This window comes from Methylobacterium sp. TK31, assembly GCF_055361545.1.
Genome location: NZ_CM143964.1, coordinates 4,109,349 through 4,164,400, shown reverse-complemented (window position 1 = coordinate 4,164,400; position 55,052 = coordinate 4,109,349). Strand labels below are relative to the sequence as shown.

General features: G+C 70.9%; 51 protein-coding genes and 2 pseudogenes (1 of these 53 only partly in view). 19 read left to right on the top strand and 34 right to left on the bottom strand.

The genetic code is table 11. From position 1 onward, the window contains the following. From ACXJY8_RS19330 to ACXJY8_RS19320, 3 genes are all read left to right on the top strand, one after another. Positions 1-526: the 3' portion of a creatininase family protein gene (locus tag ACXJY8_RS19330; protein ID WP_463772278.1), read on the top strand. The gene continues 257 nt to the left of window position 1, outside the view; 526 of the gene's 783 nt are visible here — the last part of the coding sequence; its start codon lies beyond the left edge, outside the window; the stop codon is at positions 524-526. Between the two features lie 223 nt (positions 527-749). Further along, complete coding sequence (locus tag ACXJY8_RS19325; RefSeq protein WP_463772273.1) at positions 750-1,358, top strand: RNA polymerase sigma factor; 609 nt, start codon at positions 750-752, stop codon at positions 1,356-1,358. After that, entirely contained in the window at positions 1,351-2,004 is a 654-nt protein-coding gene (locus tag ACXJY8_RS19320) for an NrsF family protein (protein ID WP_463772267.1), read from the top strand. The genes ACXJY8_RS19325 and ACXJY8_RS19320 overlap by 8 nt, the downstream gene beginning before the upstream one ends. Before the next feature lie 82 nt (positions 2,005-2,086). Here the strand turns inward: ACXJY8_RS19320 and ACXJY8_RS19315 are convergent, their stop codons facing one another. After that, complete coding sequence (locus ACXJY8_RS19315) at positions 2,087-2,962, bottom strand: alpha/beta fold hydrolase (protein WP_463772265.1); 876 nt, start codon at positions 2,960-2,962, stop codon at positions 2,087-2,089. A gap of 247 nt (positions 2,963-3,209) precedes the next feature. On the opposite strand from ACXJY8_RS19315, the pseudogene ACXJY8_RS19310 reads away from it, so the two are divergent. Further along, positions 3,210-3,896: pseudogene (locus tag ACXJY8_RS19310) on the top strand (IS1595 family transposase); the annotation flags it as partial. Positions 3,897-3,906: 10 nt separating this feature from the next. Here the strand turns inward: ACXJY8_RS19310 and ACXJY8_RS19305 are convergent. Further along, positions 3,907-4,164 (bottom strand): hypothetical protein, encoded by a 258-nt coding sequence (locus ACXJY8_RS19305; protein WP_463772263.1) that lies wholly within the window; start codon positions 4,162-4,164, stop codon positions 3,907-3,909. Here ACXJY8_RS19305 and ACXJY8_RS19300 point away from each other — a divergent pair. Further along, a complete protein-coding gene (locus ACXJY8_RS19300) occupies positions 4,163-4,948 on the top strand; it encodes a hypothetical protein (RefSeq protein WP_463772259.1) in 786 nt (261 codons plus the stop codon). The two genes, ACXJY8_RS19305 and ACXJY8_RS19300, sit on opposite strands and share 2 nt — an antisense overlap. Before the next feature lie 5 nt (positions 4,949-4,953). Here the strand turns inward: ACXJY8_RS19300 and ACXJY8_RS19295 are convergent, their stop codons facing one another. From ACXJY8_RS19295 to ACXJY8_RS19275, 5 genes are all read right to left on the bottom strand, one after another. Continuing rightward, positions 4,954-5,301, bottom strand: coding sequence for a hypothetical protein (locus tag ACXJY8_RS19295; RefSeq protein WP_463772257.1), 348 nt, complete (start codon positions 5,299-5,301; stop codon positions 4,954-4,956). A gap of 85 nt (positions 5,302-5,386) precedes the next feature. Beyond that, positions 5,387-6,241: a 2,3,4,5-tetrahydropyridine-2,6-dicarboxylate N-succinyltransferase gene (gene dapD, locus ACXJY8_RS19290; RefSeq protein ID WP_463772253.1), complete on the bottom strand. Its 855-nt coding sequence runs from the start codon at positions 6,239-6,241 to the stop codon at positions 5,387-5,389. A 123-nt stretch (positions 6,242-6,364) separates the two neighbouring features. Then, positions 6,365-6,793 (bottom strand): hypothetical protein, encoded by a 429-nt coding sequence (locus ACXJY8_RS19285; RefSeq protein WP_463772250.1) that lies wholly within the window; start codon positions 6,791-6,793, stop codon positions 6,365-6,367. A gap of 359 nt (positions 6,794-7,152) precedes the next feature. Next, a complete protein-coding gene (locus tag ACXJY8_RS19280; protein WP_463772247.1) occupies positions 7,153-7,611 on the bottom strand; it encodes a cyclic nucleotide-binding domain-containing protein in 459 nt (152 codons plus the stop codon). A gap of 145 nt (positions 7,612-7,756) precedes the next feature. After that, on the bottom strand, positions 7,757-8,443 hold the full coding sequence (locus tag ACXJY8_RS19275) for a response regulator transcription factor (RefSeq protein WP_463772244.1): 687 nt from the start codon (positions 8,441-8,443) through the stop codon (positions 7,757-7,759). A 450-nt stretch (positions 8,444-8,893) separates the two neighbouring features. On the opposite strand from ACXJY8_RS19275, the gene ACXJY8_RS19270 reads away from it, so the two are divergent. Then, entirely contained in the window at positions 8,894-9,433 is a 540-nt protein-coding gene (locus ACXJY8_RS19270; RefSeq protein WP_463772241.1) for a L,D-transpeptidase family protein, read from the top strand. Between the two features lie 649 nt (positions 9,434-10,082). On the opposite strand, the gene ACXJY8_RS19265 is transcribed toward ACXJY8_RS19270, so the two are convergent. The 9 genes and pseudogenes from ACXJY8_RS19265 to ACXJY8_RS19225 form a co-directional block, all read right to left on the bottom strand. Beyond that, entirely contained in the window at positions 10,083-12,347 is a 2,265-nt protein-coding gene (locus ACXJY8_RS19265) for an NADP-dependent malic enzyme (RefSeq protein WP_463772238.1), read from the bottom strand. A 104-nt stretch (positions 12,348-12,451) separates the two neighbouring features. Further along, positions 12,452-12,937: a hypothetical protein gene (locus ACXJY8_RS19260; RefSeq protein ID WP_463772236.1), complete on the bottom strand. Its 486-nt coding sequence runs from the start codon at positions 12,935-12,937 to the stop codon at positions 12,452-12,454. A gap of 162 nt (positions 12,938-13,099) precedes the next feature. Continuing rightward, on the bottom strand, positions 13,100-14,968 hold the full coding sequence (lpdA, locus tag ACXJY8_RS19255) for a dihydrolipoyl dehydrogenase (RefSeq protein WP_463772234.1): 1,869 nt from the start codon (positions 14,966-14,968) through the stop codon (positions 13,100-13,102). A 40-nt stretch (positions 14,969-15,008) separates the two neighbouring features. Next, positions 15,009-16,427, bottom strand: a pseudogene (gene aceF / locus ACXJY8_RS19250) (dihydrolipoyllysine-residue acetyltransferase); the annotation flags it as partial. A gap of 84 nt (positions 16,428-16,511) precedes the next feature. Further along, complete coding sequence (gene aceE, locus ACXJY8_RS19245; protein ID WP_463780825.1) at positions 16,512-19,175, bottom strand: pyruvate dehydrogenase (acetyl-transferring), homodimeric type; 2,664 nt, start codon at positions 19,173-19,175, stop codon at positions 16,512-16,514. 376 nt (positions 19,176-19,551) lie between these two features. Next, positions 19,552-20,280: an amino acid ABC transporter ATP-binding protein gene (locus ACXJY8_RS19240; RefSeq protein ID WP_463780823.1), complete on the bottom strand. Its 729-nt coding sequence runs from the start codon at positions 20,278-20,280 to the stop codon at positions 19,552-19,554. 107 nt (positions 20,281-20,387) lie between these two features. Continuing rightward, the gene (locus ACXJY8_RS19235; protein WP_463772232.1) at positions 20,388-21,080 is read right to left on the bottom strand and encodes an amino acid ABC transporter permease; all 693 of its coding nucleotides are present in this window, start codon (positions 21,078-21,080) and stop codon (positions 20,388-20,390) included. Between the two features lie 40 nt (positions 21,081-21,120). Beyond that, a complete protein-coding gene (locus ACXJY8_RS19230) occupies positions 21,121-21,843 on the bottom strand; it encodes an amino acid ABC transporter permease (RefSeq protein ID WP_463772229.1) in 723 nt (240 codons plus the stop codon). Between the two features lie 369 nt (positions 21,844-22,212). Next, on the bottom strand, positions 22,213-23,529 hold the full coding sequence (locus tag ACXJY8_RS19225; protein ID WP_463772225.1) for an MFS transporter: 1,317 nt from the start codon (positions 23,527-23,529) through the stop codon (positions 22,213-22,215). A gap of 91 nt (positions 23,530-23,620) precedes the next feature. On the opposite strand from ACXJY8_RS19225, the gene ACXJY8_RS19220 reads away from it, so the two are divergent. Further along, on the top strand, positions 23,621-24,049 hold the full coding sequence (locus ACXJY8_RS19220) for a MarR family winged helix-turn-helix transcriptional regulator (RefSeq protein ID WP_463772221.1): 429 nt from the start codon (positions 23,621-23,623) through the stop codon (positions 24,047-24,049). Positions 24,050-24,169: 120 nt separating this feature from the next. Here the strand turns inward: ACXJY8_RS19220 and ACXJY8_RS19215 are convergent, their stop codons facing one another. Then, the gene (locus ACXJY8_RS19215) at positions 24,170-24,931 is read right to left on the bottom strand and encodes a YggS family pyridoxal phosphate-dependent enzyme (protein WP_463772218.1); all 762 of its coding nucleotides are present in this window, start codon (positions 24,929-24,931) and stop codon (positions 24,170-24,172) included. Positions 24,932-25,174: 243 nt separating this feature from the next. Between ACXJY8_RS19215 and leuS the strand changes: the two genes are divergently transcribed. From leuS to holA, 3 genes are all read left to right on the top strand, one after another. Continuing rightward, on the top strand, positions 25,175-27,775 hold the full coding sequence (leuS, locus tag ACXJY8_RS19210) for a leucine--tRNA ligase (RefSeq protein ID WP_463772213.1): 2,601 nt from the start codon (positions 25,175-25,177) through the stop codon (positions 27,773-27,775). A gap of 309 nt (positions 27,776-28,084) precedes the next feature. Further along, positions 28,085-28,660, top strand: a complete 576-nt coding sequence (gene lptE, locus ACXJY8_RS19205; RefSeq protein WP_463772209.1) for an LPS assembly lipoprotein LptE — start codon at positions 28,085-28,087, stop codon at positions 28,658-28,660. A gap of 13 nt (positions 28,661-28,673) precedes the next feature. Beyond that, the gene (gene holA, locus ACXJY8_RS19200) at positions 28,674-29,702 is read left to right on the top strand and encodes a DNA polymerase III subunit delta (RefSeq protein ID WP_463772206.1); all 1,029 of its coding nucleotides are present in this window, start codon (positions 28,674-28,676) and stop codon (positions 29,700-29,702) included. 3 nt (positions 29,703-29,705) lie between these two features. On the opposite strand, the gene ACXJY8_RS19195 is transcribed toward holA, so the two are convergent. From ACXJY8_RS19195 to ACXJY8_RS19155, 9 genes are all read right to left on the bottom strand, one after another. Then, positions 29,706-30,605, bottom strand: coding sequence for a ParB/RepB/Spo0J family partition protein (locus ACXJY8_RS19195; protein WP_463780820.1), 900 nt, complete (start codon positions 30,603-30,605; stop codon positions 29,706-29,708). 69 nt (positions 30,606-30,674) lie between these two features. Next, on the bottom strand, positions 30,675-31,523 hold the full coding sequence (locus tag ACXJY8_RS19190; protein WP_463772203.1) for a ParA family protein: 849 nt from the start codon (positions 31,521-31,523) through the stop codon (positions 30,675-30,677). Then, complete coding sequence (gene rsmG, locus ACXJY8_RS19185) at positions 31,520-32,158, bottom strand: 16S rRNA (guanine(527)-N(7))-methyltransferase RsmG (protein ID WP_463772200.1); 639 nt, start codon at positions 32,156-32,158, stop codon at positions 31,520-31,522. The genes ACXJY8_RS19190 and rsmG overlap by 4 nt, the downstream gene beginning before the upstream one ends. Continuing rightward, positions 32,148-34,028 (bottom strand): tRNA uridine-5-carboxymethylaminomethyl(34) synthesis enzyme MnmG, encoded by a 1,881-nt coding sequence (gene mnmG, locus ACXJY8_RS19180; RefSeq protein WP_463772196.1) that lies wholly within the window; start codon positions 34,026-34,028, stop codon positions 32,148-32,150. The genes rsmG and mnmG overlap by 11 nt, the downstream gene beginning before the upstream one ends. Before the next feature lie 116 nt (positions 34,029-34,144). Beyond that, a complete protein-coding gene (gene mnmE, locus ACXJY8_RS19175; RefSeq protein WP_463772192.1) occupies positions 34,145-35,461 on the bottom strand; it encodes a tRNA uridine-5-carboxymethylaminomethyl(34) synthesis GTPase MnmE in 1,317 nt (438 codons plus the stop codon). Positions 35,462-35,607: 146 nt separating this feature from the next. Beyond that, on the bottom strand, positions 35,608-36,873 hold the full coding sequence (rho, locus tag ACXJY8_RS19170) for a transcription termination factor Rho (protein ID WP_431739897.1): 1,266 nt from the start codon (positions 36,871-36,873) through the stop codon (positions 35,608-35,610). Between the two features lie 358 nt (positions 36,874-37,231). Beyond that, on the bottom strand, positions 37,232-37,888 hold the full coding sequence (locus tag ACXJY8_RS19165; protein WP_463772187.1) for a Smr/MutS family protein: 657 nt from the start codon (positions 37,886-37,888) through the stop codon (positions 37,232-37,234). Further along, a complete protein-coding gene (mltA, locus tag ACXJY8_RS19160; protein ID WP_463772185.1) occupies positions 37,885-39,072 on the bottom strand; it encodes a murein transglycosylase A in 1,188 nt (395 codons plus the stop codon). The genes ACXJY8_RS19165 and mltA overlap by 4 nt, the downstream gene beginning before the upstream one ends. 22 nt (positions 39,073-39,094) lie before the next feature. Then, a complete protein-coding gene (locus tag ACXJY8_RS19155; protein WP_463772182.1) occupies positions 39,095-39,826 on the bottom strand; it encodes a Tim44/TimA family putative adaptor protein in 732 nt (243 codons plus the stop codon). 480 nt (positions 39,827-40,306) lie between these two features. Here ACXJY8_RS19155 and secB point away from each other — a divergent pair, with 480 nt between their 5' ends. The 4 genes from secB to hisS all read left to right on the top strand — a co-directional run bounded on the left by secB (position 40,307) and on the right by hisS (position 44,543). After that, on the top strand, positions 40,307-40,816 hold the full coding sequence (secB, locus tag ACXJY8_RS19150; RefSeq protein ID WP_463772179.1) for a protein-export chaperone SecB: 510 nt from the start codon (positions 40,307-40,309) through the stop codon (positions 40,814-40,816). Between the two features lie 215 nt (positions 40,817-41,031). After that, entirely contained in the window at positions 41,032-42,336 is a 1,305-nt protein-coding gene (locus ACXJY8_RS19145) for an MFS transporter (protein WP_463772177.1), read from the top strand. 79 nt (positions 42,337-42,415) lie between these two features. Next, positions 42,416-42,907: a DUF3429 domain-containing protein gene (locus ACXJY8_RS19140; protein WP_463772174.1), complete on the top strand. Its 492-nt coding sequence runs from the start codon at positions 42,416-42,418 to the stop codon at positions 42,905-42,907. A gap of 127 nt (positions 42,908-43,034) precedes the next feature. Next, complete coding sequence (gene hisS, locus ACXJY8_RS19135) at positions 43,035-44,543, top strand: histidine--tRNA ligase (RefSeq protein WP_463772171.1); 1,509 nt, start codon at positions 43,035-43,037, stop codon at positions 44,541-44,543. Positions 44,544-44,646: 103 nt separating this feature from the next. On the opposite strand, the gene ACXJY8_RS19130 is transcribed toward hisS, so the two are convergent. Then, positions 44,647-45,069, bottom strand: a complete 423-nt coding sequence (locus ACXJY8_RS19130; protein ID WP_056187450.1) for an organic hydroperoxide resistance protein — start codon at positions 45,067-45,069, stop codon at positions 44,647-44,649. A 192-nt stretch (positions 45,070-45,261) separates the two neighbouring features. On the opposite strand from ACXJY8_RS19130, the gene ACXJY8_RS19125 reads away from it, so the two are divergent. Further along, positions 45,262-45,804, top strand: a complete 543-nt coding sequence (locus tag ACXJY8_RS19125) for a MarR family winged helix-turn-helix transcriptional regulator (RefSeq protein WP_463772167.1) — start codon at positions 45,262-45,264, stop codon at positions 45,802-45,804. A 90-nt stretch (positions 45,805-45,894) separates the two neighbouring features. Here ACXJY8_RS19125 and ACXJY8_RS19120 read toward each other — a convergent pair whose 3' ends face one another. Then, positions 45,895-46,260 carry a c-type cytochrome gene (locus ACXJY8_RS19120; RefSeq protein WP_056187453.1) on the bottom strand — a complete coding sequence of 122 codons (366 nt, stop codon included), beginning with the start codon at positions 46,258-46,260 and terminating at the stop codon, positions 45,895-45,897. Positions 46,261-46,553: 293 nt separating this feature from the next. Here ACXJY8_RS19120 and ACXJY8_RS19115 point away from each other — a divergent pair, with 293 nt between their 5' ends. Further along, entirely contained in the window at positions 46,554-47,987 is a 1,434-nt protein-coding gene (locus ACXJY8_RS19115; protein ID WP_463772161.1) for an FAD-linked oxidase C-terminal domain-containing protein, read from the top strand. A gap of 209 nt (positions 47,988-48,196) precedes the next feature. Here the strand turns inward: ACXJY8_RS19115 and ACXJY8_RS19110 are convergent, their stop codons facing one another. The 6 genes from ACXJY8_RS19110 to ACXJY8_RS19085 form a co-directional block, all read right to left on the bottom strand. Beyond that, positions 48,197-48,490: a hypothetical protein gene (locus ACXJY8_RS19110; RefSeq protein ID WP_463772159.1), complete on the bottom strand. Its 294-nt coding sequence runs from the start codon at positions 48,488-48,490 to the stop codon at positions 48,197-48,199. A 50-nt stretch (positions 48,491-48,540) separates the two neighbouring features. Further along, positions 48,541-49,335, bottom strand: a complete 795-nt coding sequence (locus tag ACXJY8_RS19105) for a peptidoglycan-binding protein (RefSeq protein ID WP_463772156.1) — start codon at positions 49,333-49,335, stop codon at positions 48,541-48,543. Between the two features lie 165 nt (positions 49,336-49,500). Then, the gene (locus tag ACXJY8_RS19100; RefSeq protein WP_463772152.1) at positions 49,501-50,346 is read right to left on the bottom strand and encodes a 23S rRNA (adenine(2030)-N(6))-methyltransferase RlmJ; all 846 of its coding nucleotides are present in this window, start codon (positions 50,344-50,346) and stop codon (positions 49,501-49,503) included. 64 nt (positions 50,347-50,410) lie between these two features. Then, complete coding sequence (locus ACXJY8_RS19095; protein WP_463780815.1) at positions 50,411-51,031, bottom strand: ribonuclease T2 family protein; 621 nt, start codon at positions 51,029-51,031, stop codon at positions 50,411-50,413. 56 nt (positions 51,032-51,087) lie between these two features. Then, the gene (locus tag ACXJY8_RS19090; RefSeq protein WP_463772150.1) at positions 51,088-51,555 is read right to left on the bottom strand and encodes a hypothetical protein; all 468 of its coding nucleotides are present in this window, start codon (positions 51,553-51,555) and stop codon (positions 51,088-51,090) included. A 148-nt stretch (positions 51,556-51,703) separates the two neighbouring features. After that, positions 51,704-52,720, bottom strand: coding sequence for an extensin-like domain-containing protein (locus ACXJY8_RS19085; RefSeq protein WP_463772147.1), 1,017 nt, complete (start codon positions 52,718-52,720; stop codon positions 51,704-51,706). A 111-nt stretch (positions 52,721-52,831) separates the two neighbouring features. Here ACXJY8_RS19085 and ACXJY8_RS19080 point away from each other — a divergent pair, with 111 nt between their 5' ends. The 3 genes from ACXJY8_RS19080 (at position 52,832) to ACXJY8_RS19070 (ending at position 54,935) form a co-directional block, all read left to right on the top strand. Beyond that, positions 52,832-54,064 (top strand): amidase, encoded by a 1,233-nt coding sequence (locus ACXJY8_RS19080; RefSeq protein ID WP_463772145.1) that lies wholly within the window; start codon positions 52,832-52,834, stop codon positions 54,062-54,064. An 83-nt stretch (positions 54,065-54,147) separates the two neighbouring features. Beyond that, a complete protein-coding gene (locus ACXJY8_RS19075) occupies positions 54,148-54,651 on the top strand; it encodes a hypothetical protein (protein WP_463772143.1) in 504 nt (167 codons plus the stop codon). Continuing rightward, a complete protein-coding gene (locus tag ACXJY8_RS19070) occupies positions 54,648-54,935 on the top strand; it encodes a hypothetical protein (RefSeq protein ID WP_463772140.1) in 288 nt (95 codons plus the stop codon). Before ACXJY8_RS19075 ends, ACXJY8_RS19070 begins: the two co-directional genes overlap by 4 nt. The last annotated feature ends 117 nt before the right edge of the window (positions 54,936-55,052 follow it).

The following is a 55,052-nucleotide window of genomic DNA, read 5'->3' as shown; positions in this document are numbered from 1 at the left end:
ACTGACCACCGTGACGGCTCTCCAGGCCTGGACCGAGATCGGCGCTGCCGTTCACCGGGCCGGCTGCGCGAAACTTGTCATCGTCACCTCGCACGGAGGCAACAGCGGCCTGATCGACCTCGTGGCCGGGGAGCTGCGGGGGCGCCACGCAATGGTGGCGGTGACCACAGCCTGGAGCCGGTTCGGCTATCCCGACGGGCTGTTCCCCGAGGAGGAGATCCGTCACGGCATCCATGGCGGCGGCATCGAGACCGCCCTGATGCTCGCCCTGCGGCCGGATCTGGTGCGGCGCGGCGAGGTCGCGGACTTCACGCCGCGCACGCTGGCGATGGCGCGTACCTTCACCCACCTGCGTGCCGGCCGCCCTGCCGCCTTCGCCTGGCGGGCGGAAGACCTCAACCCGGCCGGTGCCATCGGCGATGCCCGGCTCGGTACGGCGGAGGCGGGGGACCGTGCCCTCGACCACGGCGCGCGGGCCTTCCTCGAACTCCTGCATGACGTCGATCGCTTCGACCTCGCCGGCTGAGACGTCGAAAGGATGGCTTCGGTCCCATGCGCTCCGTAACCTTGGGGGATGTCGGGGCGAACAGGCCTGATGCGAGACGCCCGACCTCTCGGATCAGGGAGCCCACCCGATGGCCTGCGCCGTCCCGGCCGGACACGACCTGCCTGCAGCGCCCAGGCGCGATGCCTTCGGCTGGGCCCGGGGCATCGGCCAGACGGCGGCGCGTAGAGGGATCGCTGAGCGCATGAGCCAGGACCAGGCGCTCGCGGCCGGCATGGCGGCGGCCCAGGCGGGCGATGCGGAAGCCTATCGTCGCCTGCTGCGCGACTGCCTGCCGGTGATCGCCGCGATGGCGCGGGCGCAGGGCGTCCGTCCCGAGGCCGTGGACGACGTGGTGCAGGACGTGCTGCTGACGATCCACCGGGCGCGGGCGACCTACGATCCGTCCCGGCCCTTCCTGCCCTGGCTGCGGGCCATCACCCAGCGCCGGGCGATCGACGGGATGCGCCGGGCCGGCCGGCGCCCGCGGGAGGTCCACGACCCCATCGCCTACGAGGCGGAGGTCGATCGCGGCCCTGCCCCGGGACACAGCCTGGAGGCGCGCGACCGCGAACGGGTCCTCGCCCGGGCGGTGGCCGCCCTGCCCGAGGGGCAGCGCCAGGCGGTGGAACATCTCGCCCTGCAGGAGCGCAGCCTCGACGAGACCGCCGAACTGACGGGACGCAGCAAGGGCGCCCTGAAGGTCAACCTGCACCGGGCGCTCAAGGCCCTGCGCCGGACGCTCGGGCCGGGATCCGCCGACCCGGACGCGGCCGAGTCCCGGACGGACGCGCGAGGAACACACGATGTCTGACGCGACCCGCACCTCCGCGCACGACCGCCTCGTGGACAGCCTCGCGGGCGGTCTGCGGCCCGTCCGGCGCCTGCCGGCACCGGCGTTCCGGGCGCTCGCCTGGTGTGCGCTCGCCCTCGGGCTGGGGCTCGCCCTGCTGCCGTTCGCCGATCTCGAGGCCCTGCGCCTGCGCATGGCGGTGGCCGACCTGCGCTACGCCGCCCTCGGCGCGGTCGCGACCGCCCTCACGGCGGCGGTCGCGGCGTTCCAGACCAGCGTGCCGGGGCGCTCCGCCGCCTGGGCGCTGCTGCCCCTGGGGCCGGCCGTGTTCTGGATCGGGGCCAGCGGCGCCGGCTGCCTGCGGGACTGGACGGTGACCGACCCCGCCGGCCTGCACCAGACGGGGGGATGCGTCGTCTTCCTGCTCGCCGTCTCGATCCCGCTGTCGCTGATCCTCGTCTGGATGCTGCGCCGCGCCTGCCCGCTGCGGCCCAACCTCACGGCGGCGCTGGCGGGACTCTCGGCGGCCGCGACCGCAGCCGCACTCCTCGTGCCGTTCCATCCGCACGACGCCACCGCGACGGACCTCGCACTCCACGCGCTCGTGGTGGGCCTCGTGATCGCCGCCAACGGCCTCGCCGGCGGCCGCCTGCTGGGACGGGGCTGAGAGCCGCGGGGGCGGGGTCGGGAACGCGCCGGTATACCGATGGGGTCGCGTCGAGGTCGCGCGCGGGTCCGGCCCGCGGCGCTCAGGCGGCGCGGATCGCGTCCGCGACCTCGCCCGGATACTCCTCGTGCGGGCTGAGCGCCCCCGGCACCGAGGCCCGGGCGACCCGGCCGGTGGCGATCAGCGCGTCCATCTCGGCGCCGGAGCGGCGCGGGGCCCGCTCCGGCCGCAGGACCAGGACCGGCGGCAGGCCGGGGGCCTCGAACAGGTCGAGGAAGTCCCGGCGATTCGCGAAGGGGTCGAGGCCGCCGGTGACGAAGGCGGCGGTGCCGAAGCGGCCGCCGTTCTGGCGGGTGATGGCGTGCTTGTCGGCGATGACCCCGGGGGTGACGTGGTCGGGGTCGGCATAGACGTGGGCGCGCATCATCCGGCCGATGACGGGGCGGCTGATGTTGATGCGGTAGAGGGCGTCGCCCAGCAGCGGCAGCTCGACGGCCCGGCGCAGGCCGGCGAACAGGCCCTGGCGCTCGGGCCCGAGGGCGGTGGGCAGGGGGCCGCGCCAGGTCGGGGCGACGAGGACGAGGCGCGCGAAGGCCCCGGGATGGCGCCGGGCCGCGGCCACGAGGTAGCCGGCGGCGTGGCCGGCCCCGACCGCGAGGGCGTAGGGGCCGGGGGCCGCCGCCAGCAGGGCGTCGAGGAAGGCGTGCATCGTCTCCGGGCTCATCGGCACCCGGGCGCGGACATGGTCGCCGAAGCCGGGCCAGTCCGGCACGAGGCAGCGATAGGCGTGGCCGAGATCCTTGGCCAGGGGCCGCATCTCGACCCGGGCCGAGATCGAGGACAGGGCCGGCAGCAGAAGGGCGTCGGGGCCGCTGCCGACGACGTCGTAGGGGGTCGGCACGCGGCGCCCGGCGAAGGTCAGCGCGAAGCTGCGGGCGGAATGGGCCGGGTCGATCATCGTACTCCTCTCTCCTCGCATCCGGGACGATTCCACCGGCCCCAGATGGGGCAGGGCCGGCCGCTCCGGCACGCGACCGAGCGCCGCCCCGAAGAGGCTTCGCTCGGATTTCGGTCAAGCGACCCGGCGACGCCCCGAAAGCGGCTTCACTCGGATGTTCGGCCTTATGGAGCAAATGCACCAAATGCCATCGTATCGGCTGGGATTTGCGGCTTAAAAGAATTGCACTTCACGGGCCAGTGCGCCGTCCGTCGCGATCTCCGTAAACGCTGTGAAGGGCCTCTCGGCGCTCCAATTCAGCCGCGATCTGGACATCTCCTAAAAGACGGCCTTCGTCCTTGCTCACAAACTGCGCGAGGTCCTTGCGGCTGAGACGGCCCGGCATGCCGTTGAGGGCAATGTCGAGATCGACGCCGCGTATTTCGGCGGAACCGTGCGTCCTGAGAACCGCAAGGAGAATTGGAAGGACCGTCGCTCCAAGGCCAACCTGTCGGACGGTCGCCGGGTCGTCATCGTCATGCGCCAGCGCCGTACCCTGACATTCGTTGCCAAGCGCGAGGCGGAGGGCGTGAAGCTGGCCGAGCAGCACGTCGCGCACGGCTCCAAGGTCTATGCCGACGAGGCGACCCACTGGGACGATCTAGAGGCCAAGTTTCCCGACGCTGGCCGCATCAATCACTCGCTGGCCTACTCAGCGGATGGCGCGAACACGAACCAAGCTGAGAACTTCTTCGCCCGCCTGCGCCGTATGGTGGCCGGCCAGCACCACTTCGCGACCGCGCGCTACCTCCATCAGTACGTCGCCGAAGCCGCTTGGAAGGAGGACAACCGTCGCCTGCCGAATGGCGAGGCGTTTACGCAGACCGTCCGCCTCACGATGGCGTCGCCGGTCAGCCGGACGTGGAAGGGCTACTGGCAGCGGCACGAGGCATAATGCTGTCGGCTCAGACTTGAGCTGGCAGCATCCGGTGCTGGCTTCCGTAAAGTTCCAGCACTCGACAGGCGGCTTCGAAAGAGGAGCACTTTGCGAGCACGTTCGTACAACGGCTTGCGCTTACACCACCTTCGGTTTCATAAATGAAGTAACCGAAGGAGTCGCCGAGGCCATCGACGCCGAGTTCGTCCAAAATCTCATCGGAGAGGGGCGACAGACAGATGTAGTGGCCGGGGCGCAGCTCATAGCGAAAGTGCGAGTCGTCCATGCTGGCCTCCGAAATGGATTACGATGTCTACCATTCTCCGCGACTGAGCCCTATTCAGTTCGGAGATTACGTTGCCGCCGATGGCGGTGAGCGCGAAAGAATTCTACGTGCGGCAAAGTTTTACAAGCGCGGGCCTCGGGCTCGCGCTTGGTTCGCCAAGCAGCACATCACATCCTACCTCACAAGCGCGAGCCGGAACATTGGCCACCTAGACGCGGCCTTGGCAGAGGCTTCGCGCGATGCCGCAAACTCATCACTCTCCGATCTCAAGAGAGATGATGCTAGCGTAAGCGTACAAAATCTATCTGTATTTATTAAGATGCTCAATAAATTCAAATTTACAGGCAAGGACTTAACGCCGCTTGAAGAGAAACAACCACCAGTGGTTATAGAAGGGGTTAAAGTTCAGACTGACCTTGCATGCCTTGTCAGGAGTGTTTCTAGGTCTGATGTGCCGCGAGTTGGTGCAGTATTTTTGAATACACAAGCAGGGAATGGGTTAGGAACTCGAGAGGAAACAAAAAGAAAACGCACTAAGGCGGGAGAAACTGTTTCGTTGATCGTTCTTGGTCGACTTATCAACGAATTTTCGGATTTTGGTGAGCCTCATCCTGAAGACTGTCTCCATGTTTATGTGAGAGCTGGTCACTTCTGGTCGGCACCAAAATCGTATGTAAACAAAATGGAAAACGTAAAAGCTGAGGCGAGATCCGTAGCGAATGGGTGGGATGCGATTGTCCCACCATCGGATTATGACCCAGCGCGGGCTAACCACTTGCAGTAGAACAACTACTTAGCTTCCTGCCAAACCTGCCCCGCCTGCGTCCGCTCCCCCTCCACCATCCGGCTCGCGCGCATTTTCCTGAGTGCGCAGCCGACGCGGCGGATGACGTCGGCCAGCAAGCGCCGGTCCCGGCCGTCCTTCCCCTCCGTCCAGCAGACGAGAAGCGCCAACTGGCGGGCCGTCAGCGGCTCCCCTGCCTTGCGTAGCTCGGCCAAGAGGTAGTCCCGTAGCTCGTTGCGGTAGAACAGCACGATCCGGGCCGCGCGGGGCGTGGAGCCCTCTAGCTCGCCCCTGAACCCACACGCCTCCAGAACCCTGTCCAGGGCCTCTATGTTGTTGGAGAGGATCGCCATGCGCTCGCGCAAATCGGCGTTCCCTCGGCTGGCGACGCCCCTCCCGGCAGGGGCGTCGCTTAGAAACGGGTCAGACGCCCCGGGATCAGGTGCGCAGGAGCTCGTTGATGGCGGTCTTGGAGCGGGTTCCGGCATCGACGCGCTTGACGATCACGGCGCAGTAGAGGCCCGGGCCGGGGCTGCCGTCGGGCAGGTCCTTGCCCGGCGTGGTGCCGGAGACCACCACCGAGTAGGGCGGCACGCGGCCGTACATCACCTCGCCGGTGATCCGGTCGATGATCTTGGTCGAGGCGCCGATATAGACGCCCATGGAGAGCACGCTGCCCTCGCCGACGATCACGCCCTCGGCCACCTCGGCGCGGGCGCCGATGAAGCAGTTGTCCTCGATGATGACCGGGTTGGCCTGGAGCGGCTCGAGCACGCCCGCGATGCCGGCGCCGCCGGAGATGTGGCAGTTCTTCCCCACCTGGGCGCAGGAGCCGATGGTGACCCAGGTGTCGACCATGGTGCCCTCGCCCACATGGGCGCCGAGGTTGATGAAGCTCGGCATCAGCACCGCGCCGGGGGCGATGTAGGAGCCGCGGCGCACGACGCAGCCCGGCACCGCCCGGAAGCCGGCCTCGCGAAAGTGCTTCTTCTTCCAGCCCTCGAACTTCGAGGGCACCTTGTCCCACCAGGTGGCGCCGTCGGGGCCGCCGTGGATGATCTCCATGTCGTTGAGGCGGAAGGAGAGCAGCACCGCCTTCTTGAGCCACTGGTTGACCTGCCAGTCGTCGCCGACCTTCTCGGCGACCCGGGCCTGGCCGGAATCGAGCAGCTCCAGGGCCGCGTCGACGGCCTCGCGCACGGCGCCTTTGGTGCCGGTGTCGATGCCGGCGCGCTCCTCCCAGGCGGTCTCGATGGTGGCGGCGAGGTCGGCGGCGGACGCGGGGTGCGACATGGGGCGGGTTCCGGCAACGGTTCGGGACGGGCCCCGTGCTTACAAAAGCCCGTCCGGCCTGTCACCTTCGCGGCCGCCCGTCATGAATCAGCCGGCGGTCACGAACCAGCCGGCCGTCATGGACTAGCCGGCCGTCATGGGCTTGGAGCTGGCATGGCCGCAGGCGTCGTAGCGGCGCTCGATGAAGAAGTAGTCCTGCATCGTGGTGTTGAAGTACTTGGCCGAGACCGAGACCTCGCGCTTGCCCGGCCGGCCCTCGGTGACGGCGCTCGGCACCCGCTCGATGGTGCAGCACTCGGTCTTGTCCCCGAGATAGTCGAGCCGGTTGGCATAGGCCCGCCCGCCGTGATCGCCGTTCTTGACGATGTCGCGGATCATGATGTCGACATAGGCCTCGTCGGGCAGGGTCGCGTTGGTCTCGTAGCAGATCAGCAGGCGGGTCGAGCGCTCGTAGATCAGGTAGCCCGCGCCCGCGACCACGGCCGCGAACACGGCGACGGCCGCCGCCTGCGCGGCCCATCCCCGCGGTCTCTCGTCTGCGGCTTCCGCCATGGCATCACACCCCCTCGCGCATCCGGCCGGCCCCCGAGGAGGGCGGAGCCCCGGCCTCCGTCCGCGCGCCGGACGACGCGCAGGACCGAGCTTGCACCGGAAAATCATCACAAATGGTTTCGAACCGGGAGAGGATTGTCGCCGCCGGGGGTTCGGGGCCGAATTGGACAGGTGGGCCGATCGGACAATACTTCGCTAGACCACCGCGCTCGAACCCGGCACTGGCGCCATCCTCAAGGCATTCGGAAGGCCAGGACATTCCGGCCGGATGATCTGATGTTCGCCCCGATCGACCCCCGGGCCGCGCCGTTCGGGAGGCCGCGCCGCACGGCGCTTCGGAGCCGGGGACGCCCCCTCGCCTACGGGGCGATCCGGTCGAATCGTTCGCTCAAGCCGGCGAGGTCGCCCGCGAAGCCGGCGAGGTCGGCGCTCAGCTCGCCGTGGATCGCGCGGGCGGCGTCGGGGAATTCCTCCAGCACCCGGCGCATCAGCGTGGGGGTGATGCGGATCACCTCGGCGGCGCCGACCGCGTCGGCGTCGCAGGGGCGCTCGCCGCGCTGGAACAGGGCGAGGCGCCCGATCAGGCTCGAGCGGCCGACGGTGACGGGGGCCGTGCGGCCGCCCCGCGGGGTCAGCGCGAGGCCGCCGGACATCACCACGTAGCCGCCGTCGCCGCGATCCCCCTGGGCGAACAGGCGCTCGCCCGCCGCGAGGCCGCGGCGCTCGGCGGCGAAGGAGAGCAGGCGCAGGGCGTCCCGGCTCAGGAAGCCGAACAGCGGCGCGGCGCTCAGGATCGCGATGTCGTCGTCGAGCCCCACCTGCCCTCCCGTCCTGCCCCGTCCCGGCCGGCCTGCGCCGGGTCGCCGGGAGCTTAGCCGAACCGGCGGGCGGACGAAACGGCGCCAGGGCCGGACGAGGGGGGGACGCCGCCTTATCGACGCGCGGGGGCGCCGGCGGGCCCGCTCAGGGCAGCAGCTTGTAGCCGCCGCCCTCGGTGACGAGGATCGCGGCCAGCGCCGGGTTCGGCTCGATCTTCTGGCGCAGGCGGTAGATGTGCGTCTCGAGGGTGTGGGTGGTGACCTGGGCGTTGTAGCCCCAGACCTCGGCCAGCAGGGTGTCGCGGCCGACCACCTCGCGGCCCGCCCGGTAGAGGAAGCGCAGGATCGCGGTCTCCTTCTCCGTGAGCTTCAGCTTCGAGCCGCGCTCGCCCACCAGCAGCTTGGCGCCGGGGCGGAAGGTGTAGGGGCCGATCTGGAACACGGCGTCCTCGCTGGCCTCGTGGCTGCGCAGGTGGGCGCGGATGCGCGCCAGCAGGACCGCGAACTTGAACGGCTTGGTGACGTAGTCGTTGGCGCCCGCCTCCAGGCCCTCGACCGTGTCGTCCTCGGAATCCTGCGCCGTCAGCATGATGACCGGGCCGCGATAGCCGCCGCGGCGCATGGCCCGCACGGCCTCGCGTCCGTCCATGTCCGGCAGGCCGACATCCATCACCGCGAGGTCGATCCGATCCTCGATGACGCGGGTCACGGCGCTCTGACCGTCCAGGGCGGTCAGCACGGTGAATTCCTCGTAGAGGTCGAGCTGCTCCGTCAGCGTCTCGCGCAGCGAGGCGTCGTCGTCGCAGATGAGCAGGCGATGGGTATTCGGCATCGACCGAAAGTCTTTCAGGCAGTGTGCAGGACGCGCCGACGGGTCTTGAAGACCAGCAGGCGGGCGATAGCGTGGAGGATCGCCGATCGTAACACGACCCTCGGGTATCCTGACGACACGTGCCCTGCATCTTGGCTCGTGTCGATCACGATATGCTCATTAAACCAACAATCCCGGCCGCGCACAATACGGTTGTGCACAGCCTAACATCCCCGCAACGAGGCGGACCCGGGAAAAGTTTCACGCCGGAGGCCGTGATCGGGCGCGCAGTCGCGGCCGAGACTTGCTGTGGCGGGGTTGCGGTGACGGTCTTGCTGTGACGGGCTTGCGGTGGCGGGTCCGGAACCGCACGCGATCAGGGACCGGACCGACGAGACCCGATTTGCCGAGACCCGATTTGCCGAGACCAAACCTGCCGAAACCCCGCGACCGGAGCCGATGAAGCCGACGATGACGAAGCGGACCACCCTCCCCCGCCTGCGGGTGCGCGCCCTCGTGACCGACCGGAGCCGGGGCCAGCTCCTGGCCGGGGGCGCCGTCATTCCCTGCGCCCTCGGGCGGAGCGGGATCACGCAGGCCAAGCGCGAGGGCGACGGCGCCTCGCCCCGGGGCACGTTCCGCCTGCGCGGCGGAATCTACCGGCCGGACCATTTCGCGGGCCGGCCGGCAAGCCCCCTCCCCTTGCGCCCGAGCGCGCCGGGCGACGGCTGGTGCGACGACGCCCGGGACCGGCGCTACAACCGGCCGATCCGCCTGCCCGCCCCGGGGGTCGGGCACGAGCGGATGTGGCGGGAGGACGGGCTCTACGACCTCGTGGTCGATCTCGACTACAACCGCGGCCCGATCCGGCCCGGGCGCGGCTCGGCGATCTTCCTGCACGTGGCCCGGGGCGGCTTCCTGCCGACCGAGGGCTGCGTCGCCCTGCGCCGGGCCGACCTCGTGCGCCTGCTGCGCCGGGTCGGGCCGGGCACCCGGATGCGGATCGGCTGACCGGGTTCAGGCGGACGGGCACGGCCCCGGAAGGTTCGGCATCCGGCGCGTCCCGCACGAGGAGCTGCGCCACCTCCGCCGCATCCGCCATGTTCGATCATACGGCCACGGGACCGGTCAGGTATCGCGGGGAATAATTGCCGGCTCAGCAAGCGTGTAGCCGGCTGTCTGGTGCATGCGAGCTCTAGGTCTCGCACCCCACCCGGCCTGACACGCGCGGGCTGCCTTCACCCCCCGTCATTCCGGGGCCGCGCAGCGGAGCCCGGGATCCAGACACGCAGGTTGCGCAAGACGTTGCACCGTCGGCGGCTCTGGATTGCACGCCTCCGGCGCGCCCCTGCGGGTCCGGGCTCGCCTTCGGCGCCCCGGAATGACGGTGCGGTGCTGGCCGCGATCGCGCTGTCTGGAGGGATAGGATCGGGCCGGACACGTCGCACTCGGCACTCCGTCATCCCGGGGCCGCGCAGCGGAGCCCGGGATCCAGACACGAAGGTTGCGCAAGACGTTGCACCGTCGGCGGTTCTGGATTCCGGGCTCGCCTGCGGCGCCCCGGAATGACGGTGCGGTGAAGGCTGTCTCACGTCGCTGTCGGGACAGAGCGCACGCGAAGCCAAGAAGGGAAGAGGCAAACCCCCTCCCCTGCCCGGGTTCAGTCCACCGCCTCGGCCGAGGCCGCCGTCAGCGCCGTCATGTTGACGATGCCGCGGACGGTGGCGGTGGGGGTGAGGATGTGCACCGGCCGGGCCGCGCCGAGCAGGATCGGGCCGACGGAGACGCTCTGGCCGGCCACCACCTTCAGGGCGTTGAAGGTGATGTTGGCCGCTTCCAGGTTCGGCATGACCAGCAGGTTGGTCTCGGCGGTGAGGGCCGAATCCGGCCGCAGGCGGCCGAGGATCGTGCGGCTCAGCGCGGTGTCGGCCGACATCTCCCCGTCGACCTCGAGATCCGGCGCCTGGGCCCGGATCAGGGCGAGGGCCTCCCGCATCTTGCGCGAGACCGGATCGTCGACGCTGCCGAAATTCGCGGACGCGACCAGGGCGACGTGCGGCGTCTGCCCGAAGCGGCGCATCTCGGCGGCGGCCAGCACCGTCATGTCGGCGATCTCCGCCGCGCTCGGGTCGCGGTGGATGTAGGGATCGCAGATGAACAGCGTGTGCCGGGGCAGCTGCAGCAGGCCCATGGCGGCGAGGCCCTGCGCGCCCGGCTTCAGGCCGATCGCCCCGGTCACCTCCGCGAGATGGGCCGGATAGGTGCCGGTGGTGCCGCAGAGCATGCCGTCGACGTCGCCGGCGGCGAGGAGCCGGGCGGCCTGCACGGTGGCGCCGGCCTCGGGGCTGGTCTCGACGACGTGCACGTCGGTGCCGATGCGGAGGCGCAGGCCGAGGCTGGCGATCCGGCTCACGATGGTCTCGGCCCGGCCGACCAGGACCGGGGTGGCGAGGCGCTCGTCCACCACCACCTGGGCGGCGCGCAGCACGCGCTCCTCCTCGCCCTCCGCATAGGCGATCCGCCTGGCGCCCGTTTCGGAGTTCGCGCCGGCCTCGGCGGCGGCGGCGAAGACCGGCTGCATCACCGTGCCGGAGGTGTAGACCAGGCGCTCCAGGGAGCGGCGGTAGGACTCGACGTCCTTGAACGGCCGGGTGGCGACGCCGCTGTCGATGGCGGCCTGGGCCACCGCCGGGGCGACGGTGGTGATCAGGCGCGGGTCGAAGGGCCGGGGGATGAGGTAGTCCGGCCCGAAGCGCAGGTCGTTGGCGCCGTAGGCGGCGGCCACCACGTCCGACTGCTCGGCATGGACGAGGTCGGCGATGGCGCGCACGGCGGCGAGCTTCATGGCCTCGTTGATCTCGGTGGCGCCGACGTCGAGGGCGCCCCGGAAGATAAAGGGGAAGCACAGGACGTTGTTGACCTGGTTCGGATAGTCCGAGCGGCCGGTGGCGATGAGGCAGTCCGGCCGCACCTGCTTGGCCAGCGCCGGCAGGATCTCCGGGTCGGGGTTGGCGAGCGCCAGGATGATCGGCTTGTCGGCCATGCCGGCGACCATCTCGGGCTTGAGCACGCCGCCCTGGGAGACGCCGAGGAAGATGTCGGCGCCCGCGACCGCGTCGCCCAGCGTCCGGGCCGCGGTGTCCCGGGCATAGGCCCGCTTCTGCGCGTCGAGGGAGGCCATCCGGTCGGTGGAGACGACGCCGCGGGAATCGCAGACGAGGATGTTCTCCTTGCGCAGGCCGAGGCCCACCAGGATGTTGAGGCAGGCGATGGCGGCCGCGCCCGCGCCCGAGCAGACCAGGCGGGCGGATTCGATCGGCTTGCCCACCACCGCGAGGGCGTTGATCAGGGCGGCGGCGGCGACGATGGCGGTGCCGTGCTGGTCGTCGTGGAAGACCGGGATCTTCATGCGCTCGCGCAGCTTCGTCTCGATGACGAAGCATTCGGGGGCCTTGATGTCCTCGAGGTTGATGCCGCCGAAGGTCGGCTCCAGCCGGGCGACGGTCTCGATGAACTTCTCCGGGTCGGTCTCGTCGACCTCGATGTCGAACACGTCGATGCCGGCGAACTTCTTGAACAGGCAGCCCTTGCCCTCCATCACGGGCTTGCCGGCCAATGCGCCGATATTGCCGAGGCCGAGCACCGCCGTGCCGTTGGTGATGACGGCGACGAGGTTGCCGCGGGAGGTCAGGGTGTAGGCCTCCTCGGGCGCGTGCGCGATCGCCATGCAGGCGGCGGCGACACCCGGGGAATAGGCGAGCGCCAGGTCGCGCTGGGTGCTCATGTCCTTGGTGGGCAGGACCGCGATCTTACCGGGCGTCGGGAAGCGGTGATAGTCGAGGGCGGCCCGGGTCAGGGCGGCCTCGGTGCCGGCATCGGCATTCGCGGCGGCGCCGGCGGTGCGCAGGTCGGTGTCTTTGCTCATGGTGCGGTCCTTCGGTTCGGGTGACAGGCGCCGTCCGCCCCGCCGAGGGCGGGGTCGGTGGCATCCGGATGGGGCATCTCGGAACGGGTTCGGGGGCCGGCGGCTCAGGACGGGCCGGGATCGGCCGGCGGCGCGGCCGGATCGGGCTCCACGGCCGGATCCGGGTCCTCGGTCGGCTCGGGATGTCCGGCCGGCTCTGGATGTCCGGCCGGGTCACTCCGGGCCGCCCGGCGGCCCTCGGCGAGGAGGTCCAGGGCCTGCGCACGGGCGAGGTCCCAATCGCGCACGGCCCAGTCCATTTGCCGGCGCAGGAAATCCTGCTGCACCTGCAGCAGGGCCGGCAGGGTGCGGGCCGCCATCATGTCCTGCACCAGGGCGAGGTTGGCGGCGAGCTGGCGCTGGGTGCTGCGGGCCACCAGCCGGCCGGCGGCCTGCAGGTCCGCGTCGAGGTCGCTGCCGGCCGTCCGGCCGAGGGCGGCGAGGCGCTCGAGATGGTCGTCCAGGGCCTCCGCCACGGCATCGCGGGCGGCCTCCGCGCGCCGGAGCGACGGGTCCGCATCGAGATCGGAATCGGGTGGGTTCGATGGCATCCGTTGCGTCTCCCGAAGCCGGAGCCCGACGGGGCTCCGCGAGGACCGCGCCGGCCCCGGCGCGATCCTGTCTTCCCGATGCGGCGGCCGGTCCCGCCTGTCCGCCCCCGAGGGGCCCGGGCGCAAGGCCCCGGCCTCAGTGACCAGGCTCGGTGACCGGCCTCAGTGACCGACCTTCTTGGGCCCGTCCTTCCGGGGCATGTAGAGGTCGGTGATGGTGCCCTCGAAGGCCTCCGCCGCCAAGCCGATCGTCTCCGACAGGGTCGGGTGCGGGTGGATGGTCAGGCCGATATCCTCGGCATCCGCCCCCATCTCGATGGCGAGCGCGGCCTCCGCGATGAGGTCGCCGGCCGAGGGGCCGACGATGCCGCAGCCGAGGATGCGGTCGGTCTCGGGGGCGAACAGGACCTTGGTCAGGCCCTCCTCGCGTCCCAGCGCCAGGGAGCGCCCGGAGGCCGCCCAGGGGAAGACGCCCTTGCCGACCTTGATCCCCTTCGCCTTGGCCTCGTTCTCGGTCAGGCCGACCCAGGCCACCTCCGGGTCGGTATAGGCCACCGAGGGGATGACCTTGGCGTCGAAGGCGCTGGGCTTGCCGGCGGCCACCTCCGCCGCGACCTTGCCCTCGTGCGTCGCCTTGTGGGCCAGCATCGGCTGGCCGACCACGTCGCCGATGGCGAAGATGTGGGGCACGTTGGTGCGCATCTGCCGGTCCACGGCGATGAAGCCGCGCGCGTCGACGGCCACGCCCGCCGCCTCCGCGCCGATGCGCTGGCCGTTCGGGCGCCGCCCGACCGAGACCAGCACCTTGTCGAAGGTGTCGCTGGCCGGCGCGGTGCCGCCCTCGAAGGAGACCTTCAGCCCCGCCGGCGTCGCCTCGACGGCCGTGACCTTGGCCTTGAGGTGGATCGCCTCGTACTGCTTCGAGATCCGCTTCATCAGCGGCGTGACCATGTCCTTGTCGGCGCCGGGGATGATCTGGTCCATCAGCTCGACGATGGTCACCTTCGAGCCGAGCGCGTGGTAGACGGTGGCCATCTCCAGCCCGATGATGCCGCCGCCGATCACCAGGAGGCGGGCCGGCACGCCGTCGAGTTCCAGCGCTCCCGTCGAGTCGATGACCCGCGGGTCGTCGTGCGGGATGAAGGGCATCCGCACCGGCTCGGAGCCGGCCGCGATGATGGCGTGGTCGAAGCCGATCACCCGGGTCTGGCCCTCGTGCTCGACCGCGACCTGGTGGGGCGAGACGAAGCGGGCCTCGCCCGTCACCACCGTGACCTTGCGCTGCTTGGCGAGACCCGAGAGGCCGCCGGTGAGGCGCTTGACCACCCCGTCCTTCCAGTCCCGCAGCTTGTCGATGTCGATCTGCGGCGCCGTGAAGCTGATGCCGTGCGCCGCCATGGCGTGGCTCTCGTCGATGACCTTGGCGGCGTGCAGCAGGGCCTTGGAGGGGATGCAGCCGACGTTGAGGCAGACGCCGCCGAGGCTCGGCCAGCGCTCGACCAGCACCACCGACTGTCCGAGATCGGCCGCCCGGAAGGCGGCGGTGTAGCCGCCCGGACCGGCGCCGATGACGAGGACCTGGGCCCGCATCGCCTCGCCGGAGACGGGGGCCGCGGCCTTCGGGGCCGGCGCGGGCGCCGCCCCGCCGGTGGCGGTGGCCGAGGAGCCGTAGCCGGCCTGGCCCTCGCCCGGGGCGTGGCCGGGGACGCCCGCGCCGTTCGCGGGCGCGCCGTTCGTGGGGCCGCCCGCCCGGGTGGTGTCGGTCACGGCGGGCTTGGCCGCGCCGGCGCCGGCCGCCTCGGCCATCACCAGGATCAGGTCGCCCTGGCTCACGGTGTCGCCCGGCTTGATCCGCACCTCGGCCACCGTGCCGGCCACCGGGGACGGGATGTCCATGGTGGCCTTGTCCGATTCCAGCACGATGATCACGTCGTCGGCCGAGATCACGTCGCCGGGGCTGACGCTGACCTCGATCACGGGCACGTTCTTGAAGTCGCCGATATCCGGCAGGTGGACGTCGTTGCTGCTCATCGCTTCACCTCACTCGTTGGGTCGCGTGGGCCGGGCTTCGTCAGACGACGAGGCGGCGGACGTCCTCCAGGACGTGGGCGAGGTGGCGGGCGAAGCGCGCGGCGAGCGCGCCGTCGATGACGCGGTGGTCGTAGGAGAGCGAGAGCGGCACGATCAGGCGCGGCTTGAACTCCGTGCCGTCCCAGACCGGGCTCATCTTGGAGCGGGCGACGCCGAGGATGGCGACTTCCGGCGCGTTGACGAGCGGCGTGAAGGCGGTGCCGCCGATGCCGCCGAGGCTGGAGATCGAGAAGGTGGCGCCCTGCATGTCGGCGGCCGAGAGCTTGCCGTCGCGGGCTTTCGCCGAGATCGCGCCGAGGTCGCGGCTGATCTCGATGATGCCCTTGCGGTCGGCATCCTTGATCACCGGGACCACGAGGCCGTCCGGCGTGTCGACCGCGACGCCGATGTTGTAGTAGCGCTTGAGGATCAGCGCGTCCTTCTCAGGCGACAGCGAGGCGTTGAACTCGGGGTGCTTGCGTAAGGCAGAGACCGCGGCCTTGATCAGGAAGGCCAGCAGGGTGACGCGGTAGCCCTTGTCCTTGAGTTCCTTGCCGGCGTTGTCGAGTTCCCGGCGGTAGGCCTCGGTCTCGGTGATGTCCGACTCGTCCTGGTGGGTGACGAGCGGCACGTTGAGCCAGGACCGGTGCAGGTGCGCGCCGGAGATCTTCTTGATCCGCGACAGGGGCTGCGTCTCGACCGGGCCGAATTTCGAGAAGTCGACGGCCGGGATCTCCGGGATGCCCATGCCGCCGCCGGAGAAGGCGGCCGTGCCGGAGGCCGCCGGCGCGGGGGCGGCCGAGCGGGTGAGGTGACCCTTCACGTCCTCCTTGGTGATCCGGCCCTTCTCGCCGGTGCCCTTCACCGCCGTGAGGTCGAGGCCGAGCTCGCGGGCGAGGCGCCGCACGCCGGGGCTGGCATGGACCTGGGAGAAATCGGGCAGGGTGCCGGCCGGGGCGGCCGGTGCAGACGACGCTGCGGCGCTCGATGCCGGAGGGGAACTCGATGCCGGAGGGGAACTCGGGGCCGGCTCCTGCTTGGCCAGCAGCGCGGCGCTGTCGGCGCCGGCGGGCGCGTCGGCGGCCGTCTCGGCGCCCTTCACGTCACCCTGGGACGCCTCGCCCTTGAACACCAGGAGCGGCGAGCCCTCGCTGACCTTGTCGCCCAGCTTGACCAGGATCCTCTCGACCACGCCGGCGCTCGGCGAGGGCACGTCCATGGTCGCCTTGTCGGATTCCAGCGAGACCAGCGGGTCGTCGGGCCCGATCGTGTCGCCCTCCTTCACGTGGATCTCGATGATCGGGATGTCCTTGAAGTCGCCGATGTCCGGAATCTGGATCTCGATGCCCACTGCGCGTTCTCCCTGGCTCTGAGTCGAGGCCTCTCGCGGGCCCCCTCGTGCGGTCGCTTGTCGTCGATGATGGCGGAAAGGGTCGGGGCACCGGCCGCGCTCGGGCGGCCGGTGCCGGGCCGGCCGCGCTCGGGCGGCCGGCGCCGGGCCGGATCAGACGGTCCAGGGTGCCGGCCGGTCCGTGTCGATGCCGTACTGGGCGATGGCGTCGGCCACGGTCTGGGCCGGGATCACGCCCTCCTCGGCGAGGCTGTGCAGGGCCGCCACCACGACCCAGTGCCGGTTGACCTCGAAGAAGTCGCGCAGGCGGGCCCGGTAGTCGGAGCGGCCGAAGCCGTCGGTGCCGAGCACACGGTAGCGTCCGGGCACCCAGGTGCGGATCTGGTCGGCGAACAGGCGCATGTAGTCGGTGGCCGCGATCACCGGGCCGGTGCGGCCGGTCAGGCAGGTCTCGACATGGGAGAGGCGCTTGCCCTCGAGCGGGTGCAGGAGGTTCCAGCGCTCGGCGGCCATCGCGTCCCGGCGCAGTTCCGTGAAGCTCGGGCAGCTCCAGATGTCTGCGCCGATCCCGAAATCCCGCTCCAGCAGCTCGGCCGCCGCGATCACCTCCCGCAGGATGGTGCCCGAGCCCAGGAGTTGCACCCGGTGGCCCTGCTTCGTCTCCTTCGGGCCCTCCTTGAACAGGTACATGCCCTTGATGATGTCGGCCTCCGCGCCCTCCGGCATGCCGGGGTGCTCGTAGTTCTCGTTCATCACGGTGATGTAGTAGAACACGTCCTCCTGCTCGGCATACATCCGGCGCAGGCCGTCCTGTACGATCACCGCCACTTCGTAGGAGAAGGTCGGGTCGTAGGAGACGCAGTTCGGGATGGTGGACGAGATCAGGTGGCTGTGGCCGTCCTCGTGCTGCAGGCCCTCGCCGTTGAGCGTGGTGCGCCCCGCCGTGCCGCCGATGAGGAAGCCGCGGGCCCGCATGTCGCCCGCCGCCCAGGCCAGGTCGCCGACCCGCTGGAAGCCGAACATCGAGTAGTAGACGTAGAAGGGAATCGTCGGCGCGTCGGAATGCGAGTAGGAGGTCGCGGCCGCGATCCAGGACGACATCGCGCCCGGCTCGTTGATGCCCTCCTGGAGCATCTGACCGTTCTTGTCCTCCTTGTAGTACATCAGCTGGTTGGCATCCTCCGGCCGGTAGAGCTGGCCGACCTGGGAGAAGATGCCGAACTGGCGGAACATGCCCTCCATGCCGAAGGTGCGGCTCTCGTCGGGCACGATCGGCACGATGCGGTTGCCGATGTTCTTGTCGCGCAGCAGCGTGTTGAGGATGCGCACGAAGGCCATGGTGGTGGAGATCTCGCGGCCCGCGGTCTCCTTGAGCTGGGCCGAGAAGGCCGAGAGCGGCGGGATCTCCAGGGCCTGCGATGTGCGCCGCCGGGCCGGGAGCGGACCGCCCAGCGCCTCGCGCCGCGCCATCAGGTAGCGGTGCTCGGGGCTGCCCTCGGGGAACTTGATGAAGGGGATCTCCTTCAACTGGTCGTCGCTCAGCTCGATCTGGAAGCGGTCGCGGAACTGGCGCAGGACCGCCTCGCCCATCTTCTTCTGCTGGTGGGTGATGTTCTGGCCCTCGCCGGACTCGCCCATGCCGTAGCCCTTGACGGTCTTGGCGAGGATGAGGGTCGGCTGGCCCTTGTGCTTGGAGGCGGCGCTGTAGGCGGCGAAGACCTTGCGCGGGTCGTGGCCGCCGCGGGTCAGGCGCCAGATGTCGTCGTCGCTCATGTCGGCGACCAGCGCCGCGGTCTCCGGGTAGCGCCCGAAGAAGTGCTCGCGGATATAGGCGCCGTTCTTCGACTTGAAGTCCTGGTACTCGCCGTCGACGCATTCCTCCATCAGGCGCGCCAGCATGCCGGTGTGATCCTTCTGGATCAGGGCGTCCCAGCCCGAGCCCCACAGCACCTTGATGACGTTCCAGCCGGCACCCCGGAAATCGGCCTCGAGCTCCTGGACGATCTTGCCGTTGCCGCGCACCGGGCCGTCGAGGCGCTGCAGGTTGCAGTTGATGACGAAGACGAGGTTGTCGAGCTTCTCACGCGCCGCGAGCGCGATGGCGCCGAGGCTTTCGGGCTCGTCCATCTCGCCGTCGCCCATGAAGGCCCAGACCTTGCGGCCGTCCGTCTGCGCGAGGTTGCGGTGGTGCAGGTAGCGCAGGAAGCGCGCCTGATAGATCGCCATCAGGGGGCCGAGGCCCATGGAGACGGTGGGGAACTGCCAGAAATCCGGCATCAGCCAGGGATGCGGATAGGACGACAGGCCCTTGCCGCCGACCTCCTGCCGGAAGCCGAGGAGCTGCTCCTCGGTCAGGCGGCCTTCCAGGAAGGCGCGGGCATAGACGCCGGGCGAGGAATGGCCCTGCACGTAGATCAGGTCGCCGCCGTGGCTGGCATCGGCCGCCCGCCAGAAATGCATGAAGCCGGTGTCGTAGAGGGTCGCGGCGGACTGGAAGCTGGCGATGTGGCCGCCGAGCTCGGACGAGTCCTTGTTCGCCCGCAGGATGATCGCGATGGCGTTCCAGCGGATGGCCGAGCGGATGCGGTGCTCGATGGCCCGGTCGCCGGGATGCGGGTCCTGCTTCTCGGGCAGGATCGTGTTCAGGTAGGCGGTGTTGGCGGAATAGGGGACCGGAGCGCCCTTCTTGCGGGCCCCGTCGATGACCTGCTCGATCAGGTAATGCGCCCGCTCCGGCCCGTCGACGTCGAGGACGCCGTCCAGCGAATCGAGCCATTCCTGCGTCTCGACGGGATCGAGGTCGCGGCTACGCTCCATGGCATCCTCCTGGAATTCTTTCGCGGCTCTCACGGACCGCTCTTTGGCTCGCCACCGTCAGCAGCGTTCGTGCCACGGCCAACCAAGCGCTTTTCGTCTTATGTGGCAATGGCTTCGGCAGAGCGGAAAGTTTTTGGTCTGCGAAATTTGTTACGGGTTTCAATTTTTTTGTCCGGCTTTCCGGACCGGAGCCACCGGCAAGAGGCCGCCCGCCGACGAATCCCGGCCCTCCCGGCAGGGAGCGTTTCGCGGATCGGGGGAGCCGGCCCCAACGACAGAGAGCCGGTTCCGTGTCATCGGAACCGGCTCTCTGTCGTTCGCCGTCCGGCGCGGGATCGGTGCGCCCGCCAGGGGCGCTCGGATCAGCGCAGGGCGATCAGTGCACCAGGATCTTGGACAGGAAGTTCTGCGCCCGCTCCGAGCGGGCATTGCCGAAGAAGTCGTCCTTGGTGGCGTCCTCGACGATCTCGCCCTTGTCCATGAAGATCACCCGGTTGGCGACCTTGCGGGCGAAGCCCATCTCGTGGGTCACGCACATCATGGTCATGCCCTCGCGGGCGAGCTGCACCATGACGTCGAGCACCTCGCCGACCATCTCGGGATCGAGGGCCGAGGTCGGCTCGTCGAACAGCATCACCACCGGGTTCATGGCCAGCGCCCGGGCGATGGCCACGCGCTGCTGCTGGCCGCCGGAGAGCTGGCCGGGAAACTTCTTGGCATGGGCCGAGAGGCCGACCCGGTCGAGCAGCTTGAGGCCGGTGTCGAGGGCGACGCCCGGGTCGCGCTTGAGCACCTTGATCTGGGCCAGGGTCAGGTTGTCGGTGATCGAGAGGTGCGGGAACAGCTCGAAGTGCTGGAACACCATGCCGACCCGGGCGCGCAGCTTGGGCAGGTTGGTCTTCTTGTCGTGCACGGGCGTGCCGTCGACGACGATCTCGCCCTTCTGGAAGGGCTCGAGGGCGTTGACGCACTTGATCAGGGTCGACTTGCCCGAGCCCGAGGGGCCGCAGACCACGACGACCTCGCCCTTGTTCACGGCGGTGGTGCAATCGGTGAGGACCTGGAAGTCGCCGTACCATTTGCTGACGGACTTCATGGTGATCATCGGGCCGGTGGTCTCGGGGGCCTGCGACGTGTTCAGCGGGGTGCGCATGGAAAAAACCTCAGGGCTCGGAATGCGAGGGTGACGATCCGGCGGGGGAGCGTCCGGCGTCAGCGGATGATGGCAATCTTCCTCTGGAGATGGCGCACCGCCATCGAGGCCACGAAGCAGACCGCGAAGTAGACCACGGCGGCGAAGAGATACATTTCGACGAGGCGGCCGTCGCGCTGGGCGATCTTCGAGGCCGCGCCGAGGAAGTCGGTGATCGAGAGGACGTAGACCAGCGAGGTGTCCTGGAAGAGGACGATGGTCTGGGTCAGCAGGATCGGCGTCATGTTGCGGAAGACCTGGGGCAGGATCACGCTCCGCATCGCGGAGAAGTAGGTCAGGCCGAGCGCCGAGGCCGCGGCGGCCTGGCCCTTGGGGATAGACTGGATGCCGGCGCGCATGATCTCGGAGAAGTAGGCCGCCTCGAACAGCGTGAAGGTCACCAGCGACGAGGTGAAGGCGCCCACCGTCATCGGCCGGTCGGCCCCGGTCACCCACTGCCCGAGATAGGGCACCAGGAAGTAGAACCAGAAGATCACCAGCACGAGGGGCAGCGACCGCATCAGGTTGACGTAGCCCTTGGCCACCTGCGGGATCACCGGGATGCTGGAGAGCCGCATCATCGCGATGAGCGTGCCGAGCACGATGCCCCCGAGGGCGGCGAGGGCCGTGAGCGTCAGGGTGAAGCGCATGCCATCGAGGAACAGGTACGGCAGCGCGGAGGTGATGACGGAGAAGTCGAAATTCGCGAGCATCGCGGCGATCCTTGAGGATGAGGGGGCTGAGGGCGATCCCTCAGCGATGACCCGGGACGGCGACGCGGCGCTCGATCCAGCCGGAGGTGAAGATCACCACGACGTTGATCAGGACGTAGAGGATGGTGGCGGCGGTGAAGGCCTCGAACACCTGGAACGAGAATTCCTGCATGGCGCGGGCCCGGGCGGTGAGTTCGAGCAGGCCGATGGTCAGGGCCACGGAGGTGTTCTTGAGGTTGTTCAGGAATTCCGAGGTCAGCGGCGGCAGGATCATCCGGTAGGCGCTGGGCAGCAGCACGTAGCGGTAGGTCTGGTAGACGGTCAGGCCCATGGCGGTGCCGGCCATCTTCTGCCCGCGGGGCAGGGCCTGGATGCCGGCGCGCACCTGCTCGGCGACGCGGGAGGCGGTGAAGAAGCCGAGGCAGACCACGGCCGTGTAGAACGGCGCGTTCGGCAGCTGCTTGACCCAGTTGCCCCAGGAACCCGGCAGCACCTCCGGCAGGACGAAGTACCAGAGGAACATCTGCACCAGGAGCGGGATGTTGCGGAACAGCTCGACATAGACCGTGCCGACGGCATTGGCGGTCTTCGAGGGCAGGGTGCGCATCACGCCGATGAGGGAGCCGAGGAAGAAGGCGATCACCCAGGCGCAGAGGGCCGTCACCACCGTCCACGTCAGGCCCGAGAGCAGCATGTCGGCGTAGGTGCCGGTGCCTTCCGGGGATTGTTCGAAGAAGATGCCCCAGTTCCAGTTGTAGTTCATCGCGTCGTCGTCCCCTGTGATCGGGCATCCGGGCGAGCGCCCGTGGCAGATGAGCGGGCGAACGCCCGTGAATGTGGCGGTGCTGTGTCGGACAGTGCCGAGACCTTGAGCGGAAGGTCCAGGGCCTTGAGGGTCGCGCCCCGGTCCCACACTGACATTTCCAGAGTTTTGCTGCTTTTCCGGGCACGGCCCCGCGCACGCCACGCGACGACCGCCGACTCGTCCCGAGGGGGCGGAGCGGCGGCCCTCGGGCGATTCGACCGGGCACGGAGGGGGGCGGGACGGATCGGACGGGACCCAGGGTGGCACATCGGTGCCCGCCCCTAGCATCATCCGGACCAGTGCCCGAGGGGGCGGGCCGGCCCCGGCTCAGGCCCGGGCCGGTGTGGCCGCCGGGACACCCTGCGGCGCCGGGCGGCCGAGGGTGAGGACCAGCAGGGCGGCGGCGAGGCAGAGCGCCCCGGCGGCGAAGAAGGCCGGCAGGTAGCTCGCCAGCTCCGTGCGCGAGAGGCCGGCGCCGTAGGCGATCGTCGCCGCGCCGAGCTGGTGGCCGGCGAAGACCCAGCCGAAGACGAGATTGGCGCGCTCGCGCCCGAACCGCGCCGCGGTCAGCCGCACGGTGGGCGGCACCGTGGCGATCCAGTCGAGGCCGTAGAACACCGCGAACAGCGACAGGCCCACGAAGGAGAAGTCCGAGAACGGCAGGAACATCAGCGAGAGGCCGCGCAGGCCGTAGTACCAGAACAGGAGCCAGCGGTTGTCGTAGCGGTCGGAGAGCCAGCCCGAGGCCACCGTGCCGACGAAGTCGAACACGCCCATCGCCGCCAGCACGCTGGCGCTCTGCACCGGCCCGATGCCGAAATCGGCGCAGAGGGGGATGAAGTCGGTCTGGATCAGCCCGTTGGTGCTGGCCCCGCAGATGAAGAACGTGGCGAACAGCACCCAGAACACGCGGGTGCGGGCCGCCTCGCGCAGGGCCGCGAGGGCGCCGCCGGCGCTCGGGCCCGGGGCTGTCGGAGCCGCGACGGGGCGCGTCTCGCCGTAGGGCGCGAGCCCGAGATCCTCCGGCCGGTCGCGCATCAGGGCGAGGACGCCGAGGGCCGCCGCCAGGAGCAGCGCGCAGATCACCAGGAGGGCGGCGCGCCAGCCGAGCGCCTCCGTGAGGGCGGCCAGCAGCGGCAGCACGACGAGCTGGCCCGTGGCGGAACTGGCGGTGAGGAGGCCGACCACGAGGCCGCGCGAGCGCGAGAACCAGCGCGTCGCCACCGTGGCGCCGAGCACCAGGGCGGTGAGCCCCGTGCCGATACCCACCACCACGCCCCAGAGCAGGACGAGCTGCCAGACTTGGGTCATCCCCAAGGAGGCCAGCAGGCCGCCGGCGATCAGCGCCAGGGCCAGGAGCACGATCCGGCGCGGGCCGTAGCGGTTCATCAGGGCGGCGGCGAAGGGGCCCATCAGGCCGAACAGGACGAGGCGCACGGCCAGCGCCGAGCCGATCGTCGCCGTGTCCCAGCCGAACTCCTTCTGGAGCGGCAGCATCAGGACGCCGGGGGCCCCGACCGCGCCCGCCGTCACCAGCATGGTCAGGAAGGTGGCGCCGGCGACCGCCCAGCCGTAATGCACGCCGCGGCGGGCGAGGCCGCGCGCGACGGCGTCGGACAGGCGCAGGGTGGGATCGGCGGCCATGGCACGTCTCCGGAGCGCCGCCCGACCGGCGCCACGCTTGCATAAGCGCATATGCACGCTTTAGACAAGGGGCCGCGTTTCAGGACCCCCGATGGCCGAGCCCCCACGCCCCGTCCCCCTCTGCCACTGCACCGCGATCCGCCAGGGCGCCCGGCAGGTGACGCAGTTCTACGACCGGCACCTGGCGCCGGCGGGCCTGCGCACCTCGCAATACGCGATGCTGGTGGGGTTGCGGCGGCTCGGCCCGATCTCGATCAACGCCTTCGCGGAGGCCATGGCCATGGACCGCACCACCATGGGCCGGGGCCTGAAGCCCCTCGAGCGCGACGGCCTCCTCGCCGTCGGGCCGGGACCGGACGGGCGCACCCGCGCGTTGCACCTCACCGAGGCGGGCCGGCGGCGCATCGCCGAGGCCGAGCCCCTCTGGCGCGTGGCCCAGGCGGGCTTCGAGGCGCGCTACGGCGCCGAGGCGGCGGCGGACCTGCGCAGCGCCCTGGCGCGGGTGGTCCGAGTGGTGTGACAGGGGCTCCGGTTGATGGCTTCGGTCAGCCTGTGCGTGCCGTTCTCCCTCTCCTTCCAGGAGAGGGGACCCGCGCCGGAACCCGAACGGGTCGGCCGGAGACCGGATGAGACGGAGTGCCTACCCCTTGCGGGGACGGGCCCCGAAGATCGCCGTGCCGACCCGGACATGGGTCGCGCCCATCTGGATCGCCGCGGGGTAATCCGCGCTCATGCCCATCGACAGGATCGGCAGGGTGTGGCGCTCGGCGATCCGGGCCAGCAGGGCGAAGTGGGGCGAGGGCGGCGCCTCGGCGGGCGGGATGCACATCAGCCCCTGGATCGCGAGGCCGTGGGTCTCGCGGCACGCGGAGAGCAGAGTGTCGACCTGGGCCGGCGAGACGCCGCCCTTCTGCGGCTCGTCGCCGGTATTGACCTGGATCAGGAGCTTGGGCGCCCGCCCCGCCCGCTCGATCTCCTTGGCCAGCGCCGCCGCCAGGGAGAGCCGGTCGAGGCCGTGGATGACGTCGAACAGCTCCACCGCCTCCCGGGCCTTGTTGGATTGCAGCGGGCCGACGAGGTGGAGCTCGACATCCGGGAAGCGCTCCCGCAGGGCGGGCCACTTGGCCTTCGATTCCTGCACGTAGTTCTCGCCGAACAGGCGCTGCCCGGCCTCGAGGGCCGGCAGGATGCCCGCCGCGGGGATCGTCTTCGACACCGCCACCAGGGCGACCGAGGCGGGATCGCGCTCCGCATCCTCCGCCGCCTGGGCGATCTGCCGGCGCACCGCCGCCAGCCCGGCCACCACGTCGGCGGCGCTCGGGGGGGACGGGGCGTCGCCGGGGGAGGCGTCGGCGCGGGACGCATCGTCGGGGGAGGCGTCGTGGGAAAGGGGGTCGGCCATGCTGCCTCGACGGGACGGGGTTCGGTGGGACGGTCGGCCCGGGACTACCATCCCGGGCGCGGGGTCGCGAAGGAAAAGGCGCATCGCGCCAACGCGGCGCCCGCGACGAAGCTCCCCCGCGGGCGGCGCACCCCGATCCGTGTTGACCCCTCCCCTCCCCGTGGTAGTCCGGCCCCCAGCCTCTCCGGGCAGGCCCGCGCCGCGCGGGCCGCCCCTCACCCCCAGAACCCCGGCGCCCGGCCCATGACGACCACCCCCAAACCCGCTCCCGAGCGCTACAACGCCAAGGAGACCGAGCCGCGCTGGCAGCAGGCCTGGGACGCGGCGGGCATCTACGCCACGCAGAACGACGATCCCCGGCCGAAATACTACGTGCTGGAGATGTTCCCCTACCCGTCGGGGCGCATCCACATGGGCCACGTGCGCAACTACGCGATGGGCGACGTGGTGGCGCGCTACAAGCGGGCGCGCGGCTTCAACGTGCTGCACCCGATGGGCTGGGACGCCTTCGGCCTGCCGGCCGAGAACGCCGCCATGGAGCGCAAGGTCAACCCGCGCGACTGGACCTACGCCAACATCGCGACCATGCGCGGCCAGTTGCAGAGCATGGGCCTGTCGCTGGACTGGAGCCGCGAGATCGCGACCTGCGATCCCGACTACTACAAGCACCAGCAGCGCATGTTCCTCGACTTCCTGGGCAAGGGGCTGGTGACGCGGCGCACGGCCAAGGTGAACTGGGACCCGGTGGACCACACCGTGCTGGCCAACGAGCAGGTCATCGACGGGCGCGGCTGGCGCTCCGGCGCCCTGGTCGAGCAGCGCGAGCTGACCCAGTGGTTCTTCAAGATCACCGATTTCGCGCAGGACCTCTACGACGCCCTCGACGGCCTGGAGCGCTGGCCGGAGAAGGTCCGGGTGATGCAGAAGAACTGGATCGGCCGCTCCGAGGGGCTGGAGGTCCGCTTCGCCCTCGAGGCGCCGCCGTCCCCGATCGAGCCCGAAATCAAGGTCTACACCACGCGGCCCGACACCCTGTTCGGGGCGAAGTTCCTGGCCATCGCGGCCGACCACCCGATCGCGGCGGCGCTCGCGCCGGCCCACCCGGCGCTGCAGGACTTCATCGAGGAGTGCCGGCGCACCGGCACGGCCCAGGCCGCCATCGACACGGCGGAGAAGCTCGGCTTCGACACCGGGCTGAAGGTCCGCCACCCCCTCGACCCGTCCTGGCTGCTGCCGGTCTACGTCGCGAACTTCGTGCTCATGGAGTACGGCACCGGCGCCGTGTTCGGCTGCCCGGCCCACGACCAGCGCGACCTCGACTTCGCCAACAAGTACGGGCTCGGCAACACCCCGGTGGTCTGCCCGGAGGACCAGGACGCGGCGCGCTTCGTCGTCACCGACACCGCCTATGACGGCGACGGGCGGATGATCAACTCGCGCTTCCTCGACGACATGACCACCGACGAGGCCTTCCACGCGGTGGCCAACCGCCTGGAGGCGGAGATCCTCGACGGAGAGCCGGTGGCGCAGCGCAAGGTGCAGTTCCGCCTGCGCGACTGGGGCGTCTCGCGCCAGCGCTATTGGGGCTGTCCGATCCCGATCATCCATTGCGAGGCCTGCGGCCCCGTGGCCGTGCCGGTGGCCGACCTGCCGGTGAAGCTGCCCGACGAGGTCTCCTTCGACGTGCCCGGCAACCCGCTGGAGCGGGACCACGCCTGGCGCAACGTCCCCTGCCCCACCTGCGGGCAGCCGGCGCGGCGCGAGACCGACACCATGGACACCTTCGTGGACTCGTCCTGGTACTATGCCCGCTTCACCGCGCCCTGGCTGCAGGACGCGCCCACCGACCGCAGGGCCGTCGACCAGTGGCTCGCCGTCGACCAGTATATCGGCGGCATCGAGCACGCGATCCTGCACCTGCTCTACGCCCGCTTCTTCATGCGGGCGATGAAGGCCACCGAGTGGTCCGGCGTCTCGGAGCCCTTTGACGGCCTGTTCACGCAGGGCATGGTCGTCCACGAGACCTACAAGGATGCGGCCGGGGCCTGGGTCCCGCCGGCCGACATCCGGATCTCGGCCGAGTCCGGCACGCGCGAGGCGTTTCACGTGAAAACGGCCGAGCCGATCAGCATCGGCGCGATCGAGAAGATGTCGAAGTCGAAGAAGAACGTCGTCGACCCGGACGACATCATCGCCAGCTACGGCGCCGACACCGCGCGCTGGTTCATGCTCTCCGACTCGCCGCCCGAGCGCGACGTGATCTGGACCGAGGACGGCGTCCAGGGCGCGGCCCGCTTCGTCCAGCGCGTCTGGCGCCTCGTCTCCCTGGCGAGCGCCGTCGAGACGGCCGAGGGAGCGGGCGACGCCGCCCTGCGCAAGGCCGCGCACAAGGCCCTGGCCGCGGTGGAGGAGGACGTGGAGCGCCTGCGCTTCAACCGCTGCGTCGCCCACATCTACACCCTGGCCAATGCCCTGGACGAGGCCCTGCGGGGCGGCGTCTCGCGGACGGTCGCCGGGGAGGCGGCCGGGATCCTGACCCAGCTGATCGCCCCGATGATGCCGCATCTGGCCGAGGAATGCTGGCGGGCGCTCGGCCGCGACGGCCTCGTCGCGCAGGCGGCTTGGCCGGAGGTGGAGCGTGCGCTCCTCGTCGAGGACAGCGTCACCTTGCCCGTCCAGCTCAACGGCAAGAAGCGGGCGGACGTCACGGTGCCGCGCAGCGCCGACGTCGCCGCGGTCCAGGCCCTGGTGCTCGCCGACGAGGCGGTGCAGCGGGCCCTGGAGGGCCGCGCCCCGAAGAAGGTGATCGTGGTTCCGGGCCGGATCGTGAACCTCGTCGTCTGATCGGGATCCGCGCCGCCAGGCCCTCCGCCCCATCGGATCTCGGGCCTGCCCGCGATCCGTCGAGCCTGCGGGGAGGCGTTGGCGGAAGGGGTAGTTGGGTGACCCTCACGCACAGGGGGCTGGCGGCACGACCCCCGCTCCCGGCCTCTCCCCGCGAGGGACGGAGGGACGCTTACAACGTCCACACCCCCGGTCCGGCGACCATGATCCTGCCGGATAGGAAACGTAAAGCTTGCGCCGATTAGGCTGTCGTCGGACCCCGGTTCGCCGTACAGACGGGCGGGACGAGACAGCGAGACGGCGGCGGGCATGATGCGCTTGGCAAACGGGGCAGGGGCGGTTCGGGCAGCGGCGACCGGCACGGTCGGCCGGGCCGCGCGGGTCGCCGTCGTCGCCACCCTGGCGCTCAACCTGTCGGCCTGCTTCCGCCCCCTCTACGGCCCCACCGCCTCGGGCGAGCCGATGGCCGCCCTCCTCGCCTCGGTGCAGGTCGACGACGTGGCGATGGCGCAGGGCCAGGAACGCCTTGGGCATTACCTGCGCAGCGAGCTCATCTTCGACCTCGACGGCTCGGGCCAGCCCTCGACCAAGCGCTACCGCCTGAAGATGCAGGGCAGCGAGTCGGTGCAGACCCCGATCGTCTCCTCGCAGACCGGTCGCGCCGAGGCCGGCACCATCGTGGGTACGGTCAAGTACGCCCTCGAAGACTTGAGCGGCACCAAGATCATCAGCGAGGGCGTGGCGACTTCGACCGCGACCTACGACCGCTCGATCCAGCGCTTCGCCAGCCTGCGGGCCGCCCGCGACGCCGAGATCCGCCTCGCCAAGGTCCTGGCCGAGCAGATCAAGACGCGCATCGCCTCCGTGCTGGTGACCAAGCCCTGAGCCGGACCGCCCCGTGACCGCCGTCAAGGCCAGCGACGTCGACGGGCTGATCCGGCGCGGGCCCGACCCGCGCATCGCGGTCCTGCTCGTCTACGGCCCCGATACCGGCCTCGTCTTCACCCGTGCCAAGGCGCTGGCGGAAGCCTTCGTCAGCGATCCGGGCGACCCCTTCGCGATGGTGAAGATCGACGGGGACGTGCTCGCCCAGGACCCCGGCCGCCTCGTGGACGAGGCCGGCACCGTCGGGCTGTTCGACGGCACCCGCACGATCTGGGTCCGGTCGGGCAGCCGCAACTACGCCCCCGCGGTCGAGGCGGCCCTGAAGGCCGAGATCCAGAACGCCCGCATCGTGGTGGAGGGCGGCGACCTGGCCAAGAGCGCCCCCCTGCGCACCCTCTGCGAGAAGTCGCCGAAGGCCCTCGCCCTGCCCTGCTACCCGGACGATGAGCGGGCGCTGGCCGACCTCATCGACCGCACGCTCCAGGACCAGGGCCTGCGCATCGCCCGCGACGCCCGGGACGTCCTCGCCACCAGCCTCGGCGGCGACCGCGGCGCCAGCCTGTCGGAGATCGAGAAGCTCGCCCTCTACGCCCGCGGGCAGGGCCAGGTCAGCCTGGACGACGTCGAGGCGGTGGTCAGCGACGTCGCCGGCAGCGTGCTCAACACGCTGATCGACGCCGCCTTCGCCGGGCGCAGCGGCGAGGTGGAGCGCGACTACCGCCGCTTCCGCCACGAGGGCATGGACCCGTCCGTCATGCTCGGCTCGGCCCTGCGGCACGCCCTGACGCTGCTGGCCACCCGGCTCGCCGGGGAGGGGCAGAGCGCCGGCGCGATGGTGGCGAACTGGCGCGGCCTGCATTTCCGGCGCAAGGCGCTCGTGGAGACCCAGCTCGCCCGCTGGTCGCCCCCGGCCCTGCGGCACGCGATCCAGCTGCTGCAGGACGCGGTGCTGGCCTGCCGCCGGGCGGACCCGGACCTGGCTCATGCCCACGCGTCGAGCACGCTCCTGCGCATCGCCGGCGAGGCCGCCCGCCGGCGCTGAGCGTCAGCCCTCCGGCAGCACGACCTTGAAGCGGTTGCAGAGCCCCCGGAGCTCCTCGGCGGTCTCGTAGCGGATGCGGATCTCGCCCGCCCCCGCCACCTTGGATTTCAGCGCCACGGTCACGCCGAGCGCCCGGGCCATGGCCTGTTCGAGGGTGCGGATCTCGGCGTCCTTCTCGGCCGCGCGGCGGGGCCGGCCGGGCCGGGGGGCGTCGCCCTCCGGCACCTCGGCGGAGGCCAGGGCCTCGACCTCGCGGACGGACAGCCCCTCCTCCACGATGCGGCGGGCGACGCCCTCGGCATCGCGCACGCCCAGCAGCGCGCGGGCATGGCCCGCCGTGATCTCGCCGGCCACGACCCGGTCCTGGATCGCCGGGGCGAGCTGGAGCAGGCGCAGGGTGTTGGCGAGGTGGCTCCGGCTCTTGCCCAGGATCTCGGCGAGTTCACTCTGGCTGTACTGGAACTCGCTCATCAGGCGCTCGTAGCCGGCGGCCTCCTCAATGGCGTTGAGGTCGGTACGCTGGACGTTCTCCAGGATGGCGAATTCGAGGGAGGTCCGGTCGTCGATCTCCACCGTGACCACCGGCACCTCGTGGAGCCCGGCGCGCTGGGCCGCGCGCCAGCGGCGCTCGCCCGCCACGATCTCGTAGGTGTCCGGCACGCCCGCGAGCGCCCGCACCACGATCGGCTGGATGATCCCGCGCAGCTTGATCGAGGCGGACAGCTCCTCGAGGTCCGACTCGTTGAAGCGGCGGCGCGGGTTGCGCGGGTTCGGGCGTAGGAACTCCACCGCGACCTTGCGCTGCGCCTGGGACTTGCTCGCCTCGGCATTGTCGTCGCCGAAATCGCCGATCAGGGCCGCGAGGCCGCGCCCGAGCCGGGGCCGCACCACATCATCCGCCATCGCCACCTGCTTCAACTCCGAACCTGACTGAACCGCTTCACAGGGCGGGGGCAGGGTGCCCCCGCCTCGTCACGCCGCGACGGGCAGGCGCCCCTCGCGCTGGATGATCTCCGAGGCAAGGCGCAGATAGGCTTGGCTGCCCGCGCATTTGAGATCGTAGAGCAGCACCGGCTTGCCGTGCGACGGCGCCTCGGACACGCGCACGTTGCGCGGGATCATGGTCTCGTAGACCTTCTCGCCCATGAAGCTGCGCACATCCGCCACCACCTGCGCCGACAGGTTGTTGCGCGGATCGAACATCGTCAGGACAATGCCCTGGATGGTCAGGCGCGGATTGAGGGCGCCGCGGACCTGCTCGACGGTGCGCAGGAGCTGGCTCAGGCCCTCCAGGGCGAAGAACTCGCATTGCAGCGGCACCAGCACCGCATCGGAGGCGGCCAGGGCATTGATGGTGAGGAGGTTGAGCGAGGGCGGGCAGTCGATCAGCACGTAGGTGACGCCCGCCGTAGCGCCGGCCTCGCCGACGCCCTTGAGCACGTTGCGCAGGCGGTGGGCGCGGTCCGGCGCGCTCGCCATCTCCAGCTCCAGGCCGAGCAGGTCCATGGTGGAGGGGGCCACCATCAGGCGCGGCACCGCGGTCGGGATGCAGGCCTGGCCCAGGGAAGCCTCGCCGGCCAGCACGTGGTAGGTCGAGACCTTGCGCTGGCGCCGGTCGATGCCGAGGCCTGTCGAGGCGTTGCCCTGCGGATCGAGGTCGATCACCAGCACGCTCTCGCCGATGGCCGCCAGGGCCGTCCCCAGGTTGATCGCCGTCGTCGTCTTGCCGACGCCGCCCTTCTGATTGGCCAGCGCCAGGATGCGCAGCGGCCGATCCGGATGGCCTCCGGTCGTCGGTACGGGAGTCGGATCGCTTGTCATGAATCCACGCGAGATAGGGTCGTGACGCGGACGATCCGCGCTTCCGACTCGGTTCGGCTCGGCACGAGATCGTAAACGAATCTCCACCGTTGCGCGGCCTCGGTCAATTCCGATTGGACATCACGTCCTTTCGGAAACAGGCCGACCGTGCCGGTTGTCAACAGCGGCTCCGCCCAGGCGAGCAGCTGGGCGAGGGGGGCGAGCGCCCGGGCGCAGACCACCGCGACCCCGCGATGGCCACCGATGACCTGCTCGATGCGGGCATTGTGCACCCGGGCCGGCGCAGCGGTGAGGCGGGCGGTCTCGGTGAGGAAGGCGCATTTGCGCGCGTTGCTCTCCACGAGATCAACCTGAAATCCGGTCCGCTCGCGGCCCGCGATGGCGAGGACCAGCCCCGGCAGGCCGGCGCCGGCGCCGAGATCGAGCCAGGTCTGCGCCTCCGGGGCGATTTCCCGGAGCTGGAGCGCATCGGCGATGTGGCGGGTCCAGACCTCGGACAGGGTGGCGGGCCCGACGAGGTTCTTCACGTTCTGCCAGCGCCGGAGCTGCTCGACATAGAGATCGAGGCGCTGCGCTGTTTCACGTGAAACACCCGCTGACGCCAGGACCCGATCGCGGTCGCGATCAGAGGCCATGGCCGGCCCCGCGGTCGGCTCGGCGGGCATGGGCGGCGAGCAGGGTCAGGGCGGCCGGGGTCACCCCCTCGATCCGCGCGGCCTGCCCCAGGGTCCCGGGGCGCACGGCTTCGAGCTTCAGGCGCATCTCGTTCGACAGGCCGGGAATCCCCGCATAGTCCAGCCGGATCGGCAGGGCGACCGCCTCGTCCCGCCGGAAGGCGGCGATGTCCGCCTGCTGGCGGTCGAGATAGACCGCATAGGTGGCGTCGGTGCAGAGCCGCTCGGCCACGCGGGCCCGCACGGCGGCGAGGTCCGGCCAGACCGCGCAGAGCCGCGCCCAGTCGATCCCCGGGTAGGACAGGAGCTGGAAGGCGCTGCGGCGGATGCCGTCCTGGTTGAGCTCAATGCCGACGGCGCGAGCCTGGTTGGGGGTCAGGCTCAGGCTGTCGAGTTGGGCGCGCGCGGCGTCGAGGGCCGTCTGAGCGGCGGCGAAATGCGCGGCCCGGCGCCCGCCGACGCAGCCGAGGGCGGCGCCCTTCGGCGTCAGGCGCTCGTCGGCATTGTCGATGCGGAGCGAGAGGCGGTATTCCGAGCGCGAGGTGAACATGCGGTAGGGCTCGCTCACCCCATGGGTGACGAGGTCGTCGATCATCACCCCGAGATAGGATTCGGCCCGGTCGAAGGTGGTGAGCGGAGAGCCCCCGGCGAGGCGGGCGGCGTTGATGCCGGCGACCAACCCCTGCCCCGCCGCTTCCTCGTAGCCCGTGGTGCCGTTGATCTGCCCGGCCAGGAACAGGCCCGGCAGACGCTTGGCCTGGAGAGTGGCGTCGAGTTCGCGCGGATCGACGTAATCGTACTCGATGGCGTAGCCCGGCCGCAGGATGGCGGCCCGCTCCAGGCCGGGGATCAGCGCGATGAGGTCGCGCTGGACGCTCTCGGGCAGCGCGGTGGAGATGCCGTTCGGATAGACCGTCGGGTCGTCGAGGCCTTCCGGCTCGAGGAAGATCTGGTGGCCCTCGCGGTCGCCGAAGCGGACGACCTTGTCCTCGATCGAGGGGCAGTAGCGCGGGCCCCGGCTGGCGATCCCACCCGAATACATCGGCGAGCGATGCAGGTTGGCGCGGATCAGATCGTGCACCGCCTGGGTGGTGCGGGTGATGCCGCACTGGATCTGCGGCGTGGTGATCCGCTCCGTCAGGGTCGAGAACGGGACGGGGTCCTCGTCCGCCGACTGCATCTCCAGGCCGGACCAGTCGATGGTGCGGCCGTCGAGCCGGGCGGGCGTGCCGGTCTTCAGGCGGCCGAGGGCGAAACCGGCCCGGTCCAACGTCCGGGCCAGGCCCAGGGACGGGGCCTCACCGACCCGGCCCGCCGGGATCTGGGTCTCGCCGATATGGATGAGGCCGCGCAGGAAGGTGCCGGTGGTGAGCACCACGGCGGCGCAGGGGAGGGTGCGTCCGTCGGCCAGGATCACGGCGGAGACGCGGCCCTGTGCGAGGACGAGGTCGGCCACCTCCCCTTCGATCACGCTGAGGTTTGCGGTCTCGGCGATGGCGGCCTGCATGGCGCGGGCGTAGAGCTTGCGGTCGGCCTGGGTGCGCGGGCCGCGCACCGCCGGACCCTTGCGCCGGTTCAGCAGCCGGAACTGGATGCCGGCGGCATCGGCGACGCGCCCCATCAGGCCGTCGAGGGCATCGACCTCGCGCACGAGGTGACCCTTGCCGAGCCCGCCGATCGCCGGATTGCAGGACATCGCGCCGATGGTGGCGGCCTGATGGGTGACGAGGGCCGTCCGCGCGCCGATCCGCGCCGATGCCGCGGCGGCCTCGACGCCGGCATGGCCTCCACCGACGACGATGACGTCGTAGGAATCAGGTGTGTGGTGCATGGGATCGATTAAGCGGCTGGGGCGCCGATGGTCAATCGAAGGATCGGCCGGGCCGCGGTTTTCACGTGAAACCGCCGGCTCATGCTCCCGCGGTCACAGACAGATGTTCGGCCCGGTCACTTGCCGATGCAGAAGCCCGAGAACAGCCGGTCCAGCATCTCCTCGACGCCCACATGTCCGGCGACCTCGCCCAGCGCCCGCACGGCGAGCCGCAGGTCCTCGGCGGCGAGTTCCGGCAGGGCCGTCCCGGCCAGTAGGCGGTCGAGATGCTCGCGGCAGCGGGTCAGTCCGAGCCGATGGCGCTCGCGGGTGATGAGGGCATCCCCGCTTCCCACCGCCTCTTCCGCCTTCGCCTCGATCGCCGTCAGCAGCCGGTCGAGGCCCGCCCCGGTCTTCGCCGAGATGCCGATCCCACCCTCCGGCAGGGCCGTCGCGGGGTCGAGATCGCGCTTGGTGTGGACGCGCAGCACGGGTCCGTCCGGCATCGGCAGGGACGGCGCGGATTCGGCGTCCGGTCCGGCCAGCAATACGATCAGGTCGGCCTGCTGCATGCGGGCGCGCGTCCGGCGGATGCCCTCCGCCTCGATCGCATCGCCGGCCTCGCGCAGGCCGGCGGTGTCGACGAGGACCACCGGCAGGCCGCCGAGATCGCAGCGGATTTCGATCACGTCGCGGGTGGTGCCGGGGGTGGCGGAGACGATCGCCGCCTCGCGTCGGCTCAGGGCGTTCAGGAGTGTCGACTTGCCGGCATTGGGCGGCCCGGCCAGGACCACCGTGAAGCCGTCGCGCAGGCGCTCGCCGCGGCGGGCATCGGCGAGCACCGTCGTGACCGCGTCGCGGATTGCCCGCGCCTTGTCCGCCAGCGCGGCATCCAGGGCCGCGTCGTCGACGTCGCCCTCGTCCGAGAAGTCGAGGGCCGCCTCGACGCCGGCGAGCAGGTCGATGAGGCGCCGGCGCCAGTCGGCCACGATCCCGCCGAGCGCGCCGTCGAGCTGGCGCAGGGCCTGTCGCCGCTGCGCCTCGGTCTCGGCGTCGATGAGGTCGGCGATGCCCTCGGCCTCGGTGAGATCGAGGCGACCGTTGAGGAAGGCCCGGCGGGTGAAGGCCCCGGGTCCGGCCGGGATGCATCCGGGGATGTCGGCCAGGGCCCGCAGGACCGCGCTGCGGACCGCGACGCCGCCATGCAGGTGAAGCTCCACCATGTCCTCGCCGGTGAAGCTGGCAGGCGCCGGCATCCAGGCGACGAGGGCCTGGTCGAGCGGCGTACCGTCGGGCGCGCGCAGGGTGCGAAGGGAGAGGCGACGGGGGACGGGGAGGGGACCGGCGAGGCTGCGGATCACCTCCGCCGCGGCCGGCCCGCTGATCCGGACGACGCCGACGGCCGAGCGGCCGGGGCCGGTGGCAGGCGCGAAGAGGGTGGTCTGTTCGGGCATGGGAGCGACGCCCCGGACGCCGACGCGAGTCGCGTCAAGCTGTCGTTAACCAGCTAACGAATTCGTTTCGTCGGGAAATCGTCGAATAGCAGCAAAGCACTGGCCGGACGCGGCGGACCCCGCCCCCGCGTCCGGCCGGATGAATCTCAGGTGTTCATCGAGTCGAAGAAGTCGTTGTTGCTCTTGGTCTGGCGCAGCTTGTCCATGAGGAACTCGATCGCGTCGGTGACGCCCATCGGGTTGAGGATCCGGCGCAGGACGTAGGTCTTCTTGAGCGCGTCCGGCGGCACCAGGAGCTCTTCCTTGCGGGTGCCCGAGCGGGTGATGTCGATGGCCGGGAAGATGCGCTTGTCGGAGACCTTGCGGTCGAGAATGATCTCGGAGTTGCCGGTGCCCTTGAACTCCTCGAAGATCACCTCGTCCATGCGCGAGCCGGTGTCGATGAGCGCCGTGGCAATGATCGAGAGCGAGCCGCCCTCCTCGATGTTGCGGGCCGCACCGAAGAAGCGCTTCGGGCGCTGCAGGGCGTTGGCGTCGACGCCGCCGGTCAGCACCTTGCCGGAGGAGGGGACGACCGTGTTGTAGGCGCGTCCGAGGCGCGTGATCGAGTCGAGCAGGATGACCACGTCGCGGCCGTGCTCCACCAGGCGCTTGGCCTTCTCGATCACCATCTCGGCGACCTGCACGTGGCGGGTGGCCGGCTCGTCGAAGGTCGAGGCGATGACCTCGCCCTTCACCGAGCGGATCATGTCGGTGACTTCCTCGGGGCGCTCGTCGATGAGCAGCACGATGAGGTAGCATTCCGGGTGGTTGATGGTGATCGACTGCGCGATGTTCTGCATCAGCACGGTCTTGCCGGTGCGCGGCGGCGCCACGATCAGCGCGCGCTGGCCCTTGCCGATCGGAGCGACGATGTCGATGATCCGCGGCGAGAAATCCTTCTTCGGCGGATTGTCCAGTTCGAGCTTGAAGCGCTGCGTCGGGAAGAGCGGCGTCAGGTTGTCGAAATGGACCTTGTGCTTGATCTTCTCCGGGTTCTCGAAGTTGATCGTGTTGACCTTCAGCAGGGCGAAGTAGCGCTCGCCGTCCTTCGGGCCGCGGATCGGTCCCTCGACCGTGTCGCCGGTGCGCAGGCCGAAGCGCCGGATCTGGGTCGGCGAGATGTAGATGTCGTCGGGGCCCGGCAGGTAGTTCGAATCGGACGAGCGCAGGAAGCCGAAGCCGTCCTGCAGCACCTCGACGGTGCCGGCGCCGATGATCTCGACCTCCTTGGCAGCGAGCTGCTTCAGGATCGCGAACATCAGCTCCTGCTTGCGCATGGTCGAGGCGTTCTCGACCTCGACCTCCTCGGCGAAGGCGATCAGGTCGGTCGGCGTCTTGGACTTGAGGTCCTGGAGCTTGACCTCGCGCATGCCGTCGAGATCGGCGGCGACGATTCCGCCCTCGGCCGGGCTTTCCACGGGGAGGGTCTCGTACGGTGACGTCATGGGGGATTCAGAACCGGCGGGAAGGGCGAGGCGGGGCAGAGGGTCGGACAGGGCAGTCGGGGAGTTTGGTCGCCGGGCGCCGTTTCGGCGCCGATCAGTCGGTCCGTCCTGGGGAAAGACGGCTCCGCGCATCGTCTTGGCGGAGCCAGGGGCTCACGGATGCAACGCGGCGTAACGAGGAGAGGCCCTAGCGGTACCGCGTTTCGCGGGATTTCGCAAGGTCCGCCCGCGGGGCATGCCTCGGGCCCTCCCGGGACCGCGCGGAACGCGCTTCCCAGAGGCTTCAGCGGCGGCGCAGGCGGACGTAGAGGGCCCCGGCGCCGCCATGGTGGCGGGCCGCCTCCTCGAAGCCCAGGACCACGTTGCGCAGCTCCGGCGCGCGCAGCCAGTGAGGCACGCTGCGGCGGAGCACGCCGCGCTCCGAGAAGGCGTCGTCGTAGGTCGGGCCGCCCTTGCCGGTGACCACGAGGACGTGGGTGTGACCGGATGCGCGGGCCCGCATCAGGAAGCCGATCAGCGCCCCGTGCGCCTCCGCCTGGTACATCCCGTGCAGGTCGATCCGGGCATCGACCTGGAGGGCGCCCCGGCGCAGGGCGAGGCGGACCCGGCGCTCCAGGCCGGGCGCGGTCGGGGGTGCGGGGGCCAGGACGGGGGCCGGCGGCACCGGCGGCGGGGTCGGCTTCAGCGCCGCGCGCTTGGCCAGCGTCCGGGGCATCGGCTTCGGCGGCGCGGGCTTCGTCGAGACAGGCTTCGAGGGGGCGGGCTTGGTGGGCGCCGCCTGGGTCGCCGCCGCCGCCGGGGTGGGCGTGGCGGCGGACGGCTTGCCCGCGGCGCCCCGCCCGGCGAGGCGGCCGCGCAGGGGCGTGATCAGCCGGGCGATCTCGCCCCAGAGATAGGCGTCCTCGCCGGAGAGGCCGCGCGGGCGCCGGGGCGTCTTCATGGGGCGGACGCCCCGGATTTCGGCAGCAGCACGACGAAGCCGACCGCGTCGCGCAGGTTTCCGGCGGCGACACCCGCCTCCGCGCCGGTGCCGAGGTAGAGGTCGCCCCGCGCCGGCCCGACGATGGCCGAGCCGGTATCGGCGGCGACGACGAGGCGCCCCGGCTCGGAGGCCCCGGCGATCCGCCCCTCGAGCCAGAACGGCAGGCCGTAGCGCCAGAGGGTGGCGTCCACCGCGAGGTTGCGGCCCGGGCTGAGCGGCACGCCGGCGCCGCCGGGCGGCCCGAGGCTCGGGTCGTCGATCTCGGCGAGGCGGAAGAAGATGTAGGAGGCGTTGGCCCGCATCAGCCGGGCGGCGTGCTGCGGGTTCGCCCGCAGCCAGCCGGTCCAGCGCGCCAGGGTGAGGCCGTCGAGGGGCAGGTGCCCCTCCGCCACGATGAGCTTGCCGATGGAGGTGTAGGGCCGGCCGTTGCGGCCGTCGTAGAGCACCCGGACCGAGCGCCCGTCGGTCAGGCGGACCCGGCCCGAGCCCTGGACCTGGAGCACGAACAGGTCGACGGCGTCGCGCAGGTAGAGCAGGGGCCGGGCCCGGGCCCCGAGGGCGCCGTCCTCGATCGCGGCCCGGTCGGGATAGGCCTCGAAGCCGTCGCCGACCCGGCGCGCGGCACGCAGGGACGGGTCGAGGCCGGGCCGCGTCTCGCCGGGCTCCAGGCTGACCAAGTCGTCGGGCCGGGCGAGCACCGGGGTGGTGAAATCCGGGCCCGGGGCGGGTGCGCCGACGAGTTCCGGTTCGAAATAGCCGGTGAGGAAGCCGGTGCGCCGCTCCGGGTCGCCGCCGGCCGCGGGCCTGACGATCCGGTAGGCCTCGAAGGCCTCCGCGAAGAAGCGCGCCGCCTCGGCCTCGGGCACGGTCTCGGCCCGGGCGCAGGCGGCCCGCAGCGCCTCGGGCGCGCCCGTGACGGTGGCGGGCTGGGGCGTCGCCGGCGGGGTCCGGCAGGTCCGCCGGAAGGCCGCCAGCGCCCCGGCGGCGTCGGGGCCGGGAAAGCCCGGCAGGGCGGCGGTCGCGACGGGCTCCAGCACGGCCCCGCCCACGCGAAACGGCTCGGCCGCGGGGGCGGCCGAGCCGGGGGAGGGGAGGCTGAGGGCGGCGAGGAGGATCGCCGCGGGACGGGAGAACCGGGTCACGCGATCCTGTACGGCGTCGGGCTCAGGCGCCGGCTTCCGTGGCGACGAGCTGCCAGTTCGGGTCGCGGGTGCCGAGGGTGCGGGCGAAGGTCCAGACGTCGGGGACCTCCACCACCGCCTCGGCGCTGCCGTCGGTGACCTGGCCCTGCGCGTTGCGGGTGGCGGTGATGAGGTGGGAGAGGAAGCGCACGGTGATCTGCGCGACGCGGTTCTTCACGTCGACGGAGACGATCTCGGCCTTGTCGAGGGAGACGAAGGTGGTCTCCACGGTCTCGCGGCGGCCCTCGCGGGCATCGATCTCGCGCTCGAAGCCCTCGCAGACCTCGCGGGAGAGCAGGCTGCGCAGGGTCTTGCGGTCCCCCTTGGCGAAGGCGATCACGATGGCCTCGTAGGCGCTGCGGGCGCCCTCCACGAAGGCGCGCGGATCGAAGGCGGGCTCGACCTGGACGACGGCCTCGAGGCCGTGGGCGATGGCCGAGCCGGGCTCGGCGATGCCGCGCCAGTCGCGCACGTCCGTCTTCACCGCGGTCTGGCCGCGCTCCGCCTGGGGCTGGACCCGGTCGGCGCCCGGCAGGCGCACGACGTTGTCGCCGTCCCCGCGCGCGGCCGGCGGCTCGGTGCGGCTGCGGTCCACCGGCTTGAAGGGCGAGCGCTCCGTGCCGGTCTTCTGACCCAGCACCGAACGCAGGCGCCAGATGACGAAGACCGCCAGCGCGAGGAAGATCAGGGTCGTCAAGTCGAAGGAGTCCTGCATCACTGATCCGATCGTGGCCGTGGCACGAATACGTTACTTCACGGGGCTCTGGAAACCCGGCCCGATTCTTCGGCTGACAGGCCTGGCCGAGGGAATCCCGGCCCAGTCGCGCAGCCATGTCGCGCAGTTGACGGCCCCTGCGCAAGGCGCGGGCCGGCGTCCCGCGCGCGGAGTCTCGGCCGGGACCGAACCTCCGGGGTCGTGCGATGATATGGATATCGCGGATGCCGATTCCAGGCGAGGGCGCGCGGCTGCGCCGCCTTGACCCGCCCGCGCGCCGCCTCGCCTTGTCCCGTGCGGACGAGCATGATAGCGCGCTATCGCGCCGGCCGGGCGGTGGCGGCGTGTCGGTGTGCAGGCCGGTCCGGCCGGCTCCGGGCGACCGGGACCGGCGCCTGTCACGGGTTCGCCTCCCGGACCCGGGGGCACAAGACCCGGGCTCCACCGCGCCCCGACGATTCAGGAAGAGGACAGAACGCCATGGCCGACACTCCGGCACCGAACGGCAACGGTGGCGCCACGGCGCAGACCGACGACGCGACGCCGACGATCAACGCGCTCGCGCAGTACACCAAGGATCTCTCCTTCGAGAATCCGAATGCGCCGCGCTCGCTGCAGCCGCAGGAGAGCGGACCGCAGATCAACATCCAGGTCAACGTCAACGCCAAGCAGATTGCCGAGTTCGATTTCGAGGTCGACCTGACCCTGGAGGGCGATGCCAAGATCGCCAACGAGGTGCTGTTCGCCTTCGAGCTGACCTATGCGGGCATCTTCCGCATGCGCAACATCCCGCAGGACCAGCTCCACCCGGCCGTGATGATCGAGTGCCCGCGCCTGCTCTTCCCCTTCGCGCGCCAGATCGTCGCCGAGGCCGTGCGCAACGGCGGCTTCCCGCCCCTCTACATCGACCCGATCGACTTCGTCGGCCTCTACCGCCAGAAGGCGATGGAAGCCCAGGCCCAGGGCGAGACCGGACCGCTCGCCTCCTGAGGGCTCTTCGCCCGGGGGCCTGCTCTGGGGCTCCTGCGCCCGGGGCGGGATCCGGCAGTTCCGCGGATCGAAGGCCGAACCCGAGCCTTGAAGGTCGGACCTGAAAAAAGAAGGCCGGACCTAAAAAGAAGGCCGGACCCGGCCGTTACGCGCAGCCGGTCCGGCCGCGGCCCATCCTGCCGCCGGCCGCCGGATCGCATCAGTTCCTGGATCGCATGCTCGCCACGCACCACCTCGCCCTGATCAATGTCTTCACGGGCGACATCCAGGGCGGGCTCGGCCCCTTCCTCGGTACCTGGCTCGCCGAATCCGCCTCCTGGAGCCCCTCGCGGGTGGGCTTCGTGACCACCCTGGTGGGCATCGGCTCCCTCCTCCTCAGCGGCCCCTTCGGCGCCCTGGTCGACCGGCTCGGCCGGCCCCGGCTGCTGATCGCGGTCGCCTGCGGGGCGATCCTGTGCGGCACCCTGCTGCTGCTGCCGGCCCGGGGCGTGATCCCGGTCTTCGCCGCGCAGATGATGGCGGCGGCGGGCGGCACGCTGCTGCTGCCCGCGGTCACCGCCCTCACCCTCGGCATCGTCGGCAAGGACCGCTTCCCGAAGCAGCAGGGCCGCAACCAGGCCTTCAACCATCTTGGCATCCTGCTCGCGGCCGGCGGCATCGGCCTCGGCACCGGCTGGTTCGGCCCGGCCATCGCCTTCTGGGTGCTCGGCGCCATGGCGGTCCTGGCCATCGTCGCCACGCTCACCACCCCGGGCCATTGCTACAGCGAGCGCCGGGCGGTGGGCTGGCAGGAGGATTCCGACGACAAGCCGGAGCGCGCCGGCCTGCGCAGCATCGTCGGCAACCGCAAGCTCCTCGTGCTGGCGGTGGCGCTGGCCCTGTTCAACCTCGGCAATGGCGGCATGCTCTCGCTGCTGGGCCAGAAGCTGGTGGCCACCGCCGTCGACGCCACGAGCTGGACCGCCCGCTACGTCATGGTGGCGCAGCTGGTGATGATTCCCGTGGCGCTGTTCGCCGGGTCGCTCGCCGACCGGCGCGGCCGGCGCCAGCTCCTCCTCGCCGCCTGCGCGGTGCTCCCCGTTCGCGCCGCGCTCTCGGCCTTCATCGACGATCCTCTCTGGCTGATCTCGGCCGAGATTCTCGACGGCGTCGCCTCGGGCATCATCGGCGTCGCGGTGCCGGTGGTGGTGGCCGACCTGACCTGGGGCTCCGGCCGTACCCAGACGGCCCTGGGCTCCCTCAACGCCATCCAGGGCATCGGCGGCGCGCTCTCGGCGTGGTACGGCGGCCTCGCCCAGGCGATGCTCGGCTGGACCGGGGCCTTCCTGGCGCTGGGTGCCCCGGCCCTCGTCGCCCTGGCCCTGGTGCTCTGGCTCGACACCACCAGCGAGGGCCGTGGCGGGCTCAAGGGCGACGCCGCGCCGGAGACGGCGTCCGGACTGAAGGGGTCCGAAGCGGCGGCCGAGGCCGGCGCGGGGACCGGCCCGACCCGGCGCGCGCCCCAGCCCGAGACGGCCTGAGGACGGATTGCCGCCGGGCGGAACGGCCCGCGCCCGCCCCGGTTTGGCGAGGGTGCCTCAGCCACCGGAGCCCCAGACGATGGACGATCGACCCGACGGACGGACCCTGCGGGTCACCGAGCCGCGCGCCGTGCCCTGGCTCAGCGTGGTGTTCGGCTACGGCCCGATGCTGCCCTTCGCCGCCGGCGCGCTGGCCGCCTGGGTCTGGAACGGCGCCCCCCTCGGACAGGCCGCCGCCGCGCTGACCATCCTGTGGGGCTGCGCCATCCTGCTGTTCCTGTCGGGGGTGCGCCGGGGCGTCAGCTTCCGCACCGAGGGCGGGGCCACCGTCACCCAGATCGCAACCATGATCGGCCTGTTCAGCCTCGGCTTCGCCGCCCTGGTGCTCACGACCCTCGACGAGGCCGTGCCGGCCCTGGTCCTGCTCCTCCTCGGCTTCGGCGCGATCGCCGTGCTCGATCCGATCGCGGCCCGGCGCGGGGAGGCGCCGCTGTTCTTCGCCCGCCTGCGCCCGGTGCAGATCCCCATCGCCATCCTGAGCCTCGCGGCGCTGCTCGCCCTCGCGCTCTGATGCCCGACGCGCCGATCCTTGGCGCGCGGATCCTTGGCGCGCCGATCCTCGACGCGCTTGCCGCCCCAGGCCGCCCGCGATAGAGCCCCCGGGACCCCGAACAGCCCCGACGGACGCGAAGATCACCATGGCCAAGGCCGATTCAACGAAGGCCGACACCCTGAAGCCGCGCCTGCCGCGCGGTTTCGTCGACCGGCGCGAGGACGAGATCGCCGCCCAGCACCGCATGCTGGAGACGATCCGCCGGAGCTTCGAGCTCTACGGCTTCGAGGCGCTGGAGACGCCCTTCGTCGAGTACACCGAGGCTTTGGGCAAGTTCCTGCCCGATCTCGACCGCCCGAACGAGGGCGTGTTCTCGTTCCAGGACGACGACGAATCCTGGCTCTCGCTGCGCTACGACCTGACCGCGCCGCTCGCCCGGCACGTGGCCGAGCATTTCGACGCGATCCCCAAGCCCTACCGGAGCTTCCGCGCCGGCTACGTCTTCCGCAACGAGAAGCCGGGCCCGGGCCGCTTCCGCCAGTTCATGCAGTTCGACGCCGACATCGTGGGCGCCGGCTCGGTGGCGGCCGATGCCGAGATCTGCATGCTGATGGCCGACACCCTGGAGAAGCTCGGGCTGACCGGCCAGTACGTGGTCAAGGTCAACAACCGGAAGGTCCTCGACGGGCTGATGGAATCGATCGGGCTCAGCGGTCCCGACAGCGCCGGCCAGCGCCTGACCGTACTGCGCGCCATCGACAAGCTCGACCGCCTCGGCGATGCGGGCGTGCGCGAATTGCTGGGCGCCGGCCGCAGGGACGAGAGCGGCGACTTCACCAAGGGCGCGGGGCTGGCGGAGGAGGCGATCGGCCGGGTCCTGGCCTTCACCGGCTGGACCGGAGCGGACGCGGCGCCGGCCGACACCGCCACCACGCTGGCGAATTTCGAGGCGTCCCTCGCGGGCAGCGCCGTCGGCCTCGAGGGCGTGCGCGAACTCGCCGACATGGCAGCCCTGTTCGGGGCGGCCGGCTACGACGGCCGCATCCGCATCGATCCCTCGGTGGTGCGCGGGCTCGAATACTACACCGGCCCGGTCTACGAGGCGGAGCTGACCTTCCCGGTCACCAACGACGAGGGCCAGGTGGTGCGCTTCGGCTCGGTCTCGGGGGGCGGGCGCTACGACGGCCTCGTCGGGCGCTTCCGCAGCGAGCCGGTGCCGGCCACCGGCTTCTCCATCGGCGTCTCGCGCCTGTTCTCGGCGCTGCAACTCGTGAAGAGCCCGCTCCTGGAGGGCATCGCCAAGCCCGGCCCCGTGGTGGTGCTGGTGCTCGACCGGGACAACATCGCGGATTACCAGCGCCTGGTCTCGACCCTGCGCGAGGCCGGCATCCGGGCCGAGCTCTATCTCGGCGGCTCGGGCATGAAGGCGCAGATGAAATACGCCGACCGGCGCGGCAGCCCCTGCGCCATCATCCAGGGCTCGAACGAGCGCGAGGCCGGCGAGGTCCAGATCAAGGACCTGATCGAGGGCGCCAAGGCGGCGGCCGCCATCACCAGCAACGCCGAGTGGAAGGCCGCGCGCCCGGCCCAGTTCTCGGTGCCGGTGGCCGAGATGGTCGAGCGGGTGCGCGAGGTCCTGGGACGCCACTTCTGACGTCCCAGGACTTCCGAGGTCCCAGGATTTCCGAGGTCCCAGGACTTCCGAGGTCCCAGGCGCGACCCGGGGCCGTGGAGGCGGGCTCCACGGCCGGGCGGGATCAGGCGACCGAGATGTCGACCTGGATGTTGCCGCGGGTGGCGTGGGAATAGGGGCACACCACGTCGGCGCGCTTCACGAGATCCTCGGCCACGGCCCGGTCGAGGCCCGGCAGGGTCGCCTTGAGGGCGACCACGAGGCCGAAGCCGGTGCCGTCGTCGCGCGGGCCGATGCCGACGCTCGACTCGATCTTGGACTCCTCCGAAACCTGGATCTTGTCCTTGCCGGCCACGAACTTGATCGCGCCGAGGAAGCAGGCGGCGTAGCCGGCCGCGAAGAGCTGCTCCGGATTGGTGCCGGCGCCGCCGCCGCCGCCCAGCTCCTTCGGGGTCGAGAGCTTGACGTCCACCTTGGAGTCGTCGGTCGCGGCGGAGCCCTCGCGGCCGCCGGTGGCATGGGCGTGTGCGGTGTAGAGTGCCTTCATGTCGGTCTCTCCTCGTGGTGAACGGACGCGTCGGTTCGGGCGCTCCGCCCCGGCCGGGCCGGGACGATCTCGATTGCGCGCAACCTAGTTTTCATCTCGCACGGAACTTGATTGTGCGCAATACGAGTTTTGCATAAGGTCGTGACAGGTCGCCGGTTCCGTACGGCCACCCATGAGGAAGGACACCGCACCATGTCGGGACGGACCACCCGCCCCCGCACCGAGCCGGCCATCGACCCGGGCGCCGACGCCCTGAGCCTCGACAGCCAGCTCTGCTTCGCCGTCTACGCCACGGCCCACGCCTTCGGGCGCGCCTACCGGGCGCTGCTCGCCGGGCATGACCTGACCTACCCCCAGTATCTGGTCCTGCTGGTGCTGTGGGAAGAGGAGGGCCTGACGGTCAAGGAGATCGGCCAGCGCCTGTTCCTCGATTCCGGGACCCTGACGCCCCTGCTGAAGCGCCTGGAGGCGGCCGGCCATGTCCGGCGCGCCCGGGACCGGGCCGACGAGCGGCAGGTCAGCATCTTCCTCACCCCGGCCGGCCGGTCCCTGCGCGAGCGGATGGAATGCGTGCCGGGCCTCGCGGGCGGCCTCACGGGCCTCGACCTCGACGGCCGCCGCGCCCTCCTCGACACCCTCGTCCAGCTGCGCAGTTCCCTGCACGAGAACCTCGCGCAGGAGCCGGGCCCGGACGCGGCACGGGAACACCCCCGGGCGGAAGCCGAAGCCCGATAAAGAAAGGGCCGTCCCCACCGCGGTGGGAACGACCCTTCGGAAGGCTTTCGCCGATGGCGACCCGGCCCCGCACGGGACCGGAGGCGACGCTTACTTCTGCGTGCCGAGATAGGCGATCACGTCGGCGAGCTTCTTGTCGTCCTTGAGGCCCGGATAGACCATCTTGTTGCCCGGCACCTTGGCCTTGGGGTCCTTCAGCCATTCCTTGAGGTTGGCTTCGTCCCAGGTGATGCCCGAGCCCTTCAGGGCGGCGGAGTAGTTGTAGCCCTCGTGCGTGCCGGCCTTGCGGCCCACGACGCCCTTCAGGTCCGGGCCGACGCCGTTCTTGCCGAAGGCGTGGCAGGCCTTGCAGGGCGCGAAGGCCTTCTCGCCGGCCGCGGCGTCGCCGGCCTCCTGGGCCTGTGCGGAGAGCGGCAGCAGAAGCGCGAGCGCGGCGCCGAGGATCAGATGACGCATTGTTGTTTTCCTCCTTAGGGCGGCCGAAGCCGCCTTCGCTTATGGCAGAGCTTAGGCATTTAGAACAGATCGAGACTGAGAACGCCTCAACTCTCGGTCCCGTCCTGCGACGAAACGAAGCTTCAGGGCGCGGGTTTCGTCCCAAGGCCCGCATTCGGCATCCCCGCAGGATGCGGAAACCCGTGGTTTGGCCTAAGGTCCGTCACAAAGCGCCCCCTGCTCGCGGCATCGGTCTTAGGCCGCTGCGCCTGAGTGCAGGCTGAAGGCGAAGCCGTGTGCGAGGAGCCGCCCCCATGTCGATCGCCTTTCCCGTGCCCGATGCCGCCATCGTTGCCCGCCGCGAGGCGATCATCGCCGGCCTCGCGCCGCTGGTCGCGCCGGAGGCCCTGGTGACCACCGAGGACGAGCGCCGCGCCTTCGAGACCGACGGGCTCACCGCCTACCGCAAGATGCCCCTGGCCGTCGTCCTGCCCTCGACCACCGCCGAGGTCTCGGCCGTGATGGCGTTCTGCCACGCCAACGGCGTCCGGGTGGTGCCGCGGGGCGCCGGCACCTCGCTCGCCGGCGGCGCCATCGCGCAGGAGGACGCGGTGATCCTCGGCATCTCCAAGATGAACCGCATCCTGGCCGTCGATTACGAGAACCGCGCCGCGCGGGTCGAGGCCGGCATCACCAACCTCGCCATCTCGGGCGCGGTCAGCCACGAGGGCTTCTTCTACGCCCCCGACCCGTCGAGCCAGCTCGCCTGCACCATCGCGGGCAACATCGCGATGAATTCCGGCGGCGCGCACTGCCTCAAGTACGGGGTGACCACCAACAACCTGCTCGGCGTCACCCTGGTGATGAACGACGGCACCGTGGTGGAGATCGGCGGCGAGCACCTCGACGCGGCCGGCTACGACCTCCTCGGCCTCGTCTGCGGCTCCGAGGGGCAGCTCGGCATCGTCACCGAGGCCACCGTGCGCATCCTGCGGGCGGCGGAGGGCGCGCGCCCGGCCCTCGTCGGCTTCGGCTCGGTGGAGGATGCGGGCGCCTGCACGGCCGCCATCATCGGCGCCGGCATCATCCCGGTGGCGATCGAGTACATGGACCGCGAGGCGATCCTCATCACCGAGGATTTCGCCCAGGCCGGCTACCCGCGCGACGCCGAGGCCATGCTGATCATCGAGGTCGAGGGCTCGGACGCCGAATGCACGGCGATGCTCGCCCGCATCGAGGCCATCGCCAGCGACTTCAACCCGACCAGCATCCGGGTCTCGAAATCGGAAGCCGAGAGCGCCGCGATCTGGAAGGGCCGCAAGTCCGCCTTCGGCGCCACCGGCCGGATCTCGGACTACATCTGCATGGACGGCACCATCCCCACCGGCCAGCTCCCCGGGGTGCTGGAGCGCATCGGGGCGATCTGCGCCGAGAAGGGCCTGCGCGTCGCCAACGTGTTCCATGCCGGCGACGGCAACCTCCACCCGCTGATCCTGTTCGACATCAACAAGCCGGGCGAGATGGAGAAGGCCGAGGCGGCCGGCGACGAGATCCTCAAGCTCTGCGTCGAGGTCGGCGGCTGCCTGACGGGCGAGCACGGCGTCGGCATCGAGAAGCGCGAACTCATGCGCTTCCAGTACGCCCAGGTCGATCTCGAGCAGCAGATGCGGGTGAAGAACGTCTTCGACCCGCACTGGCTGATGAACCCCGCCAAGGTGTTTCCGCTGGAGGGGCGCCTCGTCGCCTGATCGCGTCGGTTGCAGGCGGTTTCAGTGGGTTTCAGTGGGTTCCCCGTCCTTTCGGGAGACAGGGTCCGCGCTCGCGGAATGCCGATCTGGAGCTGATCGATGTCGGGGGGTCGAACCGACCCGCCCAAGGGGTGTCCGTGATCCGGCGGCCTTGGCCAAATCACCGTCGACGATCTGTTCGTGATCGATGCCTGCACCGGCAGGCGCGCTCAGCGAGAGGGGGCGGGCGCCAGGAGGCCCGCCAGGGCACCGACCGCCGCCGAACCCAGCGCGATCAGGCCCTCCGGGGTGGACTTCGATTCCACGAAACTCAGGACGATCAGTCCAACGGCCACGATGGTTACGACGCCTCCCAGGAAGCCGACGACCATGCGGTAGACCCAGACGTCTCCGTTGAGGGGAGTTGTCCTCTTGGCCTCCGCGGCAGCCTCGCGGAGGGTCGGAGCCGGATCGGTCCTCAGCTTCTCGATCGTGTCCTCGTTGCCCAGAAGGGCATCAACCATGACGTCCGCAGACCTTAACTCCGGCATCCTCGCCTCCTCGTCACACCTGATCACGCAACATCCGGCGTCTCTGCCTTCAGGGCTGCCCAGGTCGCGTCGTCGACGATCCCGGTGACGGGTCGTCGCTGGCGCCGCTGGAACTCCATCACCGCCGCGCGCGTCACAGCCCCGAAGACCCCGTCCGCGTCGATCTCCCCGGAGATCGCCAGGGCGAGGCGGCGCTGGACCCCCAGCACCTCCGACCCGCGATCCCCGAACTCGGCGAAGGCCGGCGCGGAATCCTGCCCCTCGCCGAACAGACGCCCCTCGCGATGCCAGCTTCGGATCAACTGGTCGGAGGCTTCGAAATGCATGGCGTCCTCGGTCGGGAACGCGGCTCCCCAGTAGAAGCCGTGCCGGTTGAAGACGGGATGGATCGCGAGCAGGCCCCTTTGAGCCCGGTTATCGCCTCGGCGGTCGAGGATCCCATCGATCGTCAGATCGATCGCCGTGCCCCAGGAGTGATTGCTGATCGCACTGCGGCTCCCCCTGACGAAGCGGCAGCACAACATTCCCACTTGCCCGAGCAGAGCGTGAATCTCGGGATGTTCGGTCTTCACGTCGGCGAGGATGGCGCGCAGGGTCTCGACGGCCGGCTGCAAGCCCCGAACTTTGAAGGGCCCGACATCCTCGCGGACGATGCGTCGGACGAGGTCGGGGTTGGTGGGATCGCGACAGGTCTCGTCGTAGCTCGACCGAGGATTTCCGAGGAGTTCGAGCATCGTCGCGTTGCGCGCGCCGCGCAGATCGCCGTTCAATAGCCGGCGCGAGGCATCCAACGGAACTGTTTCCGTCCACTTGGACATCTGTACGCCCCCCGGGATTTGTTCGTGTTGATCCGCCTTCCACACTCTAGGAGTGAAAAATATAATTCCTCAACCACCAGTCAGGTGATGACAGGAACGAGGAACCGTGAACGGCTCGAGGAAGGGCGCCGATTCGAGGCACGGCGGCCGCGTGTTGCCGGACGCTCAGGCCTCGGCGCCGAACGCCTCGCAGCGGAAGGCGCCGTAATCGGTGCGGGCGAGGCGCTCGGCCAGCGCCGGCAGGAACAGCATCGCCTCCTCGCCGAGCCGCCAGGGCGGGTTGACGATCACGAGGCCGGTGCCGTTGAGCCGGGTCGGGTCGGGCTCGGAGACCATCAGGTCGAGGCGCAGGGCCGGGCGGGCGAGCTCCCGGTCGAGCTGCGCCACCATGTGGTCGACCTTGGCGACGTCCTTGATCGGATACCAGCCGAGATAGATGCCGGTCGGCCACTTGCGCGCCGCCCTGGCCAGCGCCACCCCGAGCCGGTCGATCTCGCCGAGCTCCTCGTAGGGCGGGTCGATCAGGACGAGGCCGCGGCGCTCAGGGGGCGGGATCAGCGCGTTGAGGGCCGTCCAGCCGTCGAGATGCATCACCTTCGAGAGCGAATCCTGGTTGAAGCGCGCCCGCAGGGTCTCGGCGTCGGCCGGATGCAGCTCCACGAACACGCCCTGGTCGCTGGGGCGCAGGAACTCGCGGATGATCGCGGGCGAGCCCGGATAGATCGCAGGCCCGTGCCGGTCCTGCACCGCCGCCACCGCCGCCCGGTAGGGGGCGAGCAGGGTCTCGACGGCTTCGGGGAACGGCGTCGCGAGGCGGCCCCAGCCCTCGTGCCACTCGCCGGTGCGCCCGGCCTCGTCGGCGGTCAGGTCGTAGAAGCCGAGGCCCGCATGGGTGTCGATCGCCCGGAACCCCGTCGGCTTCTGGCAGAGATGGGCCAGAACGCGGCTGAGCACGAGGTGCTTCAGGACGTCGGCGAAATTTCCGGCGTGGAAGGCGTGGCGGTAATTCATGACGTCCGGGCCTGTCTCACCGCGGGCCCCGGCGAGCGGACCCGGGGGCGGAGCGCGGCATCCTCTACCGCGCGGCGTCGATGGCAACCTCGCCGGCGCGGCAATTCTGGCGCGCCACCTCGGGGCAGGGGGTGAAGCCGCGCAGGTCCTTGGTAAAGCAGATCCGCACCTCCTGGAGCTGGCCGCCCCGGCAGGTCACCGACATCATGTCGGGGCGCAGGCCCCGGTTGGCCGCCACGAACTGCCGGGCGACCTCGATCGGCGCCATCCGGGTGTCGCGCTCGGGGGCCTTGAAGGCGTCCGGGATGGTCACCGCCGCGCGGGCGTCCCGGGCCGCCTGGAAATACGAGACCGGGTCGAGGCCCGAGCAGGTGCCGTGGGTGCGCCACTCGTGCCGGGCCAGCCCCTCGCTGGGATAGACCTGGCCCGCCACCTCGATCGCCTGCCGGGTCGGCGAGCGCTCGACGGACGAGCAGTTCGAGGGGTAGCCGCGGCTGTATTGCGGCCAGAGCCCGTGCACGACGAAGCCGAGGCCGCGCCCCGGCCGGCACTGGCCCTCCGCCTCGCGCCGGGCGCCGGGCCCCTCGCAATAGGTCGGCGACCAGGACAGGGCCAGGACGTAGAAGTCGAACGCGCCCGGCGTGCCGCCGCGCTCGAAGCCCTGCGCGAGCGCGCCCGGCGCCATCAGCGCGAGGGCGAGACCCGCACCGGCGAGGCGTCGAGAGCGCCGAGAGGCGTGGCTCACGGACGGGCTTCGCGGCAGGCCGAGGAATAGGCGTAGGCGAGGTTGCGATCGAGGCCGTGGACGCAGAACTCGACGCCCCAGTCGGCGCCGATGATCCCGAGCCCGTCGCGCACCGAGTAGTCGACCTTTCGGCGGACGCCGTCCGAGGTGGTGGCCACGGCGCTGCAGAAGCGGCGCGGATAGTAATCGAGGCCCCAGGGGCGCCAGGCCGTGCGCTCGATGTGCTCGTAGCGCAGGATCGTGAGGGAGGAGTTCCAGAACTTCGCCTCCTTCTCGGCGAAGTGCGTCGAGAGCCGCTCCAGCACCTCGGGGGCCTGGCAGCCGGGGATGTCGGCCTCGAAGTTGAACTCGCGCTCCTCGGCGGGGGTGATCTCCTCGCGGCCGGAGCGGGCGAGCGCCGGCTGGAGGGCGCCCGCCAGGACGAGGCCGAGGGCGAAGGCGGTGGAGAGGGGATTCGGGCGCATGCCGGCGTCTTTGTTCCGCTGGAGTCCGTGAACGTCCCGGAACGATGGCGCCTCGCATCGCCCTGTCAAGCACGGGGCCGGGCGCCGCGTCGCTTTCCGAGCGCCCTGGGTTGCGCCGGGCACACTCCGAACGGGGTAGGCCGGGGCCTCAGTAGATCGGTTCGGCGAGGCCCGGCGCGGCCAGCGAGAGCGGCTCGGCGGCGAAGTCCTCCGGGGGGAGGGCGGCCGCGACCCGGGGGGCGGGGAGCCGCGCGGCGGAGCTGCGCGGGGCCGCCGCGTAGGCGCTCGGCGGCGCGGGTGCACGCACCGGGGCCGGCCCGTGGGCGAGCTGCGCGGCGGGCGCCCGGGCGGGCTGGCGCGCCGACATCGGAGTGACGCCGTAGGGATCGTCCTCCTCGACGTCGATCGGGGCCTGCGGCGGGGCGGGCAGGCGCTCGGGCGGACGCGGACGGGCCGTGGCGCGGGGGGCGCCGTCGGCGCCGAGCTGCGGCACGAACTTGATCAGCGGCTGGCAGATGCGGCGCAGGCCGCGCGGGTCGTGCCGGGCGAGGTCGACGTGGATGTGGTCGTAGTGGAACACGTTCGAGCCCGGCGCCAGCACGGTGGAGAACCGGGCGCAGGCCCCGAGGAAGACCTCGCGCAGGAAGCCCTGCTCGGCCTCGGTGCCGCGCCAGCCGCCCTTCACGGTGATGACGTAGCCGTCGGCGAGCTTGAACGACATGATGTCGACGGCGTTGCCGAAGGAATGCTCGGAGAGCTTGGCGCCGGCCTGGTTGTTGCGGCCCCGGCAGGCATAGGTGCCGGCGTTGATCTCGGCCACGGGCTGGCCGAAATACAGGTTCGCGGCCGGCTGGATGGTGTCGGCGAGCCATGCCTCGGCCTCGGTCAGGGCCGGGCAGGCCAGGGTGACCCGCTGCTTGAGGGCGACGGTGCCCTTGCCCAGGCGGGTGACGCGGTAGGGCTGCAGCATGCCGCAGACGCCGGGGCCGCTGATCTCCTTGACGGGGGTGACGAACTCCGTCGTCTCCACCAGACGCTTGGCGTTGCAGGCCTGCTCGGTCTGGTCACGCCAGGGCTCGCGCTGCTCAAACTTGTTGAGAGCACAGCCGGTGAGGCCCGCGCCGAACAGCGTCAGGGCCGAGAACGCGAATACGCTACGCCACATGATGCGGACGATGCGCAGGGTTCCGTAAACGTTGCGTCAACGATGCGGTGCGGGTCCGCGTCCGTGTGGACGGGTGTTGACAGGAGCCCCGCGAGACCGGACCAAGCCCGCATGCTGTCCCTCGTCGATCTCCGCACCCGCATCGCCGCCGGCACCCTCGATCCCGCCGGCGCCATCCGCCTCGCCGAGGCCGCCATCGCGGCCCGCGACCCCGGCATCGGGGCGATCGTCAGCCAGCATCCCGCACCGGCGATCGCCGGCTCGGGCCCGCTGGCGGGCATCGCGGTGGGGATCAAGGACATCATCGACACCGCCGACCTGCCCACCCAGATGGGTTCGCCGATCTACGCCGGCTGGCGGCCCCGGGCGGATGCCGCCATCGTGGCGCGCCTGCGGGCGCTCGGCGCCGTGCCCCTGGTCAAGACCACCACCTCGCCCTTCGCGAGCCACGACCCGACCGCGACGGTCAACCCGCGCGACCCCGGCCACACGCCCGGCGGCTCCTCGGCGGGCTCGGCCGCGGCCGTCGCCGCCGGGATGGTGCCCCTGGCGCTCGGCACCCAGACCGGCGGCTCGGTGATCCGCCCGGCCGCCTTCTGCGGGGTGGCGGCGATCAAGCCGTCCTTCCGGCTGCTACCGACGGTCGGCGTGAAGACCTTCTCCTGGGCCCTCGACACCGTCGGGCTGTTCGGGGCGGGCATCCGCGACGTCGCCCGGGGCCTGAGCCTGATCGCCGACCGGCCCGCCCTCGACCTCGACGCAGCCCCCCAGGCCCCGCGCCTCGGCCTCTGCCTCCAGGATTTCGCGCAGGGCGCCGATCCGGAGGCCGTCGCAGCCCTGCACCGGGCCGCCCGCGCGGCGGAGGCCGCCGGCGCCCGGATCGTCGACCTCGTCCTGCCGGCCCCGCTGCCGGAGGCCTGGGCGCAGCACGCGATCATCCAGGATTACGAGGCGCGCCAGGCGCTGGCCTGGGAATACGCCCACCATCGGGCGCAGCTCAGCCCGGAACTCGGCGCGCAGCTCGACGCGGCCCAGGGCCTCGTCGCCGCCCAGTACGACGCGGCCCGCCGCGCCGCCCACCGGGCCCGGCGCGCGTTGAAGGACCTGTTCGGAGATTTCGACGCGATCCTGACCCTGTCGGCCCCGGGCCGGGCGCCGGCCGGCCTCGGCACCACCGGCGATGCGCGCTTCAACCGCCTTTGGACCCTGATGGGCGTGCCCTGCGTCACCGTCCCGGTTCCCGGCGACGGCCTGCCGCTCGGCGTGCAGGTCGTCGCCCGCTTCGGCGACGACGGCCGCGCGCTGGCCGTGGCGGGGATGATCGAGCAGGCGCTGGCGGTCTGAACCGAATCGCCGCACCCTGCGACCGCGGGGGGACTTCTGTTTGACGCCGGGGTCGGCGCGATCTCGTGCGCGGCGGGAGTTCGATGCCGGAACCGATAGACGTGCGGGAAGCACGGCACCTGGCCTGCGCGACCGTCGCCGCTCGCCTGCAGGGGCGCCTGCCGGCCCTGCATCTCACGGAAATCGACGCCGCGGCCCTGGCCGCCGCCAGGGCCTGGCCTCTCGCCAGCCGCCATGTGACCTGGGACTGGACCGGCATCGTCAAGCGACGCGAAACGGGACGTCTCGAGGTCGCGATCTGGTGGAATCGGCGACTCTGCGGGTTGGCCTATGGGCCAATGCGCGGTGGTGCCCTCTGCCTCTCGCGTCTGGAAGGCGATCCTGATCCGGCCCATCCGTTGAAGGGACGGGTCGTGGATATCGGTATCGCCATCCTCGAGACCCAGGCCCTGATCCTCGGCATCCCGGAGACGCGCCTCGAAAGTCCCGACCCCGGTCTCGTGGAGCGCTACCGCGGGATCGGCCACGATTGGCTGGTGGAAAAAGGCGTGCCGCGCTACCTTAGGAAGGTCAGGACGTTCCGATGAACCCGTACAGCCAGCCTCACAGCGCGATCGCCCGGAAAGTGTCGGTCAAACGGCGCTACGGCGCTTCCATGCCGGCCGTCGCGTCCGATCGGCTTCGTCGACGCTGGATGAGGCCCGCATCGGAGGAGCGATCCGTCGCCATGCAGGATGCGACGCCGGGCTTGGCCCAGTGCCATGCGCGCCTCGCGGCGATGCCGGCCGACTTCCTGGATTGGATGGAGGACGTCCCCCCCTGGCCTGCGAACGTCCGCGAACACCTGGGCGCGGCGCATGACGGGCCTTAGCCCGCGCCATGGGCGTTGCCCAGGCGCATGGATCACCCCTGATCGCTTCCGTGGCCACCGCATCCCGTAACGCATCCCGGGCGTCTCCCGTCGCACCCACGGCCCCGATGCATCCCT

Coding starts and splice junctions, on each gene's coding strand:
- ACXJY8_RS19325 (WP_463772273.1), top strand. CDS start 750: ATGAGCCAGGACCAGGCGCTCGCGGCCGGCATGGCGGCGGCCCAGGCG.
- ACXJY8_RS19320 (WP_463772267.1), top strand. CDS start 1,351: ATGTCTGACGCGACCCGCACCTCCGCGCACGACCGCCTCGTGGACAGC.
- ACXJY8_RS19315 (WP_463772265.1), bottom strand. CDS start 2,962: ATGATCGACCCGGCCCATTCCGCCCGCAGCTTCGCGCTGACCTTCGCC.
- ACXJY8_RS19300 (WP_463772259.1), top strand. CDS start 4,163: ATGCTGGCCTCCGAAATGGATTACGATGTCTACCATTCTCCGCGACTG.
- ACXJY8_RS19305 (WP_463772263.1), bottom strand. CDS start 4,164: ATGGACGACTCGCACTTTCGCTATGAGCTGCGCCCCGGCCACTACATC.
- ACXJY8_RS19295 (WP_463772257.1), bottom strand. CDS start 5,301: ATGGCGATCCTCTCCAACAACATAGAGGCCCTGGACAGGGTTCTGGAG.
- dapD (WP_463772253.1), bottom strand. CDS start 6,241: ATGTCGCACCCCGCGTCCGCCGCCGACCTCGCCGCCACCATCGAGACC.
- ACXJY8_RS19285 (WP_463772250.1), bottom strand. CDS start 6,793: ATGGCGGAAGCCGCAGACGAGAGACCGCGGGGATGGGCCGCGCAGGCG.
- ACXJY8_RS19275 (WP_463772244.1), bottom strand. CDS start 8,443: ATGCCGAATACCCATCGCCTGCTCATCTGCGACGACGACGCCTCGCTG.
- ACXJY8_RS19270 (WP_463772241.1), top strand. CDS start 8,894: ATGACGAAGCGGACCACCCTCCCCCGCCTGCGGGTGCGCGCCCTCGTG.
- ACXJY8_RS19265 (WP_463772238.1), bottom strand. CDS start 12,347: ATGAGCAAAGACACCGACCTGCGCACCGCCGGCGCCGCCGCGAATGCC.
- ACXJY8_RS19260 (WP_463772236.1), bottom strand. CDS start 12,937: ATGCCATCGAACCCACCCGATTCCGATCTCGATGCGGACCCGTCGCTC.
- lpdA (WP_463772234.1), bottom strand. CDS start 14,968: ATGAGCAGCAACGACGTCCACCTGCCGGATATCGGCGACTTCAAGAAC.
- aceE (WP_463780825.1), bottom strand. CDS start 19,175: ATGGAGCGTAGCCGCGACCTCGATCCCGTCGAGACGCAGGAATGGCTC.
- ACXJY8_RS19240 (WP_463780823.1), bottom strand. CDS start 20,280: ATGATCACCATGAAGTCCGTCAGCAAATGGTACGGCGACTTCCAGGTC.
- ACXJY8_RS19235 (WP_463772232.1), bottom strand. CDS start 21,080: ATGCTCGCGAATTTCGACTTCTCCGTCATCACCTCCGCGCTGCCGTAC.
- ACXJY8_RS19230 (WP_463772229.1), bottom strand. CDS start 21,843: ATGAACTACAACTGGAACTGGGGCATCTTCTTCGAACAATCCCCGGAA.
- ACXJY8_RS19225 (WP_463772225.1), bottom strand. CDS start 23,529: ATGGCCGCCGATCCCACCCTGCGCCTGTCCGACGCCGTCGCGCGCGGC.
- ACXJY8_RS19220 (WP_463772221.1), top strand. CDS start 23,621: ATGGCCGAGCCCCCACGCCCCGTCCCCCTCTGCCACTGCACCGCGATC.
- ACXJY8_RS19215 (WP_463772218.1), bottom strand. CDS start 24,931: ATGGCCGACCCCCTTTCCCACGACGCCTCCCCCGACGATGCGTCCCGC.
- leuS (WP_463772213.1), top strand. CDS start 25,175: ATGACGACCACCCCCAAACCCGCTCCCGAGCGCTACAACGCCAAGGAG.
- lptE (WP_463772209.1), top strand. CDS start 28,085: ATGATGCGCTTGGCAAACGGGGCAGGGGCGGTTCGGGCAGCGGCGACC.
- ACXJY8_RS19195 (WP_463780820.1), bottom strand. CDS start 30,605: ATGGCGGATGATGTGGTGCGGCCCCGGCTCGGGCGCGGCCTCGCGGCC.
- ACXJY8_RS19190 (WP_463772203.1), bottom strand. CDS start 31,523: ATGACAAGCGATCCGACTCCCGTACCGACGACCGGAGGCCATCCGGAT.
- rsmG (WP_463772200.1), bottom strand. CDS start 32,158: ATGGCCTCTGATCGCGACCGCGATCGGGTCCTGGCGTCAGCGGGTGTT.
- mnmG (WP_463772196.1), bottom strand. CDS start 34,028: ATGCACCACACACCTGATTCCTACGACGTCATCGTCGTCGGTGGAGGC.
- mnmE (WP_463772192.1), bottom strand. CDS start 35,461: ATGCCCGAACAGACCACCCTCTTCGCGCCTGCCACCGGCCCCGGCCGC.
- rho (WP_431739897.1), bottom strand. CDS start 36,873: ATGCGCGAGGTCAAGCTCCAGGACCTCAAGTCCAAGACGCCGACCGAC.
- ACXJY8_RS19165 (WP_463772187.1), bottom strand. CDS start 37,888: ATGAAGACGCCCCGGCGCCCGCGCGGCCTCTCCGGCGAGGACGCCTAT.
- ACXJY8_RS19155 (WP_463772182.1), bottom strand. CDS start 39,826: ATGCAGGACTCCTTCGACTTGACGACCCTGATCTTCCTCGCGCTGGCG.
- secB (WP_463772179.1), top strand. CDS start 40,307: ATGGCCGACACTCCGGCACCGAACGGCAACGGTGGCGCCACGGCGCAG.
- ACXJY8_RS19145 (WP_463772177.1), top strand. CDS start 41,032: ATGCTCGCCACGCACCACCTCGCCCTGATCAATGTCTTCACGGGCGAC.
- ACXJY8_RS19140 (WP_463772174.1), top strand. CDS start 42,416: ATGGACGATCGACCCGACGGACGGACCCTGCGGGTCACCGAGCCGCGC.
- hisS (WP_463772171.1), top strand. CDS start 43,035: ATGGCCAAGGCCGATTCAACGAAGGCCGACACCCTGAAGCCGCGCCTG.
- ACXJY8_RS19130 (WP_056187450.1), bottom strand. CDS start 45,069: ATGAAGGCACTCTACACCGCACACGCCCATGCCACCGGCGGCCGCGAG.
- ACXJY8_RS19125 (WP_463772167.1), top strand. CDS start 45,262: ATGTCGGGACGGACCACCCGCCCCCGCACCGAGCCGGCCATCGACCCG.
- ACXJY8_RS19120 (WP_056187453.1), bottom strand. CDS start 46,260: ATGCGTCATCTGATCCTCGGCGCCGCGCTCGCGCTTCTGCTGCCGCTC.
- ACXJY8_RS19115 (WP_463772161.1), top strand. CDS start 46,554: ATGTCGATCGCCTTTCCCGTGCCCGATGCCGCCATCGTTGCCCGCCGC.
- ACXJY8_RS19110 (WP_463772159.1), bottom strand. CDS start 48,490: ATGGTTGATGCCCTTCTGGGCAACGAGGACACGATCGAGAAGCTGAGG.
- ACXJY8_RS19105 (WP_463772156.1), bottom strand. CDS start 49,335: ATGTCCAAGTGGACGGAAACAGTTCCGTTGGATGCCTCGCGCCGGCTA.
- ACXJY8_RS19100 (WP_463772152.1), bottom strand. CDS start 50,346: ATGAATTACCGCCACGCCTTCCACGCCGGAAATTTCGCCGACGTCCTG.
- ACXJY8_RS19095 (WP_463780815.1), bottom strand. CDS start 51,031: ATGGCGCCGGGCGCGCTCGCGCAGGGCTTCGAGCGCGGCGGCACGCCG.
- ACXJY8_RS19090 (WP_463772150.1), bottom strand. CDS start 51,555: ATGCGCCCGAATCCCCTCTCCACCGCCTTCGCCCTCGGCCTCGTCCTG.
- ACXJY8_RS19085 (WP_463772147.1), bottom strand. CDS start 52,720: ATGTGGCGTAGCGTATTCGCGTTCTCGGCCCTGACGCTGTTCGGCGCG.
- ACXJY8_RS19080 (WP_463772145.1), top strand. CDS start 52,832: ATGCTGTCCCTCGTCGATCTCCGCACCCGCATCGCCGCCGGCACCCTC.
- ACXJY8_RS19075 (WP_463772143.1), top strand. CDS start 54,148: ATGCCGGAACCGATAGACGTGCGGGAAGCACGGCACCTGGCCTGCGCG.
- ACXJY8_RS19070 (WP_463772140.1), top strand. CDS start 54,648: ATGAACCCGTACAGCCAGCCTCACAGCGCGATCGCCCGGAAAGTGTCG.